The organism is Ancylobacter gelatini (genome assembly GCF_022601675.1).
Classification (GTDB): domain Bacteria; phylum Pseudomonadota; class Alphaproteobacteria; order Rhizobiales; family Xanthobacteraceae; genus Ancylobacter; species Ancylobacter gelatini.
The window spans coordinates 114183-170605 of the sequence record NZ_JAKVIL010000006.1 but is presented as its reverse complement, the minus strand read 5'-3'; the positions used below and the strand labels follow the sequence as shown (position 1 = coordinate 170605).

Annotated in this window: 55 protein-coding genes and 1 tRNA gene (2 of these 56 cut by a window edge); 25 read left to right on the top strand and 31 right to left on the bottom strand. The window is 67.5% G+C overall.

The genetic code is table 11. The features are described from left to right. From MKI84_RS12490 to coxB, 10 genes are all read right to left on the bottom strand, one after another. A protein-coding gene (locus MKI84_RS12490; RefSeq protein ID WP_241619885.1) for a M16 family metallopeptidase crosses the window boundary here: on the bottom strand, positions 1-972 show its 5' portion. It extends 318 nt beyond the left edge of the window; the window shows 972 of its 1290 coding nt (coding positions 1-972); the start codon lies at positions 970-972; its stop codon lies beyond the left edge, outside the window. Then, positions 969-2375 carry a threonine synthase gene (gene thrC, locus MKI84_RS12485; protein WP_241619883.1) on the bottom strand — a complete coding sequence of 469 codons (1407 nt, stop codon included), beginning with the start codon at positions 2373-2375 and terminating at the stop codon, positions 969-971. Before thrC ends, MKI84_RS12490 begins: the two co-directional genes overlap by 4 nt. A 140-nt stretch (positions 2376-2515) precedes the next feature. Continuing rightward, on the bottom strand, positions 2516-3265 hold the full coding sequence (locus MKI84_RS12480; protein ID WP_241619880.1) for an SURF1 family protein: 750 nt from the start codon (positions 3263-3265) through the stop codon (positions 2516-2518). Continuing rightward, positions 3262-3648, bottom strand: a complete 387-nt coding sequence (locus MKI84_RS12475; RefSeq protein ID WP_241619878.1) for a DUF983 domain-containing protein — start codon at positions 3646-3648, stop codon at positions 3262-3264. Before MKI84_RS12475 ends, MKI84_RS12480 begins: the two co-directional genes overlap by 4 nt. Positions 3649-3802: 154 nt before the next feature. Continuing rightward, positions 3803-4639, bottom strand: coding sequence for a cytochrome c oxidase subunit 3 (locus MKI84_RS12470; protein WP_241619876.1), 837 nt, complete (start codon positions 4637-4639; stop codon positions 3803-3805). A 97-nt stretch (positions 4640-4736) separates the two neighbouring features. Next, a complete protein-coding gene (locus tag MKI84_RS12465) occupies positions 4737-5387 on the bottom strand; it encodes a cytochrome c oxidase assembly protein (RefSeq protein WP_425353839.1) in 651 nt (216 codons plus the stop codon). 53 nt (positions 5388-5440) lie between these two features. After that, the gene (locus MKI84_RS12460; protein WP_241619872.1) at positions 5441-5623 is read right to left on the bottom strand and encodes a hypothetical protein; all 183 of its coding nucleotides are present in this window, start codon (positions 5621-5623) and stop codon (positions 5441-5443) included. A gap of 25 nt (positions 5624-5648) precedes the next feature. After that, positions 5649-6605, bottom strand: coding sequence for a heme o synthase (locus MKI84_RS12455; RefSeq protein ID WP_241619871.1), 957 nt, complete (start codon positions 6603-6605; stop codon positions 5649-5651). 165 nt (positions 6606-6770) lie between these two features. Next, entirely contained in the window at positions 6771-8366 is a 1596-nt protein-coding gene (gene ctaD, locus MKI84_RS12450) for a cytochrome c oxidase subunit I (RefSeq protein ID WP_241619869.1), read from the bottom strand. A 78-nt stretch (positions 8367-8444) separates the two neighbouring features. Then, positions 8445-9353: a cytochrome c oxidase subunit II gene (gene coxB, locus MKI84_RS12445; protein WP_342593633.1), complete on the bottom strand. Its 909-nt coding sequence runs from the start codon at positions 9351-9353 to the stop codon at positions 8445-8447. A 313-nt stretch (positions 9354-9666) separates the two neighbouring features. Between coxB and MKI84_RS12440 the strand changes: the two genes are divergently transcribed. From MKI84_RS12440 to MKI84_RS12375, 14 genes are all read left to right on the top strand, one after another. Then, the gene (locus MKI84_RS12440; protein ID WP_241619867.1) at positions 9667-10182 is read left to right on the top strand and encodes an invasion associated locus B family protein; all 516 of its coding nucleotides are present in this window, start codon (positions 9667-9669) and stop codon (positions 10180-10182) included. A 10-nt stretch (positions 10183-10192) separates the two neighbouring features. Beyond that, positions 10193-10816 (top strand): HAD-IA family hydrolase, encoded by a 624-nt coding sequence (locus tag MKI84_RS12435; protein WP_241619865.1) that lies wholly within the window; start codon positions 10193-10195, stop codon positions 10814-10816. Between the two features lie 33 nt (positions 10817-10849). Then, positions 10850-11737, top strand: a complete 888-nt coding sequence (mutM, locus tag MKI84_RS12430) for a bifunctional DNA-formamidopyrimidine glycosylase/DNA-(apurinic or apyrimidinic site) lyase (protein WP_241619863.1) — start codon at positions 10850-10852, stop codon at positions 11735-11737. Between the two features lie 32 nt (positions 11738-11769). Continuing rightward, entirely contained in the window at positions 11770-12543 is a 774-nt protein-coding gene (locus tag MKI84_RS12425; RefSeq protein WP_241619861.1) for an enoyl-CoA hydratase, read from the top strand. A gap of 180 nt (positions 12544-12723) precedes the next feature. Beyond that, positions 12724-12990 carry a 30S ribosomal protein S20 gene (rpsT, locus tag MKI84_RS12420; protein ID WP_241619859.1) on the top strand — a complete coding sequence of 89 codons (267 nt, stop codon included), beginning with the start codon at positions 12724-12726 and terminating at the stop codon, positions 12988-12990. 1247 nt (positions 12991-14237) lie between these two features. Beyond that, positions 14238-15650 (top strand): chromosomal replication initiator protein DnaA, encoded by a 1413-nt coding sequence (dnaA, locus tag MKI84_RS12415; RefSeq protein ID WP_342593636.1) that lies wholly within the window; start codon positions 14238-14240, stop codon positions 15648-15650. A gap of 240 nt (positions 15651-15890) precedes the next feature. Continuing rightward, positions 15891-17006, top strand: a complete 1116-nt coding sequence (dnaN, locus tag MKI84_RS12410; RefSeq protein WP_241619856.1) for a DNA polymerase III subunit beta — start codon at positions 15891-15893, stop codon at positions 17004-17006. After that, complete coding sequence (gene recF, locus MKI84_RS12405; RefSeq protein WP_241619854.1) at positions 17003-18175, top strand: DNA replication/repair protein RecF; 1173 nt, start codon at positions 17003-17005, stop codon at positions 18173-18175. The genes dnaN and recF overlap by 4 nt, the downstream gene beginning before the upstream one ends. A gap of 4 nt (positions 18176-18179) precedes the next feature. Beyond that, on the top strand, positions 18180-18572 hold the full coding sequence (locus MKI84_RS12400; RefSeq protein WP_241619853.1) for a VOC family protein: 393 nt from the start codon (positions 18180-18182) through the stop codon (positions 18570-18572). 58 nt (positions 18573-18630) lie between these two features. Then, positions 18631-19245, top strand: coding sequence for a LysE family translocator (locus tag MKI84_RS12395; protein WP_241619851.1), 615 nt, complete (start codon positions 18631-18633; stop codon positions 19243-19245). 57 nt (positions 19246-19302) lie between these two features. After that, entirely contained in the window at positions 19303-21726 is a 2424-nt protein-coding gene (gene gyrB / locus MKI84_RS12390; protein ID WP_241619849.1) for a DNA topoisomerase (ATP-hydrolyzing) subunit B, read from the top strand. Between the two features lie 297 nt (positions 21727-22023). Then, entirely contained in the window at positions 22024-22410 is a 387-nt protein-coding gene (locus MKI84_RS12385; RefSeq protein ID WP_241619848.1) for a DUF6152 family protein, read from the top strand. 7 nt (positions 22411-22417) lie between these two features. Further along, positions 22418-22882 carry a DUF2214 domain-containing protein gene (locus MKI84_RS12380; protein WP_241619846.1) on the top strand — a complete coding sequence of 155 codons (465 nt, stop codon included), beginning with the start codon at positions 22418-22420 and terminating at the stop codon, positions 22880-22882. Between the two features lie 77 nt (positions 22883-22959). Continuing rightward, the gene (locus MKI84_RS12375; protein WP_241619844.1) at positions 22960-24645 is read left to right on the top strand and encodes a thiamine pyrophosphate-binding protein; all 1686 of its coding nucleotides are present in this window, start codon (positions 22960-22962) and stop codon (positions 24643-24645) included. A 55-nt stretch (positions 24646-24700) separates the two neighbouring features. On the opposite strand, the gene MKI84_RS12370 is transcribed toward MKI84_RS12375, so the two are convergent. From MKI84_RS12370 to MKI84_RS12350, 5 genes are all read right to left on the bottom strand, one after another. Next, entirely contained in the window at positions 24701-25171 is a 471-nt protein-coding gene (locus tag MKI84_RS12370; RefSeq protein WP_241619842.1) for a CVNH domain-containing protein, read from the bottom strand. Between the two features lie 107 nt (positions 25172-25278). Further along, positions 25279-25776, bottom strand: coding sequence for a cupin domain-containing protein (locus MKI84_RS12365; protein ID WP_241619839.1), 498 nt, complete (start codon positions 25774-25776; stop codon positions 25279-25281). 86 nt (positions 25777-25862) lie between these two features. Further along, on the bottom strand, positions 25863-27536 hold the full coding sequence (locus tag MKI84_RS12360) for a lysine--tRNA ligase (protein ID WP_241619837.1): 1674 nt from the start codon (positions 27534-27536) through the stop codon (positions 25863-25865). A 149-nt stretch (positions 27537-27685) separates the two neighbouring features. Next, positions 27686-28936 carry a mechanosensitive ion channel family protein gene (locus MKI84_RS12355; protein ID WP_241620155.1) on the bottom strand — a complete coding sequence of 417 codons (1251 nt, stop codon included), beginning with the start codon at positions 28934-28936 and terminating at the stop codon, positions 27686-27688. Between the two features lie 149 nt (positions 28937-29085). Beyond that, positions 29086-29934: a transporter substrate-binding domain-containing protein gene (locus MKI84_RS12350; protein WP_241619835.1), complete on the bottom strand. Its 849-nt coding sequence runs from the start codon at positions 29932-29934 to the stop codon at positions 29086-29088. Positions 29935-30081: 147 nt separating this feature from the next. Between MKI84_RS12350 and MKI84_RS12345 the strand changes: the two genes are divergently transcribed. Then, positions 30082-32037 carry a glycosyltransferase gene (locus MKI84_RS12345; RefSeq protein ID WP_241619833.1) on the top strand — a complete coding sequence of 652 codons (1956 nt, stop codon included), beginning with the start codon at positions 30082-30084 and terminating at the stop codon, positions 32035-32037. On the opposite strand, the gene MKI84_RS12340 is transcribed toward MKI84_RS12345, so the two are convergent. Together MKI84_RS12340 and MKI84_RS12335 are read right to left on the bottom strand one after the other, a co-directional pair. Continuing rightward, positions 31982-32572 carry an SCO family protein gene (locus MKI84_RS12340; RefSeq protein WP_241619831.1) on the bottom strand — a complete coding sequence of 197 codons (591 nt, stop codon included), beginning with the start codon at positions 32570-32572 and terminating at the stop codon, positions 31982-31984. The two genes, MKI84_RS12345 and MKI84_RS12340, sit on opposite strands and share 56 nt — an antisense overlap. 62 nt (positions 32573-32634) lie before the next feature. Beyond that, on the bottom strand, positions 32635-32802 hold the full coding sequence (locus MKI84_RS12335; RefSeq protein ID WP_241619830.1) for a hypothetical protein: 168 nt from the start codon (positions 32800-32802) through the stop codon (positions 32635-32637). 216 nt (positions 32803-33018) lie between these two features. Here MKI84_RS12335 and MKI84_RS12330 point away from each other — a divergent pair, with 216 nt between their 5' ends. Then, a complete protein-coding gene (locus MKI84_RS12330; RefSeq protein ID WP_241619829.1) occupies positions 33019-35181 on the top strand; it encodes a putative bifunctional diguanylate cyclase/phosphodiesterase in 2163 nt (720 codons plus the stop codon). A 19-nt stretch (positions 35182-35200) separates the two neighbouring features. Here MKI84_RS12330 and MKI84_RS12325 read toward each other — a convergent pair whose 3' ends face one another. Together MKI84_RS12325 and MKI84_RS12320 are read right to left on the bottom strand one after the other, a co-directional pair. Further along, positions 35201-36148, bottom strand: coding sequence for a 2-hydroxyacid dehydrogenase (locus MKI84_RS12325; protein WP_241619827.1), 948 nt, complete (start codon positions 36146-36148; stop codon positions 35201-35203). 142 nt (positions 36149-36290) lie between these two features. Beyond that, positions 36291-37301 carry a zinc-binding alcohol dehydrogenase family protein gene (locus tag MKI84_RS12320; protein ID WP_241619824.1) on the bottom strand — a complete coding sequence of 337 codons (1011 nt, stop codon included), beginning with the start codon at positions 37299-37301 and terminating at the stop codon, positions 36291-36293. Positions 37302-37488: 187 nt separating this feature from the next. Here MKI84_RS12320 and MKI84_RS12315 point away from each other — a divergent pair, with 187 nt between their 5' ends. The 3 genes from MKI84_RS12315 to MKI84_RS12305 all read left to right on the top strand — a co-directional run bounded on the left by MKI84_RS12315 (position 37489) and on the right by MKI84_RS12305 (position 40496). Then, on the top strand, positions 37489-37839 hold the full coding sequence (locus tag MKI84_RS12315; protein WP_241619822.1) for a winged helix-turn-helix transcriptional regulator: 351 nt from the start codon (positions 37489-37491) through the stop codon (positions 37837-37839). Between the two features lie 111 nt (positions 37840-37950). Beyond that, positions 37951-39453, top strand: coding sequence for a succinyl-CoA:acetate CoA-transferase ScpC (gene scpC / locus MKI84_RS12310; RefSeq protein ID WP_241619821.1), 1503 nt, complete (start codon positions 37951-37953; stop codon positions 39451-39453). A 41-nt stretch (positions 39454-39494) separates the two neighbouring features. Beyond that, positions 39495-40496, top strand: a complete 1002-nt coding sequence (locus MKI84_RS12305) for a D-2-hydroxyacid dehydrogenase (RefSeq protein ID WP_241619820.1) — start codon at positions 39495-39497, stop codon at positions 40494-40496. Positions 40497-40500: 4 nt separating this feature from the next. Here MKI84_RS12305 and MKI84_RS12300 read toward each other — a convergent pair whose 3' ends face one another. Next, positions 40501-41760: an MFS transporter gene (locus MKI84_RS12300; protein WP_241619819.1), complete on the bottom strand. Its 1260-nt coding sequence runs from the start codon at positions 41758-41760 to the stop codon at positions 40501-40503. Between the two features lie 312 nt (positions 41761-42072). Between MKI84_RS12300 and MKI84_RS12295 the strand changes: the two genes are divergently transcribed. Then, the gene (locus tag MKI84_RS12295) at positions 42073-43959 is read left to right on the top strand and encodes a heavy metal translocating P-type ATPase (RefSeq protein ID WP_241619818.1); all 1887 of its coding nucleotides are present in this window, start codon (positions 42073-42075) and stop codon (positions 43957-43959) included. A 137-nt stretch (positions 43960-44096) separates the two neighbouring features. Here MKI84_RS12295 and MKI84_RS12290 read toward each other — a convergent pair whose 3' ends face one another. The 8 genes from MKI84_RS12290 to nthB form a co-directional block, all read right to left on the bottom strand. Next, positions 44097-44657 (bottom strand): histidine phosphatase family protein, encoded by a 561-nt coding sequence (locus MKI84_RS12290; RefSeq protein WP_241619817.1) that lies wholly within the window; start codon positions 44655-44657, stop codon positions 44097-44099. Between the two features lie 21 nt (positions 44658-44678). Then, on the bottom strand, positions 44679-45170 hold the full coding sequence (locus tag MKI84_RS12285) for a hypothetical protein (protein WP_241619816.1): 492 nt from the start codon (positions 45168-45170) through the stop codon (positions 44679-44681). A 158-nt stretch (positions 45171-45328) separates the two neighbouring features. Then, entirely contained in the window at positions 45329-46087 is a 759-nt protein-coding gene (locus MKI84_RS12280) for a CbtA family protein (RefSeq protein WP_241619815.1), read from the bottom strand. 11 nt (positions 46088-46098) lie between these two features. Further along, complete coding sequence (locus tag MKI84_RS12275) at positions 46099-46320, bottom strand: CbtB domain-containing protein (protein ID WP_241619814.1); 222 nt, start codon at positions 46318-46320, stop codon at positions 46099-46101. 65 nt (positions 46321-46385) lie between these two features. Beyond that, positions 46386-46907 carry a DUF1097 domain-containing protein gene (locus MKI84_RS12270; protein ID WP_241619813.1) on the bottom strand — a complete coding sequence of 174 codons (522 nt, stop codon included), beginning with the start codon at positions 46905-46907 and terminating at the stop codon, positions 46386-46388. Positions 46908-47011: 104 nt separating this feature from the next. After that, positions 47012-47350, bottom strand: coding sequence for a nitrile hydratase accessory protein (locus MKI84_RS12265; RefSeq protein WP_241619812.1), 339 nt, complete (start codon positions 47348-47350; stop codon positions 47012-47014). A gap of 11 nt (positions 47351-47361) precedes the next feature. Then, on the bottom strand, positions 47362-47988 hold the full coding sequence (gene nthA, locus MKI84_RS12260) for a nitrile hydratase subunit alpha (protein ID WP_241619811.1): 627 nt from the start codon (positions 47986-47988) through the stop codon (positions 47362-47364). Between the two features lie 66 nt (positions 47989-48054). Further along, positions 48055-48729 carry a nitrile hydratase subunit beta gene (gene nthB / locus MKI84_RS12255; protein WP_241619810.1) on the bottom strand — a complete coding sequence of 225 codons (675 nt, stop codon included), beginning with the start codon at positions 48727-48729 and terminating at the stop codon, positions 48055-48057. A 516-nt stretch (positions 48730-49245) separates the two neighbouring features. On the opposite strand from nthB, the gene MKI84_RS12250 reads away from it, so the two are divergent. From MKI84_RS12250 to MKI84_RS12240, 3 genes are all read left to right on the top strand, one after another. Further along, positions 49246-50400: a transporter substrate-binding domain-containing protein gene (locus MKI84_RS12250; protein ID WP_241620153.1), complete on the top strand. Its 1155-nt coding sequence runs from the start codon at positions 49246-49248 to the stop codon at positions 50398-50400. Further along, positions 50400-51050 (top strand): ANTAR domain-containing response regulator, encoded by a 651-nt coding sequence (locus MKI84_RS12245; RefSeq protein WP_241619808.1) that lies wholly within the window; start codon positions 50400-50402, stop codon positions 51048-51050. Before MKI84_RS12250 ends, MKI84_RS12245 begins: the two co-directional genes overlap by 1 nt. Before the next feature lie 124 nt (positions 51051-51174). Further along, positions 51175-52164, top strand: a complete 990-nt coding sequence (locus MKI84_RS12240; protein WP_241619806.1) for an acetamidase/formamidase family protein — start codon at positions 51175-51177, stop codon at positions 52162-52164. A 292-nt stretch (positions 52165-52456) separates the two neighbouring features. Here MKI84_RS12240 and MKI84_RS12235 read toward each other — a convergent pair. The 3 genes from MKI84_RS12235 to MKI84_RS12225 form a co-directional block, all read right to left on the bottom strand. After that, a tRNA-Gly gene (locus MKI84_RS12235) sits at positions 52457-52530 on the bottom strand. A 101-nt stretch (positions 52531-52631) separates the two neighbouring features. Continuing rightward, positions 52632-53339 carry a 3-oxo-tetronate 4-phosphate decarboxylase gene (otnC, locus tag MKI84_RS12230; protein WP_241619804.1) on the bottom strand — a complete coding sequence of 236 codons (708 nt, stop codon included), beginning with the start codon at positions 53337-53339 and terminating at the stop codon, positions 52632-52634. Between the two features lie 34 nt (positions 53340-53373). After that, the gene (locus MKI84_RS12225) at positions 53374-54348 is read right to left on the bottom strand and encodes a LacI family DNA-binding transcriptional regulator (protein ID WP_241620151.1); all 975 of its coding nucleotides are present in this window, start codon (positions 54346-54348) and stop codon (positions 53374-53376) included. Positions 54349-54684: 336 nt separating this feature from the next. On the opposite strand from MKI84_RS12225, the gene ltnD reads away from it, so the two are divergent. Together ltnD and otnK are read left to right on the top strand one after the other, a co-directional pair. Beyond that, complete coding sequence (ltnD, locus tag MKI84_RS12220; RefSeq protein ID WP_241619803.1) at positions 54685-55623, top strand: L-threonate dehydrogenase; 939 nt, start codon at positions 54685-54687, stop codon at positions 55621-55623. A gap of 38 nt (positions 55624-55661) precedes the next feature. Next, positions 55662-56423, top strand: partial view of a 3-oxo-tetronate kinase gene (gene otnK, locus MKI84_RS12215; protein WP_241619802.1) — the 5' portion only. Its footprint extends 528 nt past the window's final position; the window shows 762 of its 1290 coding nt (coding positions 1-762); its start codon is at positions 55662-55664; its stop codon lies off the right edge, out of view.

Below are 56423 nucleotides of genomic sequence, written 5' to 3'. Positions count from 1 at the left end.
CTGGTCGATCACCACGTCGACCAGTTCGCCGACATCCCCGGCATCGGTGCCGGCATAGACGCCGAACAGGCCGGTATCGCCATAGCCCCAGTGGAAGGAATAGACCGAGTAACAGAGCCCGCGTGCCTCGCGCACTTCCTGAAACAGGCGCGAGGACATGCCCCCGCCCAGCACATTGGTGAACACCTGAAGCGCATGGATGCCGGGATCGCGATAGGAGCGCCCTTCCAGCCCGATGAGCAGATGCGCCTGCTCGAGCTCGCGCCCGCCGCCGATCTCGACGCCGCCCTCATAGCGGCCGGGCGCCGGGGCGGGCTTGTCGCCGGCCGGCAGCGCGCCGAGCCGCGCGGTCGCCTCCGCCACCACCGCCTCATGCTCCACGGCACCCGCAGCGGCGACGATCATGCGCGGGGCGCGGTAATTGCGATCGAGATAGGTGCCCAGCTGCGCCGCCTCGAAGGAGCGCACGCTTTCCGGCGTGCCGAGAATCGAGCGGCCGATCGGCTGGCCGGGAAAGGCGCGCTCCTGGAACAGGTCGAACACCAGATCGTCCGGCGTATCGAGCGCGGCGCCGATCTCCTGCACGATCACATTGTGCTCGCGCGCGAGTTCCTCGGGGTCGAAGGCCGGTTCGGTGAGGATGTCGGCCAGCACGTCCAGCGCCAGCGGCATATCCTCTCCGAGCACGCGGGCATTGTAGGAGGTGTGCTCGACGCTGGTCGCGGCGTTGATGTCGCCGCCCACCGCCTCGATCTCCTCGGCGATCGCCCGGGCGCTGCGCCGCCGCGTGCCCTTGAACGCCATATGTTCCAGCAGATGCGAGATGCCGTGCTCGCCCTCCTGCTCGTCGCGCGAGCCGGCGCCGGCCCAGATGCCGAGCGAGGCGGTCGCCAGATGCGGCATGGCATCGGTGATCACCGTCACGCCGTTGTCGAGGGTGGTGATGCGGGGCCGCGGCTTGGTCTCGCTCATGCCGATGCTCCCGCGCGTGCATGCGCCGTGATGTAGGCCTCGATGGCCGCGATGTGGTTGGGCAGGGTCGGGGTGCGCTCCTCGCGGCCCAGCAAGTCCGCCAGATGGGCGGGCAGCGCTGGGCGCACGCCGCTGGCGCGCTCCACCGCATCGGGGAACTTCGCCGGATGGGCGGTGGACAGCACCACCTGCGGCACGCGCGGATCATGCGTCACCCGCTCGGCGACCGACACCGCGACCGCCGTGTGCGGGTCCATGAGATAGCCGCAGTCCTTGTACACCCGCGCGATAGTCGCCAGCGTCTCGTCTTCATCGGTGCGGCCGGCGTCGAAATCGGCGCGGATGGCGGCCATCGCCTCATTGCTCGGCGCGAAGGCTCCGGACTGCGCCAGCGTCGCCATCAGCCCGCGCAGCGCGCCGGCATCGCGGTCCAGCGCCTCGAACAGCACGCGCTCGAAATTCGAGGACAGCTGAATGTCCATCGAGGGCGAGAAGGATGGCTCCACCCCCGTTACCTCGTAACGGCCGGTCTCCAGCGTGCGCACGAGGATGTCGTTGAGGTTGGTGGCGATGGTGAGCTTGGCGATCGGCAGGCCCATGCGCTTGGCGACATAGCCGGCGAGGATGTCGCCGAAATTCCCCGTGGGCACCACGAAGGATACCGGGCGGTGCGGGCTGCCCAGCGCCGCGCCGGCCACGAAATAATACACCACCTGCGCCACGATGCGCGCCCAGTTGATCGAGTTCACCCCGGCCAGCGCCAGCCGGTCGCGGAAGGCGTGATGGTTGAACATCGCCTTCACATGCGCCTGGCAGTCGTCGAACGTGCCCTTGATCGCGATGGCGTGGACATTGGCGTCCGGCACCGTGGTCATCTGCCGGCGCTGCACCTCGGAGACCCGGCCTTCCGGGTAGAGGATGAACACGTCGGTACGCTCGCGCCCGCGAAACGCCTCGATCGCCGCGCTGCCGGTATCGCCCGAGGTCGCGCCAACGATGGTGGCGCGGCGGTCGCGGGCGATCAGCACATGGTCCATCATGCGGCCGAGCAACTGCATCGCCACATCCTTGAAGGCGAGCGTCGGGCCGTGAAACAGCTCCAGCACGAAGCGGTTCGGCGCGATCTGCACCAGCGGCGTGGTGGCGTCATGCCGGAAGCTGGCATAGGCCTCCTCCAGCATCGGCTTCAGCACCTCCGCGGGAAACGCCTCGTCGAGGAAGGGCGCGATCACCCGGCCGGCGATGTCGGCATAGGAATGCCCGGGCAGCCGCGCGATCTCCGCCGGGCTCAGCGCAGGAAACGCCTCGGGCCAGTACAGGCCGCCGTCGCGCGCCAGTCCCGCCAGCAGGGCGTCGGAAAAGGCGAGCACCGGCGCTTCGCCGCGGGTGGAAACATAGCGCACGGGCGCCTCCATCAGGGGCCATCGTGCCGGCGGGCAGTCAGGCATCGGGTCATGGAAACGGGAAGCCGAAATTCCCTTCCGAAAATCGCCGGCAACCTAGTGGCCAAGCCGTGACGAAGCAATGGATTAAACCGCGCGACTCAGTTGCGTCGGCGCAGCCGCCCGATCGCAAAGGCGACGAACACACCCGCCAGCGTCGCCGCGAGGCCGAACCAGGTCAGCGCATATTCCAGGTGCCGGTTCGGGAAGGTGATCCGCGTCCTCCCGCCGAGCGGCCAGCCGCCGGGATTGGGCGCCCCGTCTGCGTCGATGAAGAAGGGCGCGACGCGCAGCAGCTCCTTGGCATGGGCAATCGCCATGGGATCGCGCACGAACCACTGGCCCTTGGCCGGATCATTGCCCGGCTGGAACATGCCGGGCTCTTCCGGCAGCCGCAGCAGGCCGCTCACCGTCACCACCCCGTCCACCTGCCCCGCGCTCCGGGTCGCGGGATCGCGAAATGCGGGCGAGACGAAGCCGCGATTGACCAGAATCACCGCGCCATCGGCCAGTTCGAGCGGCGTCACCACCCAATAGCCCGGCCCGCCCGGCGCACCGTTCACCCCCTCGTCGATCAGGGCGTAGATCTGAACCTCGCGGTCATGGAGGAAGCGGCCGGTGGCACGGACATGGCGGTATTCGTCACGCCCGAAATCGACGCTGGCCCACGCCGCCTCGTCGGGCGCCGGCTCGGCCGGGGCATGGATGCGCGCCTCGACCTTGGCGATGAGGTCCTGCTTCCAGGCGAGCCGCTCAAGCTGCCAGACACCGAGACCGAGCAGGATGCACAGGCAGATCCCCGTGACGATGCCCGGCCACAGCAGCGTGCGCGCTGGTGCCGCGACCTTCACGCATCACCCTTGTCGAGCCGCCCCTGCTCCGCCTTGCGCGTATATTGCAGGGCGATCAGCGTCGCCTTCAGCGGGCGCAGCAGGCCGAGCGTGGAGATCAGCACCAGCGGCGTCCAGAGCAGGGCATGGACCCAGAAGGGCGGCGCCCAGCTCAGTTCCACCCACAGAGCGAGCCCCACCACCAGCGAGCCCGCCAGAAGGATGATGAACACCACCGGTCCGTCGCCGGAATCGTCGAAGCTGTAATCGAGCCCGCATTTGTCGCAGGACGGCGCGACGGTCAGGAAGCCCTTGAACAAGGCGCCCCGCCCGCAGCGCGGGCAGCGGCAGGTCAGGCCCGCGGCATAGGGTGACACGCCGGTGTGGAATGGCTGGAGATCCATGCGCAGAGCGCTCCTTGTTGGGCGCGCGCGGGCGGGAAAGAACCTGCCCGCGCCATGATCGACGGCAGATGCGGAAGCCGTAACCCTATACCATGTCGCAAAACGCAACGGGGCGGCAAAGCCGCCCCGTCCGTCGAACTACTGAGCCGTGGGGCTAATGCGCCGCGGTGCCGCCGCCCCAGACATAGATGAAGACGAACAGGAACAGCCACACCACGTCGACGAAGTGCCAGTACCAGGCCGCCGCCTCGAAGCCGAAATGATGGCTCGGGGTGAAATGGCCGGCATAGAGACGGCCGAGGCACACGGCGAGGAAGATGGTGCCGACGATCACATGGAAACCGTGGAAGCCGGTCGCCATGAAGAAGGTCGCGCCGTAGATGTTGCCCGAGAAATCGAAGGTCGCGTGGCTGTACTCGTAGGCCTGCAGCATGGAGAACAGCACGCCGAGACCGACCGTGCTCCACAGGCCCCATTTGGCGCCCTGGCGGTCGCCATGCACCAGCGCATGGTGCGCCCAGGTGAGCGTCGTGCCGGAGGTGAGCAGGATCAGCGTGTTCAGCAGCGGCAGGTGCCAGGGATCGAAGGTCTCGATGCCCTTGGGCGGCCAGTGGCCGCCGGTCACATCCGCACGCATGAAGTTGATTTCCTCGCCGGAGAACAGCGAGGCGTCGAAGAACGCCCAGAACCACGCCACGAAGAACATCACCTCGGAGGCGATGAACAGGATCATGCCGTAGCGCAGGTGAAGCTGCACCACCTCGGTGTGGTACTTCTGGTGCTCGCCCTCGCGGATGACGTCGCGCCACCAGACGATCATCGTGTAGATGACGCCGAGCAGGCCGACGATGAACACCAGCGAGGTGAGCTGGCCATGCATCCAGAACACGGCGCCGACCGCCATGACGAATGCGAAAATCGAAATGACGAACGGCCACGGGCTCGGGTCGACGAGGTGGTAGTCGTGATGCTTGGCGTGGGCCTCGGCCATGGGTCGCGCTCTCCGTTCAGTCCATTCTCTAGCGGGCCGTTCCCGCGGCCGCAATGTGTCGTTCCGTCTCGCGGCCCGTTTCGCCGCAAGCGCCGTGTTACAGCGGCGCCCTGGCGTCCGCCGGTGCCGCCTGCACCGCCGTCTCCGCCTTTCCGGCCGCCAGCGGCGCGGGTTTGGCGAAGAAGGTGTAGGACAGCGTGATGGTCTTGAGCCCGTCGAGGTCCTTGTCGTCCGCCAGCGCGGGATCGACGAAGAACACGACCGGCATGTCCAGCACATCGCCGGGCTGCAGAGTCTGATCGGTAAAGCAGAAGCACTGCATCTTCGCGAAGTGATAGCCTGCCAGCGCCGGCGCGACATTATACGTCGCGCTCGCCGTCACCGTCTCCTTGCCGCGATTCTCCACGCGGTAATAGGCCAGCTTGGTCTCGCCGAGCTTCACCGTCACCGAGCGCTGCTCGGGGGCGAACGCCCAGGGCAGGCCCGGCGCCACATTGGCATCGAAACGGATCTCGACCTCGCGATCCAGCGTCTGGTTCGGGGCGCTGGCAGCGACCTTGGTCGCTCCGCCGAAGCCGGTGACCTGGCAAAACATCTGGTAGAGCGGCACGGCGGCATAGGCGGCGCCGACCATGGCCAGCACGAACACGCCGCACGAGGCGGCGACGACGCGGTGGCGGCGGTTGCTCGCGCGGGGCGACGCGGCGCTCCTGGACACCGACGCGTCGGGCGCGGAACCGTCCGGCATCGAGGCCGGCGGCACGGCTTCGCGGTCTGCGCTCATATCCTCGCCCCTCCCGCTCACAATGGCCGGACCAGCACGGCCGGCCCGAGCTTCACGATGGTGACGGCATAGAACAGCACGCACAGGGCGGCGAGCACCAGCGCGATGGCGATGGAGCGCGCGCGGCGGCGCTTGCGCTGTTCCTCGGTGAGCACGATGCCCTCGATCGGCGGCTTTTTGCGCTTGTCTTTATCGGTCATGGTGATCCTCCCTGCCGTCATGCGCTCACAGCCCGAGCCATGCCGGCGCCCGTAGCGCCTCGACCAGCAGAACGGCGAACAGCAGGAACAGGTACAGGATCGAGAAGGCGAACAGACGGCGGGCAGCCGCTTCGGCTGGCGCGCCCTCGCGTACGCGGTAGACACGCACCGCCAGCGACAGCATGATCGCCCCGCTGATGCCCGACACCACGCCATAGCCGAGCCCCGCCATGCCCAGGAACCAGGGCGACATGGCGAGCGGCACCAGAATCAGCGTGTAGAGCAGGATCTGGCGGCGGGTCTCGGACGGGCCGGCGACCACGGGAAGCATGGGCACGCCCGCGCGCTGGTAGTCGCCGGACTTGTACAGCGCCAGCGCCCAGAAATGCGGGGGCGTCCAGAAGAAGATGATGAGGAAGAGCAGCACGCTCTCCAGCCCGATGCCGCCGGACGCCGCCGCCCAGCCTACCATGGGCGGGAACGCGCCGGCCGCGCCGCCGATCACGATGTTCTGCGGGGTCCAGCGCTTAAGCCACATCGTATAGATGACGGCGTAGAAGAAGATGGTGAAGGCCAGAAGCGCCGCCGAGAGTTCGTTCACCAGCAGGCCGAGCACCAGCACCGAGCCCACCGAGAGGGTGAGGCCGAAGGCCAGCGCCTCGCCCGGCGTCACCCGCCCGGCCGGGATCGGCCGCTTGCGGGTGCGGCTCATCACGGCGTCGATATCGGCGTCCCACCACATGTTCAGCGCGCCCGAGGCACCGGCACCGATGGCGATGCACAGCAGGGCGGTGAAGCCGATCAGCGGGTGGACGTCGGCCGGCGCGCGCACGATACCCACCAGCGCGGTGAAGATCACGAGCGACATCACCCGCGGCTTCAGCAGCGCGATGAAATCGGACACCGACGCATGGGACAGCACGTCGGCCGGGCGCGCCTCGGCCTCGGCAATGTCATATTCGCGCGAAGCGACGTCGCTCATTCAACTTTACTCCGGCGGCACCTGCGGTGGCCTTCGACAGGCTGGACCGCGCCTTTGACGGCGGGCTTTCCGCAGCGCCTCTACCTGTTCCGTCATGCCGGCGCGGAAGCGGCCGCGCCGGGTACGTGTCCGTGGCGCGCCGGGCACTGCCGGCGCACTCCACCCTCACTTGATACGCGGCAGCGTCTCGAAGTGGTGATAGGGCGGGGGAGACGGCAGCGTCCACTCCAGCGTGGTCGCGCCTTCGCCCCAGGGATTGGCACCGGCCGGCACCTTGGCGGCGAACATGCGCCACACGCCGAACAGGAACACCAGCACCGCGAAGCCCGAGATGTAGGAGCCGATCGAGGAGACGAAGTTCCAGCCGGCGAAGGCGTCCGGATAGTCCGCATAGCGGCGCGGCATGCCGGCGAGGCCGAGGAAGTGCTGCGGGAAGAACACCAGGTTCACGCCGACGAAGGTCAGCCAGAAGTGCACCTTGGCGATGCCCTCGCTGTACATGTAGCCGAACATCTTCGGCGCCCAGTAGTACCAGCCGGCGAAGATGGCGAACACGGCGCCAAGCGACAGCACGTAGTGGAAGTGGGCCACCACGTAATAAGTGTCGTGCAGCGAGCGGTCGATGCCGGCATTGGAGAGCACCACGCCGGTGACGCCGCCGACGGTGAACAGGAAGATGAACCCGATCGACCACAGCATCGGCACCCGGAACGAGATCGAGCCGCCCCACATGGTCGCGATCCAGGAGAAGATCTTCACGCCCGTGGGAATGGCGATGATCATCGTCGCGGCCACGAAATAGGCCTGGGTCGAGGACGACAGGCCGACCGTGTACATATGGTGCGCCCACACCACGAAGCCGACCACGCCGATCGCGACCATCGCATAGGCCATGCCGAGATAGCCGAAGATCGGCTTCTTCGAGAAGGTCGACACGATATGCGAGACGATGCCGAAGCCGGGCAGGATCAGGATGTACACTTCCGGGTGGCCGAAGAACCAGAACAGGTGCTGGAACAGGATCGGGTCACCGCCGCCATCGGGGGCGAAGAAGGTGGTGCCGAAATTGCGGTCCGTCAGCAACATGGTGATGGCGCCCGCCAGAACCGGCAGGGACAGCAGCAGCAGGAAGGCCGTGACGAGCTGCGACCAGGCGAACAGCGGCATCTTGTGCAGGGTCATGCCCGGCGCGCGCATGTTCAGGATGGTGGTGATCAGGTTGATCGCGCCGAGGATCGAGGAAGCGCCGGCGATGTGCAGCGAGAGAATCAGCAGGTCCATCGCCGGGCCGGGGTGGCCGAGCTTGGAGGAGAGCGGCGGATAGATGGTCCAGCCGCCGCCAAAGCCGTTGGAGCCGGGCGCGCCTTCGACGAACAGCGAGAGAAGGGCCAGCGCGAAGGCCGGCGGCAGCAGCCAGAACGCCACGTTGTTGATGCGCGGGAAGGCGGTATCCGGCGCGCCGATCATCAGCGGGATGAAATAGTTGCCGTAGCCGCCGATCATGGCGGGCATCACCATGAAGAAGATCATGATGAGGCCGTGGCCGGTGGTGAACACGTTGAAGGTCTGCGGATCGGAGAAGATCTGCATCCCCGGCTCCTGCAACTCCATGCGGATGCCGATGGACAAGGCGCCGCCCACGATCCCCGCGACAATCGCGAAGATCAGGTACATCACGCCGATGTCCTTGTTGTTGGTCGAGTAGACCCAACGCTTCCAACCCGTCGGATCGCCCGCATGACCGGCTGCATATGTGGCCATAGAACCGTCCCTCATTCGCGTGCTTTCACACGCTTTCTATACTTTCAAATCGAACTTGCGCAGACAGGCGCCCCGGCATCAACGCGCCGGAGCGGCCTCCGGCGCCGGCATGTCGTTCAGCGCATAGGTCGCGGGCGCGGCAGCGCCCGCGAACTTCTGCTTCGCCTCGGCGAGCCAGGCGGCATAGGCCTCTTCCGTCACCACACGGATGGCGAGCGGCATGAAGGCATGGTCCTTGCCGCAGAGCTCGGAGCACTGGCCGTAGAAGATGCCTTCCTTGGTCGACTTGAACCAGCTCTCGTTCAGGCGGCCCGGAATGGCGTCGATCTTCACGCCGAAAGACGGCACGGCGAAGGAATGGATCACGTCCGCCGCGGTGACCTGGATGCGCACGATCTTGTTGACCGGCACGACGACCTCGTTGTCCACGGCGAGCAGTCGCGGCTGGCCGGGCTTCAGTTCGTCGGTCGGCACCATCATGCTGTCGAAGCTGAAGGCGCCGTCATCGGGATATTCATAGGACCAGTACCACTGGTGACCGGTGACCTTGATGGTCAGGTCCGCCTCGGGCACGTCGAGCTGCAGGAACAGCAGCCGGAAGGACGGAATCGCGATCGCGACCAGAATCAGCACCGGCACCACCGTCCACACCACCTCGATGAGCGTGTGGTGGGTGGTGCGCGAGGGAACCGGATTGGCCTTTTCGTTGAACTTCAGCGCCACCACGATAAGCAGCACCAGAACCAGCAGAACCACCGCAATGATGATGGCCAGCAGGAACTCGTGGAACGAATGGATGCTCTCCATTACCGGTGTCGCCGCCGCCTGGAGATTGATCTCCCACGGCGAAGGCTGGCCCGTTCCGGCAAAGGCCGAACCCATGCCGACGAGGAACAGGCCAAGGCCGGCGATCATCCCCCCAAACAGACCAGCGCCGGTGCGCTTGGCATTCCTGATCCACGAGTTCATCGCGATCGTCACTCCCATCAACTCCCCTGCCACGTGGTCGCGGCAATGCAGGACCGCCTGTCGAACAGGTGGCATTTGACATTCATCAAACACAAAACGGACACCCGAGCAACGAGACAACGCCGCTCTTGTCTGCGACATGACGTCGGGTGCCTGGAACCGTTCCATCTTCCAACCGGCCCCCTCCGCCGCATTCTTGACATCGCGCTGATGCGTTGTACCCCCTTGCCGCTCAGAGGGGGCGGTACGGCGAACGGGGCGATTCGCCTTGCCTATCGCGCCTGATTCTTGTGAAGTCCGTTCGTAATTCGTTTAGTTGGGAGACCAGCCCATGCCCGGGTTTCCGGCCCTGCGCTCCGCCATCGCGGCCGCCGTCGTCTTTGCCGCCCTCACCATCGCGGCGGGAGGCGCCATGGCCCAGGGCGTGGTGAAGTCGGTGCATGGCGAGTGGCAGATCCGCTGCGACACGCCGCCCGGCGCCCAGTCCGAGCAGTGCGTGCTGCTGCAGAGCGTGCAGGCCGATGATCGGCCCAATGTCGGCCTCACCGTCATCATCCTGAAGACCGCCGACCAGCAGAGCCGCCTGCTGCGCGTTCTCGCCCCGCTCGGCGTGCTGCTGCCCTCCGGCCTCGGGCTGAAGATCGACAATGCCGATGTCGGCCGCGCCGGCTTCGTGCGCTGCGTGCCCAATGGCTGCGTCGCCGAGGTGGTGATGGACGACAAGCTGGTGGAGCAGCTCCGCAACGGCACCAACGCCACCTTCATCGTCTTCCAGACCCCGGAAGAGGGAATCGGCATACCGCTCAGCCTGAAAGGCTTCGGTGAAGGCTTCGCGGCGCTGCCCTGAGTCAGACGCCGTGGCGAACTCCCCTTCCCCGATCCGCCTCGTCATCTTCGACATGGACGACGTGCTGCTGCACTACGACGTGCAGGCGCGCCAGTCCGCCATCGCGCGCATGGCGGGCATCGAGCCCGAAGAGGTCGCCCGTCGCATCTGGGACAGCGGGATCGAGGATGCCGCCGATGCCGGCCGGCTATCCGCGCAGGCCTATCTCGACGCGGTGGCCGCCACGCTCGGCATTCCATTCGGCGAGGATGACTGGCTGCGCACGCGCGGGCTGGCGATGACGCTGACGCCGGACACCATCGGCCTTGCCGCAGAGGTCGCGCGGCGCACGCCGGTGGCGCTGCTGACCAATAACGGCCACCTGATGAAGACGCATTTCGACACGCTGGTGCCGGAGTTGCGCGCCGTATTCGGCCCGAACATGCATGTCGCCGCCGAGTTCGGGACCAAGAAGCCGGACCCGGCGATCTTTCGCCGCCTGGCCGCGCTCTACGGCGCCGCGCCGGAACAGGCGGTGATGATCGACGACAAGGAAGCCAATACCGCCGGCGCCCTCGACGCCGGGCTGCTGGCCCACCGCTTCCGCGCCGCAGGCGAACTCGACGCGTATCTGCGGGCGCACTCTCTTATATAGAGGGCAGCGCTCACCCACGGACAGGACGCCTGCATGCCCGAACTTCCCGAGGTCGAGACCGTGCGCCGGGGCCTCGCGCCGGTGATGGAGGGGCGCCTCATCATGCAGGCGCTGGCGCGGCGGCCCGATCTGCGCTGGCCGCTCCCCGAGCGCTTCGCCGAGCGTCTCTCCGGCCGGCGCGTCGAGAGCCTGGGGCGGCGGGCCAAATATCTTCTGGCCGACCTTTCCCCTGTGGACGACGTGTCGGAGGGCGGCGAGGTGCTGGTCATGCATCTGGGCATGTCCGGTTCGTTCCGCATCGAGATGCCCGAGGTGGACGTCGTGACACCCGGCGCCTTCGCCCTGCCGCGCTCGACGCTGGAGACGCATGACCACGTCGTGCTCGACATCGAGGGTGGCGCCCGCGTGGTCTATAACGACCCCCGGCGGTTCGGTGCCATGCTGCTGGTGCCGCGCGGGGAGATCGAGGCGCATCCGCTGTTCCGCGACATCGGGCCGGAGCCGCTGGGCAACGCCTTCGACGCCGGACGCCTCATCGCGGCCAGCGCGCGGCGCGCCTCCTCGCTGAAAGCCACGCTGCTCGACCAGAAGGTCGTCGCCGGGCTCGGCAACATCTATGTCTGCGAGGCGCTGCACCGCGCGGGGCTCGCGCCGGAGCGCCCGGCCTCGACGCTCACGGACGCGGAAGCGGAACGGCTGGTGGAGGCGATCCGTCTGATCCTCAACGAGGCGATCCTTGCCGGGGGCTCGACGCTGCGCGACCATGCTCAGGTCGACGGCACGCTCGGCTATTTCCAGCACCGGTTCCGCGCCTATGACCGCGAGGGCGAGCTGTGCACCACACCGGGCTGCGGGGGCCGGATCGCGCGGCTTGTGCAGAATGCCCGCTCCACCTTTTATTGTGCCGCCTGCCAGCGATAGGCGGCAGTCCAACATGGGGAGACGCGCCCGCCATGGCGTATGACACCATCATCGTCGAGACCAATGGACGCGTCGGCGTCATCACGCTCAACCGCCCCAAGGCGCTGAACGCGCTCAACGGCGCGTTGATCGCGGAACTGAACCTGGCGCTGGACGGCTTCGAGGCCGATGCCGGAATCGGCTGCATAGTCCTCACCGGCTCGGAGCGCGCCTTCGCGGCGGGCGCCGACATCAAGGAGATGCAGGCCCTCGCCTTCCCGGCGACCTATGTGGAGGACTTCATCACCAGCTGGGAGCGGCTCTCGCGCTGCCGCAAGCCGGTGGTGGCGGCGGTGGCGGGCTATGCGCTGGGCGGAGGCTGCGAGATCGCGATGATGTGCGACATCATCCTCGCCGCCGACAATGCGCGCTTCGGCCAGCCGGAAATCCAGCTCGGCATCATGCCCGGCGCCGGCGGCTCCCAGCGCCTCACCCGCGCCATCGGCAAGGCCAAAGCGATGGAGATGTGCCTGACCGGCCGCAACCTCACCGCCGAGGAGGCCGACCGCTGCGGCCTCGTCTCCCGCGTGGTGCCGCTCGCCGAGCTGATGAGCGAGGCGATGAAGGTCGCGGCCCGCATCGCCGACCTGTCGCTCCCGGCCGTGATCATGACCAAGGAGAGCGTCAACCGGGCCTTCGAGACCACGCTCGCCGAGGGGATTCGATTCGAGCGGCGCCTGTTCCAGGCCCTGTTCGCCACCGCCGATCAGAAGGAAGGCATGGCTGCCTTCAGCGAAAAGCGCGCGGCATCGTTTAGAAATTCTTAGGAACAGCCCGCGAGGCCCTCATCGCGCAGGCGTCGCATATTGACGGAAGGGCGGGCGCCGACTATAAGCCGCCCACTCACGCGGGGCGTCCCCTGGTCGGCCCCGTATCACCTGTGTCACAGACATTCCCGGCAATGGAGAGGCTAGCCCTCGCCCTTGCGACGATGAAGAGGACGGCCGATGGCCAATACGCCCTCCGCCAAAAAGGCAGCCCGCAAGATCGCGCGCCGCACGGAGATCAACAAGGACCGCCGCTCGCGGATGCGGACCTTTGTGCGCAAGGTCGAGGAAGCCATCGCTTCCGGCGACAGCGCCGCTGCCGGCGTCGCGTTCAAGGCTGCCGAGCCGGAAATCATGCGCGCTGCCCAGAAGGGCGTGCTCCACAAGAGCACCGCGTCGCGCAAGGTGTCCCGTCTCGCTCAGCGGCTCGCCAAGCTCAGCGCCTGATCGCGGCCCGTTATCGGGACGCAATCACAAGTAGAATGCAAGGCCCGGCTTAACGCCGGGCTTTTTGCGTTTGCCGCTCCCGGCACCCGCGCGACCGCCGGCCGGAACAGGCCTCCCTTCCCTTGGGTCGCAGCCACGGCCGGGCCGCGCAAAGGGCGTTGCATAACTGTCACATGACACCCGGTTCCCCCGAAGTGTCGCGACGGTCCGGCAAATGCCTACTTGACTCAAAAGCGACCCCGAAGCAGGGCGAAAGCACGGTCACAACCGGCAGAATTCGACACGCGCCGCGCAGAAATTACCCTTTAATAACATGCGCTTATGGGACAGGTGATCAAAGCGGTGGAGAATCGGCTCTCGCCTCCCCCGTCAAGGTGACACTGCGGAAAAAATAGCCCTCATGGCGCGCCCTTTTGCAGGCTCGTGATTCTCGCAAGGGAGTCAGAGATTTGCCGGCCAAGGTTCGTGTCGGGAGCGGCCGATTCGCCGCCTCGGACCGCCTCGCGCAGGGCCGCAATGCGCCAAGAGCGTTGCGCCGGGCGGGGCCGCTGTGTATGTTCTCTTCATCCGATCCGTCGGGCACCTCAGCGAAAAGTTGAGTTCAAAAACTACTCATTCTGGAGTGGGAGGGGATTTCTGTGCACTTCTTGTATCCGCCCCCACTTCTTGGAACGCGCCGCTTGAGGAACTACATCGGCATGACGTTGCAATCGACGTTATACCGGTGACGTGTTCTTCCTGCGTTCTCTTGTAGTTGTAATTTATAAAAATGAGATCTTCTACAGGGACGGCAAGCATCTTGCCGCGAAGGGGCAACTATGATCAATGGCTCGGGCGCGCAGCCGGATGCGCGCACAGGATGTGTCGGTTTCGCACCATGCGGAACCGCAGGCCGGACGACCGCCACGGTCACACCGGACGACATCACGGAAGCTTCGTCAGGCTCCGCCTCGACTTCGCCCGAAATCTGTAAGATCGAGCCCGCCTCGCCGCTTCGCTACGTCGCGTAGCGGTCCGGCAGCTTCCGGCCGCCGGCTCCCCGGCGGAACGCCTTTCATCTCCGACGCGAATGCTGAGCTCCGACGGCGGGCCTGCGCCTGCCGCCGACGTGGCACTTTGTTCGTGACGGTCCCAATAAACCGCAAAAACGCGCGGAGCAGACCATGATGAAGTCCAGCAGCCTTGAGGTCCCAAGTTCCAAACCGGCGCTTGGCGGGCCTATCGAGCGTGAAGGTGCGTTTGACGGTATCAACGGTGGCGCGCGCGAAGCGTGGGAGCGGGTACGCCGCCGCCTGCGCGCGGAAATCGGGGAAGAGGTGTATTCGAGCTGGTTCCCCCGCATCGAACTGGACGACATCCATGGCGGCACGGTACGGCTCTCGGTGCCCACGCGCTTCCTGAAGACCTGGATTCAGCAGCATTATATCGAGCGGCTGAACGCGCTCTGGCAGGGCGAGATGCCGGATGCCCGCGTCGACATCATCGTACGCACCGCCGTGCTGCGCTCCCCCGGCGCGACCGCCGCCCCGATGCGCGCCGTCGTCCGCCCGGCCCCGCAGCCGGCCGCGAGCGAGGGAAGCCGCGCCGCGCCGATCATCGTCGAGTCCGTCTCGTCGGGCACCGGCTCGCCGCTGGACCCGCGCCTGACCTTCAACACCTATCGGCTCGGCTCGTCGAACCGGCTGGCCCATGCCGCCGCGCTCAAGCTGGCCGAGGCTCCGGCCGGCAGCGGCCCGGTGTTCAACCCGCTTTATCTTCATGCCGCCGTGGGCCTGGGCAAGACCCACCTGCTTCAGGCCATCACCGCCGCTGGCCCCGAACATGGCCGCCGCGTGGTGTATCTGACGGCCGAGCGCTTCATGTATGGCTTCGTGCAGGCGCTGAAGAACCAGTCCTCGCTGGCCTTCAAGGAGCAGCTGCGCGGCATCGACACGCTGGTGATCGACGACCTCCAGTTCCTGCAGGGCAAGACCGTGCAGCAGGAATTCTGCCACACGCTCAACGCGCTGATGGATTCCGGCCGTCAGGTCGTCATCGCCGCCGACCGTCCCCCGGCGGAACTCGACGCGCTGGAAGAGCGCGTGCGCTCGCGCCTTGCCGGCGGGCTCGTGGTGGAGATCGCCCCGCTCGACGAGGAACTGCGGCTCGACATCCTCTCCGCCCGCGTCAACGCGCTGGCTCAAGGCCATCCCGGCTTCAACGTGCCGGCGGACGTGCTCTCCTTCATCGCGCGCAATTGCGGGCAGAACGGGCGCGACCTCGACGGCGCGCTGAACCGCCTGCTGGCGCATAACCAGCTCACCTCCAGCGCCATCACGCTGGAAATGGCCGAGACCGCGGTGCGCGACCTCGTGCGCTCCACCGAGCCCAAGCGCGTGCGCGTCGACGATATCCTGCGCATCGTCGCCAAGCACTACAACGTCACCCGCGCCGACATTCTCTCGCAGCGCCGCACCGCCAATGTGGTGAAGCCGCGTCAGGTGGCGATGTATCTGGCCAAGACGCTGACGCTGCGCTCGCTACCCGAGATCGGCCGGCGTTTCGGCGGGCGCGATCACACCACGGTGCTGCACGCGGTCCGCAAGATCGAGAACCTGGTCGGCAGCGACCGCGCGCTGGCCGATGAAGTCGAGACCCTGAAGCGTCTCGTCAACGAATAGGCGCCACTCCGGGCGTGCTCCGGGGAAAACCGCGCGTTTTCCCCGTTTTCTCCGCTTATTATCCCCACTAATTCGACCGGACAGGCCACCCCTGCCTTGCCATGCGGCGGCGGGGGCGGCAATGTCGTCGCCCCGGCGGCGCGCCCGCGCTGCCCGCCGGGGCGTGATTGCGTTAAGGTCCGTCCCCGCGCATCCGCCCCGTGCGCCTTCCGTTTCTCCGAGTTTACGGGTGTTGCGGCCATGAAGGTCACCGTCGAGCGGGCCGAGTTGCTCAAGTCTCTCGCCCACGTTCATCGTGTCGTTGAGCGTCGCAATACGATTCCGATCCTTGCCAACGTCTTGATGCGCACGGATGCGCGCGGCCTCGCTTTGCGCGCCACCGACCTCGACATCGAGATCGTCGAGACCATCCCCGCCGAAGTCGGCCAGGAAGGCGCGACCACGGTGCCCGCGCACACCATCTACGACATCGTGCGCAAGCTGCCCGAGGGCTCGCAGGTGCAGATCGAGACGTCGGGCGATCGTGGCACGCTCACCGTGCGCGCCGGCCGTTCGCGCTTCGCGCTGCAGACCCTGCCGGAAAACGAGTTCCCGGACCTCGCGGCCGGCGAACTGTCGCACCGCTTCACCCTCTCGGCCGCCGAGCTCAAGCGACTGGTCGACAAGACCCAGTTCGCCATCTCGACCGAGGAGACCCGCTATTATCTGAACGGCATCTACCTGCATGTCGCCGAGGCCGGCGGCCCGGTGCTGCGCGCGGTGGCGACCGACGGCCACCGTCTCGCCCAGGCGCAGACCGCCGCCCCCGCTGGCACGGAGGGCATGCCGGGCGTGATCGTGCCGCGCAAGGCGGTCGCCGAAATCCAGCGTCTGGCCGAGGATGGCGAGGCCAGCGTCACGGTGGAGCTGTCCTCCTCGAAGATCCGCGTCTCGCTCGACCGCGTGGTGCTGACCTCCAAGCTGATCGACGGCACCTTCCCCGATTATGGCCGCGTGATTCCGACCGGCAACGACAAGACGCTGATCGTGGACAAGGCCGACTTCGCCGCCGCCGTCGACCGCGTGTCGACCGTCGCCAGCGAGCGCGGCCGCGCGGTCAAGCTCTCCATCGGCGATGGCAAGCTCACCCTCTCGGTCACCAACCCGGATTCGGGCAGCGCGACCGAGGAGTTGGAAGTCGAATACGCCGCCGAGCCGATCGATATCGGCTTCAACAGCCGCTATCTGCTCGACATCACCTCGCAGATCGAGGGGGGCACGGCCGAGCTGAAGCTGGCCGATCCCGGCTCCCCCACGCTGATGCAGGACCCGGACAAGCGCGGCGCGCTCTATGTGCTGATGCCGATGCGCGTGTGAGCCCGCCTGTCACCGCCCCCGCCCGCATCACCCGCCTGAGGCTGTCGCATTTCCGCAGCTATCACGCGGCGGAAATCCGGGCCGGGCGCGGGCCGGTCGTGCTCGTCGGCCCCAATGGCGCCGGCAAGACCAATCTGCTCGAAGCCATCTCGCTGTTCGCCCCCGGCCGCGGCCTGCGCCGGGCAAACCTCGACCAGTTCGCGGCGCGCACGGCCGAAGGCGAGCCGCACACCGCCGGCTGGGCGGTTTCCGCCACCGTGGAGGGCGTGTTCGGCGAGGTGCATCTGGGCACCGGCGTCGAGGACGGTGCGGAAGGCGCCCGCACCCGCCGCTGCCGGATCGATGGCGAGAGCGTCGGCTCGGCGAGCGCCTTTGCCGATCATCTGCGCGTGGTCTGGCTCACCCCGGAAATGGACGGCCTGTTCACCGGCCCGCCGGCCGAGCGCCGCCGCTTTCTCGACCGGCTGGTTCTCGCCGTCGACGCCGAGCATGGCGCGCGCGTGAACGCGCTAGAGCGGGCCCTGCGCGCCCGCAACCGGCTGCTGGAAGAAATGGGCACCGATCCGCGCTATCTCGATGCCGTCGAGCAGGAGCTGGCCGCGCTCGCCATCGCCGTCGCCGCCGCGCGGCTGGAGGCGGTGCGGCGCCTGAACGCCGGCATTCAGGCCGGGCGCGACGACACCTCCCTGTTCCCCTGGGCGACAGTGGCGCTGGAAGGCGAGACCGAGCGCGCTCTGGCACGCGAGCCGGCCACCATGGTCGAAGACGCCTATCGCGCCACGCTGCGCGCCGCCCGCCCCCGCGACCGCGCGGCCGGCCGCGCGCTGGACGGGCCGCACCTCACCGACCTGACGGTCGGCCACGGCCCCAAGGCGATCCCCGCTGCGCAGGGCTCCACCGGCGAGCAGAAGGCGCTGCTCATCGGCCTCGCCCTCGCCCATGCCCGGCTGGTCGGAGACATGGCGGGACGCGCGCCGGTGATGCTGCTGGACGACGTCGTGGCCTATCTCGACCCGGCGCGCCGCGCGGCACTGTTCGCGGCGCTGGACGCGCTGGGCGGCCAGGTGTGGATGACCGGCGCCGACCCTGCCGCCTTCGCGGCGCTGGGCGCGGCGGCGGAGCGCTTCGAGGTGCGGCCGGGCGAGGTCGCGCCGGCCATGGGGGAATAGCGCCATGCTCGATCATGTCTCCATCACCGTCTCCGATCCCGCCCGCGCCCTGCCGTTCTATGACGCGATCATGCAGGCGCTCGGCGTGCCGTGCGTGCGGCGCGACGCGCACGGCGCCGGCTATGGCATCCGCAACCGAATGGGCGATGACGGCCACAGCTATCTGTCCGTGCTCGCCTCGCGTGGCGCGGTGGTGGCGGATAATCGCCACTGGTGCTTTCGGGCGCCCGACCGGGCGGCGGTCGACGCCTTCCACGCCGCCGCTCTCGCCAGTGGCGGGCGCGACGACGGCGCCCCGGGCCTGCGCCCGGCCTATCACGCGTCCTATTACGCCGCCTTCGTGCTGGACCCGGACGGCAACCGGATCGAGGCGGTGTGCCACCACGCGACGTCTTGAAGCGGCGCCCCCTCAAGGCCTTGACCTTTCGCGCGCACGCGCGCACGTAAGGGCCATCATGGATCTGGTCGGTATCACCGTCTTTGCCGCCGCGCTCGCGCTGGCCGCCGCCTCCCCGGGCCCCAGCGTCATCGCGGTGATCGCCCGCACGCTGGTGCGCGGCCGGGAGGGCGCGGCGCCGCTGGTGCTGGGCATCATCCTCGGCGACATGGTGTGGCTGGCCGCCGCCGTGCTCGGCCTCGCCGCGCTGGCAGCGGCGCTCGGCTCGCTGTTCATCGTGGTGCGGCTGGCAGCGGCCGGCTACCTGCTCTACCTCGCCTGGAAGCTGTGGACCGCGCCGGCCCATGCCGCGCAGGCGACCACGGTCGGGCGCTCGGAATCCCCGTTCGGCCTGTTTCTCACCGGCCTCGGCATGACGCTCGGCAATCCCAAGGCGATGGTGTTCTATCTCGCTCTGCTGCCGACCATCGTCGACGTGGCGAACCTGACGACGCTGGGCTTCGCCGAGCTGTGCGGCGTCATCGTCGTGGTGCTGGGCGCGGTGTTTGCGAGCTATGTCACGCTCGCCCATCGCGCGCGGCATCTGGTGGCCGATACCCGCGCCATCAAGCTGATCAACCGCGCCTGCGGCTCCGCCATGGCGGGTGCGGCGGTGCTGGTTGCCGCGAAATAACCGTGCAAGTGCGCTACAAAAGATTTCAACGCTTTAACGATTCGACGAGCTGAACACATGGCCGATTCCGAAAGCCCGACGCCGGAAGATTACGGCGCGCAGTCCATTCAGGTGCTGAAGGGGCTGGACGCCGTGCGCAAGCGGCCGGGCATGTATATCGGCGACACCGATGACGGCTCCGGCCTCCACCACATGGTGTATGAGGTGGTCGACAACGCCATTGACGAGGCGCTGGCCGGCTATGCCGATGAAGTGACCGTCACGCTGAACCCGGACGGCTCCGTCACCGTGACCGACAACGGGCGCGGCATCCCGACCGACATTCACACCGAGGAAGGCGTTTCGGCGGCCGAGGTCATCATGACCCAGCTCCACGCCGGCGGTAAGTTCAACCAGAACTCCTACAAGGTCTCGGGCGGCCTGCACGGCGTCGGCGTCTCGGTGGTGAACGCGCTTTCCACCACGCTTGACCTCACCATCTGGCGCAACGGCCAGGAACACCACATGCGGTTCCGCCATGGCGACGCCGAGGCGCCGCTCCGCGTGGTCGGCCCGGCGCCGGCCGGCAAGCGCGGCACCATGGTCACCTTCGTGCCGAGCCCGCAGACATTCACCCACATTGAATTCAGCTACGCCACGCTGGAGCACCGGCTGCGCGAACTCGCCTTCCTCAATTCCGGCGTGCGCATCGTGCTGACCGACGCCCGCCATGCCGAGGTGAAGCGCGAGGAGATGATGTATGAGGGCGGCGTCGAGGCCTTCGTGCAGTATCTCGACCGCTCCAAGCAGGCACTGCTGCCGACGCCTGTGGTGATCCGCGCCGAAAAGGACGGCATCGCAGTGGAATGCGCGCTCTCGTGGAACGACAGCTACCATGAGAACGTGCTGTGCTTCACCAACAACATTCCCCAGCGTGATCGCGGCACCCATTTCACCGGCTTCGCCGCCGCGCTGACGCGCCAGGTCATCGGCTATTCCGAGCGCTCGGGCATCGCCAAGAAGGAAAAGGTCGACCCCACGGGCGAGGATTGCCGCGAAGGGCTGACCGCCGTGCTCTCGGTGAAGGTGCCGGACCCGAAATTCTCGTCGCAGACCAAGGACAAGCTGGTCTCCTCCGAAGTGCGGCCGGTGGTCGAGGCGCTGGTCAATGACGCGCTGAACAACTGGCTTGAGGAGCATCCCGCCGAGGCCAAGTCGGTGGTCGGCAAGGTGGTGGAAGCCGCCGCCGCCCGCGAGGCCGCCCGCAAGGCGCGCGAACTGACCCGGCGCAAGAACCCGCTCGATGTCGCCTCCCTGCCCGGCAAGCTCGCCGACTGCCAGGAGCGCGACCCGGCCAAGTCCGAAATCTTCATCGTCGAGGGTGACTCGGCCGGCGGCTCCGCCAAGATGGGCCGCAACCGCGCCTTCCAGGCGATCCTGCCGCTGCGCGGCAAGATCCTGAACGTCGAGCGCGCCCGCTTCGACAAGATGCTGTCCTCCGAGCAGATCGGCACGCTGATCACCGCGCTCGGCACCGGCATCGGCCGCGACGACTTCAATGTCGACAAGCTGCGCTACCACAAGATCATCATCATGACCGACGCGGACGTGGACGGCTCCCACATCCGCACCCTGTTGCTGACCTTCTTCTTCCGGCAGATGCCCGACCTCATCGACCGCGGCCACATCTACATCGCCCAGCCGCCGCTCTATAAGGTTTCGCGTGGCAAGTCCGAGCAGTACCTCAAGGACGAGCGCTCGCTGGAGGACTACCTGATCTCGCAGGGCCTCGAAGACGCCTCGCTGCTCATGGCCAATGGCGAGGTGCGTGCCGGCGCCGACCTGCACGCCGTGCTGGAAAGCGCGCGCTCCTTCCGTAATGTGATGAACGGCCTGCACCCGCGCTACAATCGCGCCGTGGTCGAGCAGGCGGCGATTGCCGGCGCCTTCGCCCCCGGCCTGCTGCGGGAAGAGGAACAGCGCGACGTGGTCGGCGCCACCGTGGCACGGCGCCTCGACATCATCGCCGAGGACACCGAGCGCGGATGGGTCGCCGAAGTGGACGAAGCCGGCTTCCGCTTCGTGCGCACCGTGCGCGGCGTGAAGGAAGTGGCATTGCTCGACGCCGCCTTCGTGAACTCCGCCGAGGCACGCCGTCTGGATTCGCTCGCCGCCGAGCTTCAGGAAGTCCACGCCGACGCCGCCACGCTGCGCCGCAAGGGCACGGAAATCGTGGTCCACGGCCCGATGGACCTGTTCGACGCCGCCACCGATGCCGGCCGCAAGGGCGTCACGCTCCAGCGCTACAAAGGCCTTGGCGAGATGAATGCCGAGCAGCTCTGGGAGACCACGCTCGACGTCAACGCCCGCTCGCTGCTTCAGGTCAAGGTGAAGGAGGTCGCCGATGCCGACGACCTGTTCAACCGGCTGATGGGCGACGTGGTGGAGCCGCGCCGCGAGTTCATCCAGGACAACGCCCTGCGCGCCAGCGTGGACGTCTAGCGCCCGCGCCTCACCCGCCCGCACTCATGCGCCCCGGCCCGGCTTCGGCCTCCGGGGACGCCGGGGGTGGGCCGCGGCTGTCTTTCGGCCCGCGCTGCCCTGCCCATACCGTCAGCCGGACAGTCCGCTGGAGCGATCCCGGCGTCGCGGAACCATGCGCGGCATGAAAGAGCCCCCGCTCCGGCCGGGATACCGCGCCCTGACGGGCGCTGGCGCAAATGTGAGGCCGGCACGGCTCGTCGCGGCGCGCCTGCGCCCCATAAGTCTGGGAGACGTCCGCAGCGACAGGAGCCTCCCATGCCCATCTTCACCGCGCGAATCCTTCGCGTTCCCGCGCTCTGCCTTCTCCTCGCCGCGTCCCCCGCCCTCGCCCATCACGGCTGGTCGTGGGCGCAGAGCGAGCAGATGACGCTGGAAGGCACGGTCGAGAGCGTCGCCATCGCCCCGCCGCATCCCATGATTCAGGTGCGCGACAGGGAGGGCAAGGTCTGGCAGGTCGATCTCGGAAACCCGCGCCAGACCGATGCGTCCGGCTTCACCGCGATGAGCGCGCAGAAGGGCGATGCCATCACCGTGCTCGGCAACAGGTCGCGCGACGAGGCCAAGCCGCACATGAAGGCGGTGCGCGTCACCATCGCCGGGCGCAATTACGACATGTATCCCGAGCGCATTCCGACCAATTGAGCGGCCCATGCTGGCGGCTTTGGGGAACTGGCCGGGAGCGGTGTGGCTCCAGGGCTCGGGCACGGCCTATCTGTTCGTCAATGCCGCGCATATTCTCGGCATCGGCCTGTTGCTCGGCGCCGTTCTGCCGCTGGACCTGCGGCTGATGGGCTGCTTTCGCGCGGTGCCGCTGGCGGTGATCGGCCCGTTTCTCTCCCGCGCCGCGCTGGCGGGCCTGTGCCTCGCCGTGCCGACCGGGCTGTGGCTGTTCAGCGTGCGGCCGGCGGAATATGCCGGCAATGCCGCCTTCCTGTGGAAGCTGGGCCTCATCGCGCTGGCGCTCGGCAATGTAGCGCTCCAGCACGCTGGCGCCGGCTTCCGGCAGGCGATCGCCGGCGGCGCGCTCACCGGTCGCGTGCGACTTCTGGCCGGCATTTCCGCCCTGCTGTGGCTGGGCGCGCTGGTCGCGGGGCGGTGGATCGGCTTCCTCTGAGTGCCCTCGCCTTCGCCGGTGGCGGCGCCTAGGATAATGCCTCCATCCCGCCTTTCCTTACGTCGAGTCGCAGTTCCATGAGCCAAGCTCCCCTTCCCCGTACCGGCGCCCGCATCCTCGTCGACGCCCTTCTCGGCCACGGCGTCACCCGCGCCTTCGGCGTCCCCGGCGAGAGCTATCTCGACGTGCTGGATGCCATGGCCGACACCGCGCTGGACTTCGTGGTGTGCCGGCAGGAGGGCGGCGCGGCGATGATGGCGGAGGCGGTCGGCAAGCTCACCGGCCGGCCGGGCGTGTGCTTCGTCACGCGCGGTCCGGGCGCCACCAATGCCAGCGCCGGCGTGCATATCGCCGAACAGGATTCCACCCCGATGCTCCTGTTCGTCGGCCAGATCGCCCGCTCGATGCGCGGGCGCGGCGCGTTCCAGGAGGTGGATTACCGCGCCGTGTTCGGCACGCTGGCCAAATGGGCGGTGGAGATCGACGAGGCGGCGCGCATCCCCGAGATCATCGCCCGCGCCTTCCGCGTCGCCATGCAGGGCCGGCCCGGCCCGGTGGTGGTGGCGCTGCCCGAGGACATGCTGGCGGAGATCGCCAGCGTGCCCGACGCGCCCGCCGTGGAGCCCGCCGAAACCTGGCCCGGCCATGCCGACATGATGCGCCTGCAGAAGCTGCTATGGAGCGCGCAGCGCCCGCTGCTGCTGCTCGGCGGCAGCCGCTGGAACGCCAGGGCGGTCGCCTCCGTGGTGCGTTTCGCCGAGCGTTTCGATCTGCCGGTCGCGGCGAGCTTCCGCCGGCAGATGCTGTTTCCCGCCGATCACCGCTGCTATGCCGGCGATGTCGGCTTCGGCATCAACCCGAAGCTGGTCGCCCGGCTGAAGGAGGCCGATCTCGTGATCGCGCTCGGCGGCCGGCTCAGCGAAGTCCCCGCGCAGGGCTATACGCTGTTCGACATCCCCTCCCCGGCGATGAATTTCGTCCACATCCATGCCGACCCGGAGGAACTGGGCCGGGTCTACCAGCCGACGCTGGCGATCAACGCCTCACCGGCCGCCGTCGCCGCCGCGCTGGAAGGCGTGCAGCCGCCGAACACGGTCGCCTGGGCTCCGTGGCGCGAGGCGGCCCGGGCCGACTATCTGAACTGGTCGGAGGAGGTGCCCGCTAATCCCGGTGCGGTGCAGATGGGCACGCTGACGCGCTGGCTCCGCGACCTGCCGGCCGAGACCACCATCTGCAACGGCGCCGGCAATTTCGCGATCTGGGTGCACCGCTTCCACCGCTTCCGCGCCTTTGGCAGCCAGCTCGCCCCGACCTCCGGCTCGATGGGCTATGGCCTGCCGGCGGCGGTGGCGGCGAAGCGCACCCGGCCGGAACAGCTCGCGGTCGCGGTGTGCGGCGACGGTGATTTCCTGATGACCGGCCAGGAATTCGCAACCGCCGTTCAGCATGAGGTGCCGATCCTCGCCATCGTGGTCGATAACGGCATGTACGGCACCATCCGCATGCATCAGGAGCGCGAATACCCCGCGCGCGTGTTCGGCACCTCGCTGAAGAACCCCGATTTCGCCGCCTATGCCCGCGCCTTTGGCGGCTTCGGCGCCACGGTGGAGCGCGATGAGGAGATGATCCCGGCGCTGGAAGCGGCGCTTGCGAGCGGCCTGCCGGCGATCGTGCATCTGAAGCTCGACCCCGAAGCCCTCAGCCCCACCACCTCGCTCAGCGCGCTGCGGGCGAAGTCGCTGGCCACCCGCGCGGCAGGCTGAGGCCAGCGCTCCGAGAGAACGCCGCCGGACGCTCTGCGCGCCGGCGGCGTCAGGATCAGCGGCAGCGCAGCTGGCCGTTGAAATTGGCGATGTCGCCACGGCAGCGCCGGGGATCGATCGAGGAATTGACCCAACGGCCATTCACGGTACGGCAATTCGCCTGAAGAATGCCGTCGAACATCGCGGCGTTGCGGCAGGTCTCCATATAGGTGCCCGGAGGCGGACGGCGGTTCATGCCGGGTCCGGGGCCGAAGCCGCCACCGCCGCCGCCGCGACCGCAGACGAGGCGGCCATTGTCATTGGCGATGCCGGCGCCGCGCGGGCAACGGTCGAGGTCCAGTGAACTGTTCTGCCAGCGCCCGCGCAGATCGCGGCAGCTGGCGGACAGCCAGTTCCGGTTCTGCTGCACGTTGCGGCACGTATCGAGATAGCTGCCGGAGGGTGCCCGCTGGGCGGAAGCGGGATCGGGCATCACGCTAAGCAGCGCCAGCATGGTGAGGCAGAAGGCCAGGAGCCTGGGCATCATAGGGTTCTCCAGTAAGGGGAGCGGAAAGATCGGCCTCATACCCCACGGGGCGAGTCCGCTGGATGTCACATCGAGCCGGCATCAACGCCCCGGCACGCCGGATCGTTTCAGCCGGGAGCCTTATGGATCGGATCGATCCAATAAACCGTTTCCGGCTGCTCCACCGGCGCGACATCGGTGAGGTTGACCACCACCGCCTCATTGTCGGAGCGCACCAGCACGCATTCGAGCGGCGCGCCCGGATCGGCGTTGATCTCCTGGTGCGGCACATAGGGCGGCACGAAGATGAAGTCGCCCGGCCCGGCCTCGGCGACATATTCGAGGCGGTCGCCCCAGCGCATCCGCGCCCTGCCTCGCACCACATAGATCACGCTCTCCAGCGCGCCATGGTGGTGCACGCCGGTCTTGGCGTCGGGCTGGATGGTGACCGTGCCGGCCCAGATCTTCTGCGCGCCGACGCGGGCATGGTTGATCGCCGCCTGACGGAACATGCCCGGCGTCTGCGCGGTGTTGGCATCCAGCTGGTCGCCCTTGATGACGCGCACGCCGTCATGCTTCCAGCGCTCGCCGTCGTGGGAATGGTGGTCGGGGCCTGTCTCGGTCATCGCGTCCTCCCGTTTTCCGCGAGGTTAGGACGCGCCGGCTCCCGGCGGAAGCACCCGCGACGGTCAGGCCGCCGCGGGAATGTCCGTCACGCCGCGTCGGAAGACGGGGCCGACTTTGCCAGCTCGCCGGAGAGCGCCCGCGCGATCAGGGTGCGGGTCTCGGGAATGCCGTAGGCCGCGACGAAGGAGCCGAAGCGCGGGCCTTCCTTCTCGCCGAGCAGCGTGCGGTACAGCATCTCGAACCACGCCCGCGAGACACCCGGACCGCCCGTCGGGGACTTGGCCTTGAGGTTCTGATATTCGGGGTGCACGCGCGCCACGTCGAGGATGACGTTCTGGATCTCCGCGTCGTCCACATCGCCGAGACCCGCCAGCGCCGCATCGAGTTCGCCGAGCACCTGCGCCTCGAACGGCGTGGGCAGGTCGAACTGACGGTACGGCTTCACGCGATCGATGAAATAGCGCACCGCATAGCCGGCGAGTTGGTCCATGGTCGGGTTGGTCTGCGGCGAGGTGCCGGGCGCGTAGCGCTCGATGAAGCGCCACAGCACCGCCTTGTCCTCGGCATTCGATGCCGAGGCGAGCTTGAGCAGCAGGCCGAAGCTGAGCGGCAGCTCGATCTGCGGCGGGTTGCCGGCATGGATATGCCACACCGGATTGCCGAGCCGGGTCTTCCAGTCCTGCGCGGGATAGCGGGCGAGGAAGTTGAAATACTCGTCCACCGCCTTCGGGATCACGTCGAAATGCAGCTTCTTGGCCGAGCGCGGCGACTGGAACATGTACAGCGCCAGGCTCTCCGGGCTGGCATAGGTCAGCCAGTCGTCGATGGTGATGCCGTTGCCCTTGGACTTCGAGATCTTCTGGCCGACCTCGTCGAGGAACAGCTCGTAGACATAATGCTCCGGCGCCAGCCCGCCGAGAATGTTGCAGATGGCGTCATAGACCGGGGCGTTGGTCTGGTGGTCCTTGCCGAACATCTCGAAATCGACGTCGAGCGCCGCCCAGCGGGCGCCGAAATCCGGCTTCCACTGCAGCTTCACATGGCCGCCGGTGACGGGGACGGTCTTGTCCACCCCGTCCTCGTCGGTGAAGGTGATGGTGCCGGCCTTGGCATCGACGTTCTTCAGCGGCACGTAGAGCACGCGGCCCGAGGTCGGCGAGATCGGCAGGAACGGCGAATAGGTCGCCTGCCGCTCCTCGCCCAGAGTCGGCAGCATCACGCCCATGATGGCGTCATACTTTTCCGCCGCCTTCAGCAGCACGGCGTCGAGCTTGCCGGAAGCGTAATACTCGGTGGCGCTGGCGAATTCGTAGTCGAAGCCGAACGTATCGAGAAAGCGGCGCAGCATCGCGTTGTTGTGGTCGCCGAAGCTGGCATAGCCGCCGCCGAACGGATTCGGCACCTTGGTGAGCGGCATTTGCAGATAGGGCTTCAGCGCCGCCGGGTCCGGCACGTTGTCCGGAATCTTGCGCATCCCGTCCATGTCGTCGGAGAAGCACAACAGCCGCGTCGGGATCTTGCCGTCGGTCAGCACATGGAAGGCGTGGCGCACCATGGTGGTGCGCGCCACCTCGCCGAACGTGCCGATATGCGGCAGGCCCGAGGGGCCGTAGCCGGTCTCGAACAGAACCTCGTCCTTGGGTTTCCGCTTCAGGCGCTCGACGATCTTGCGGGCTTCCTCGAACGGCCAGGCGCCGGCGATCTCGGCCTGCGCGCGCAGTTCGGTTGCAACATCCTCGACCGGAGCGGTCGCCGTCATGACAGGCTCTCCTGAAACGTTTTCACGCGCGGGCGGCTCGGCGCCCGCGCCCAAGGCGACATGCTCTAGAGCAAGTTGGCGCAAAACTGAACGCCTTTTCCGCGCGGAGCCAGCGTGTGGGGGCGGCGGCCGCGCGTAGCGGCCTGCCGTCAGGCCCCGCTCAAGCGCAGCGGCGCCGGGTCGGATGCCCAGTGCTTGAAGTCCGCGCCGCTCGGGCTCTGGAACACCGAGAGCCCGAATTCCGGCAGCAGCGAAAACAGATGATCGAAGATGTCGGCCTGAATGCTCTCATAGGCGGCCCAGGCGGTGGTGCTGGTGAAGCAGTAGATTTCCAGCGGCAGGCCCTCGGGGCTCGGCGGCAACTGCCGCACCAGCAGGGTCATGTCCTGGTGAAGCTGCGGATGGGAGCGCAGATAAGCCTCGACATAGGCCCGGAACGTGCCGGCATTGGTGATGCGGCGCATGTTGGCGCGGATGGTGCTGCGCTCCCCAAGCTGGCTGTTCCATTCCTTCAGCTCGCGCTGCTTGCGCTCCAGATAGGCTTCCAGATGGCGGAAGCGGCTGAGCCGGGAGATTTCCTCGTCGTTCAGGAAGCGGATGCTGGTCTGGTCGAGATAGATCGAGCGCTTGATGCGCCGCCCGCCCGCCTCCTGCATGCCGCGCCAGTTGCGGAAGGAATCCGAGACCAGCTTGCGGATCGGGATGGTGGTGATCGTCTTGTCCCAGTTCTGCACCCGCACCGTATGCAGGGCGATTTCCACCACGTCGCCATCGGCGTTGAGGCTCGGCATCTCGATCCAGTCGCCCACCCGCACCATGTCGGTGGACGAAATCTGGATCGAGGCGACGAGGGAGAGCAGCGTGTCCTGGAACACCAGAATGAGCACCGCCGCCATGGCGCCGAGGCCGGACAGCAGGATCAGCGGCGACTGGTCGATCAGCGTCGCGATGATCAGGATCGCCGCGAAGATATAGATGCCGATCTTGAGGATCTGGATATAGCTGCGGATCGGCCGCAGCCGGGCGTCGGGGCGCCGGTGATAAAGCGTGTCCGCGATGCTGAGCGCCGAGGCCAGCGCCATGGCCAGCGTCAGGATGACAAAGGCGCGCGCGACATTCTTGACGACGGTGACCACGGCGAATGGCAGGTCCGGCACCATCGAGATGCCCGCCGCGATCACCACCGCCGGCATGATGTTGGCGAGCCGCTCGATGACGCTATGACGCCGGATCTCGGCGTCCCTGCGGAAGATCGTTCGCCCCAGCAGACGATCGACGATACGCAGAAGTATCTTCTTCACCACGAAATTCGCGAACGAGGCAATGAGGATCAGCACCGTCAGTGCAAGGATCGTGTAGAGCCACTGATGCTCGAAGAGAAACCTCTGAACCGCCTCCATCATAAGGTACGTCGTCTCCTGAACTGGCCTCGCGCGTCGGGGATGACGCCACGTATTACCTTATAGGCCAATCCAGCACGACAATTGAACCTCGCGGGCTCACAAAACTCGGGGGAGGCTCGATCGAGCCGCCCGGCAGCCGTTCAACGTCAATAGACGCTGATCGGAAACCAGCGCAGATAGAGGTCGGTATAGACGCCCTCCTCCCAGAGCTGGGCGAAGGCGTAGTTCAGCGACTGGCGCAGGGCGTCGTTGCCCTTTTTCACCGCCACGCCCATGCCCTCGCCGAAATAGCGGCTCTCGGTGAAGGGGCCGCCGATGAAGGCGCAGCAATTCTCCGACGAGGTGCCGTTGAGCCAGAGCGCGAGCTGCACGCCATCGCCGAAGACGAGATCGATCTCACCCTTCTTCAACGCCTCGCGCGCTGCCTCGGAGGTCGGGAACGGGCGCACCACCGCCTCGAAGAACTGGTCGCGCAGGAAGGCCTCGTGGGCGGTGCTCCCGACCACCCCGATATTGAGCCCGGCCAGTTCCGGCGGGGACACGCCCTTGAAGCTCTGCACCTTGCGGCCGACGAAGCGGGCCGGCGAGCGGAAATAGCGATCGGTAAAATCCAGCGCGTCGCGGCTCGCCGGGGTGATGGCGATGCCGGCAATGGCCGCATCCGCCACCCCGGAATCCAGCGCGGCGACCAGCTGGTCGAACGGCATCACCTCCAGCGTGCAGTTGATCGCCAGCTCGACGCAGATGGCGCGGGCGATGTCGACGTTGAACCCGACCGGCCGCCCGCCGTCGCCGCGAAAGCTGAAGGGGGGATAGTCCTCGGTGGTGACGAAGCGGATTTGGGTCGGCAGCCGTGTGACGTCCGGCCGCTCCGGCCGGCGCTTGGGGTCCCAGAAACCGGGAACGAAAACCGGCGGAGTTGCAGGCTGGGGCGCGGCGGCTTGAGGCTGGGCGGGCGGCTGCTGGGCGATCGCGCTGTGAGAGACATTGTACAAAAGTAGCGCGGTAAAAATACAACGCCCCATCTGTTTTAATACAAAAGACCGCACCTGACGCCTCTCCACGTGGCAAGTGAGATTGCCGCGCTGCCGTTGTACCGTTTCAATCGCAGCTGCGCGAGAGGCGTGCAGGGCAACGCTGTCATGAAGCGCACAGGCTTGGAGCGGCTGGACTCCGCAGGAAATGGCGGCGTCGCCGCGATGCTGCCGTTGCCCGCCGAAATCGCCGGCATGGCCGGCGCGCTGGACCCGCGCAGCCTCGCCCATGCCGCCCTGCGTGCCGAGCGCCTCGGCGTCGGCGCGGATGAAGCGCTGCTCGCCGCCGGGCTGGCGACGCCCGATCAACTGGCCCGCGCCGCCGCCCGGCAAGCCGGGGTCGACTTCCTGCCGCTTGACGAGACGCCGGCGCCGGCCACTGCACGCAAGCGCCCGGCCGACATTCTCGGCATGCTGCGTTCCGGCATGTGCCGCCTGCCGGGTGGACACCTCGTCATCGCCGCGCGCGGAATCCGGCTGCGGGCGGTGGCGGCGAAGCTGGCGGAGCGTCCGGAGCTTGCCGGCACCGTGCACTTCACCACCCCCGAGCGTTTCGCCGGCCATGTGCGCAAGCGCTTCGCGGCCGAGCTCGCCGGCCACGCCGCCTTCGGGCTGTGGCAGTCCTGGCCCGCGCTCTCCGCGCGCACGCTCGGCGCCTCCCGCCATCTGCTGGTCGGTCTCGCGCTGCTGCTGGTGCTGCTGCCCGTCGCCATGCGCGTCCTGCCGTCGCCTTCCATGGTGGTCGTGGCGCTGGTGCTGGCCGCGTTGCTGCTGGGCTGGTCGGCGCTGCGGATCGCGGCCTGCACCTATGTGCCGCGCCCCGATCCGCCGCCGCTGCGCGATGGGCCGGCCCTGCCGCGCTACAGCCTGCTCGTGCCGCTGTACCGCGAGGCGCGGATCGTGCCGCAACTCATCGAGGCGCTGGAGGCGCTCGACTATCCGCCGGAGAAGCTGCAGGTCCTGCTGGTCGTGGAGCCCGACGACCGCGAGACCACCGCCGCGCTGGCGGCGCGCATCCGTCGGCCCGGCTTCGACATCGTCGTCGCCCCGGCGCTCGGCCCGCGCACCAAGCCCAAGGCGCTCAACGCCGCGCTGGCTTTCGCCACCGGCGATATCGTCGGCATCTATGACGCCGAGGACATACCCGATCCCCAGCAGCTGCGCCGGGCCTGCTCCGCGTTCCGGCGCGGGGGACCGGAGCTTGCCTGCGTCCAGGCCCGCCTCGCCATCGACAATCTGGCGGATTCGTGGATCACCCGGCAGTTCGCGGCCGAGTACGCCGCCCATTTCGACGTGGTGCTGCCCATGCTCTCCGGCTTCGATCTGCCGCTGCCACTCGGCGGCACCTCGAACCATTTCCGCCGCGCGGCGCTGGAGCGCATCGGCGGATGGGACCCCTACAACGTCACCGAGGATGCCGATCTCGGCGTGCGGCTCGCCCGCCACGGCTTTCGCACCGTGGTGATCGCCTCGACCACCGACGAGGAGGCCCCGCGCAGCGCGCGCGCCTGGCTCTGCCAGCGTTCCCGCTGGTACAAGGGCTGGATGCAGACCCTGCTGGTGCATGGTCGCCAGCCGCTCCAGCTGGTGCGGCAGACCGGGCTGACCGGCGCGCTCGCCCTCGCCCTCATGCTCGGCGGCAACCTCGCTGCCGCGCTCATGCACCCGTTCTTCGCCGCGACGCTGGTTCTCGGCTGGCTGGACGGCGTGGAGGCCGCCCGCGCGCCGGCGGCGGCGATGCTGGAGGGGATCGGCGTGTCGGTGTTCGCCGTCGGTTATGGCGCGACGCTGGCCTGCACCGCGCTCGGCATGCGGCGACGGCGCATGCCGGGGCTCTGGCGGGTAATTCCGCTGGTGCCGCTCTACTGGCTGCTGCTGTCCTGCGCGGCGTGGCGCGCGCTGTTCCAGCTCATCGTGGCGCCGCAGCGCTGGGAGAAGACCGAGCACGGCCTCGCCCGCACCTCGCGCCGCACGCGGAGCCGATACGGGCGGCTCGCCGTCCGCCGTCTTACAAATAGCGGCGCAGATCCTCGGCGACGGTCTCGGGCGCGCGCTTCAGATTGAAAGGCGCGATGAACGCGCCGTCCTTGCCCATCAGATAGATGATCGCGGTGTGGTCCATCGTGTAGTCGTCGCCCTGGGTCGGCACCTTCTTGGCATAGACGCGGTAGGCCTTGGAGATGGCGGCGATCTGCTCGGGCGTGCCGGAAAGCCCCTGAATGCTGGGGTGGAAGCTGCCGAGATAGGATTTCATCACCTCCGGCGTGTCCCGCTCGGGGTCGACGGTGACGAACAGCCCGGTGATCTTGCGGGCATCCGGCCCCAGCGCCTCGAAGGCCTGCGACATCTCGAACAGGCTGGTCGGGCAGACGTCGGGGCAATGGGTGAAGCCGAAGAACACCAGGAAGGGCTGCCCGGCGAAGGTCTCCTGCGTCACCGTCTGGCCGTCCTGATCCACCAGCTCGAACGGCCCGCCGACCGCGGAGGGCGCGGCGACCTGGGTCGCGGGACGGGGCAGCAGCGCCAGCGCGCCCGCCACGATGACGGCGGCCCCGACGAGGAAGGCGGCGAACAGCAGCAGAAGACGGCCTTTGAACATGGGCACCACGGCAGATTCGGGGAGAACAAGGTTGGCGACGGCCGCGCGCCGTCAGGCGGGCATCAGAAGCAATAGGCGATGCCGGCGTTTACCAAGTCGAAGAAAACGGCGGCACCGTGACGCGCCCACAGGCCGATCGCCGCAGCGAGAACCAGCACGCCGGCGACGCCGAGAATCCAGCGGCTGGCACGCGCGCCGGATGTTTCCGCAGGGGATCGATTCGCCTCCAAGCGCGCCTCCAACCATTGCCTGTTCGCACGATGTAAAGCCTGTTGGTCTAAAATTAAACCTCGCTCCCTATGTGGCTTGCCCGGGCCGGCGAATAGTAATCAAATACGCCCAGGCCTGAACAGAGCGATAAAGCAGGCGTGAATAGCGGGTGGGAAGTGTTGCGGGTGGGCACAACAAAACCTCCCGGGGCGGGCAAAACAGACGAGCCGGTCGGGATGAGCAAGGCGGGACGTTCAGGCTATCTGAGCGGCAGCGAGCCTCCTTCGGGGCGCGCCGTCGCCGCGCCGGCGCGCCTCATCGGCCTCAACGCCGCGCTCGATGCCATGAGCGAGGGCTTTGCCCTGTTCGACGACGCGGATCGGCTGGTGGTCCATAACCGCCGGCTGGAGGAGCTGTTCCCCTATCTGGGCAACATGCAGGGCCTCACCTTCGCGGAGATCGCCGCGCACGAAATGGCAAGCGTGCCTCAGAACGCGCTGGGCGAGATCGACGAGCGCCAGGCCGTGCTCGCGGAACGGCTGCAGCGCCATGACCTTGCCGACGGCGAGCCCTTCGATGTCCCGCTCGCCGGCGGAGGCTATGCCCGCGTGCGCGAACGGCGCACCCGCGAGGGCTGGATCGTTTCCACCTGGACCGACATCAGCCAGCACAAGCTGGCTGAGCGCAAGCTGCTCGAAGCCATTGGCGGCATCAGCGAAGGTTTCCTGCTGCTGGATCCCGGCGAGCGCGTGCTGCTGTTCAATGAGCGTATGGCGCAGATCTTCGGGCGCGCCGGGGTCAGCTTCGAGGCGGGCCGGCGGCTGCCCGACCTGCTGCGCCAGGCGGCGCAGAAAGGCCTGTTCGCCGAGCCGATCAACGATCCCGAGCATCTGATCGCCTTCATGGGCGCCCGGCTCGGCGAGGCCGAAGATCGCCGCTTTGAAATCCCGCTGCGCAATGGCGACTGGATGCTGGTCAGCCATCACCGCATGGCCGACGGCAACACGGTCGGCATCTGGACCGACGTGACAGCGCAGAAGAAGCGCGAGACCGAGCTGGTGCTGCTGCGCAGCCAGCTCGAGCAGCAGAGCGAGGCGCTGGCGGAATTCGCGCGGCTGATCGCCCGCCAGGCGCGTTCCGACCTGCTGACCGGTCTGCCGAACCGCTTCGCGCTGGAGGAACGGCTCGACGGCGTGCTGCGCGACGGACAGACATGGCGCATCTGGGTCGGCTTTATCGACATCGACCATTTCAAGGGCGTCAACGACGCGCTCGGCCATGCCGCGGCGGACGACCTGCTGCGCGACGTCGCGCATTTCCTGCGCGGCCTGCTGCGTGCCGACGACATGCTGGCGCGGGTCGGCGGCGACGAATTCGCCGTGCTGCTGACCGAACTCGACGAGAGCGAGGCCCTCCGCATCATGCGCCGCATCAACGCGGCCGCGCATGGCCACATCTTCGTCGGCGGCGGGCAGAGCTTCTCGCTCACGCTCAGCATCGGGCTGGTCCATGCCTCGCCCGGCAGCCATAGCGTCTCCAGCCTGCTCGCCACCTCCGACACCGCCTGCCGCGTCGCCAAGGAAGCCGGGCGCGACCGGGTGCAGCTCTACGACCTGTCAGACCCGCGCGTGCACGTCACGCAGCAGCGCATGAGCTGGGCGGAGCGGGTGCGCCTCGCGCTGGAGCATGACCGTTTCGAGCTGCATCTGCAGGCCATCGTCGACGCCGAGCGCAGCGTGCTCGGCTACGAGGCGCTGCTGCGCATGCGCGACGAGAACGGCGTCTATTGCAGCCCGGCCCATTTCCTCCCGGCCGCGCGCCGGCTCGGGCTGATGGGGCGCATCGACCTCTGGGTGTGCCGGCAGGCCATCGCGGTCGCGACGCAGCTGCTGGCGCGCGACCGGCAGCAATATGTCTCGGTCAATATCGGCGCCGGCACGCTGGCGGACCCGGCGTTCCAGCGCAATTTCGTGGGCATGCTGGACATGACGGCGGGCATCGAGCATGCCCTGCGCGTCGAGATCACCGAGACCGAGGAGATCGACGACCTCCAGCACACCGTCGCGTTTCTCGATGTGCTGCGCCAGCGTGGCCTGAAGCTTTATCTCGACGATTTCGGCCATGGCTACAATTCGTTCGAGGCGCTCAAGCAACTCCCCGTGGACGGCATCAAGATCGACTGGACCGTCACCCGCGACATGATGGACGACCCGATCAACGAGGCGCTGATCAAGGCGGCGATCTTCATCTCGCAGTCGCTCGGCCTCGAACTGGTGGCGGAGGGCGTGGAGCGCGAGGCGCAGCTCGACAAGCTGCGCAGCCTCGGCGCCGTGATCTATCAGGGCTTCCTGTTCCACCGGCCCGAAGCCGCCCGGCGCGCGCTGGCCGGCGCCGGTTGACGGGCGCCGGCTGACCGGCTCAGTAGCCCCGCGCGGGTTCGACCTCGTGCAGCGGCGGCAGGCCGGCGCGCATGCGGCGGATGCTCTCCGCCACGTTCTTCGCCGCCAGCGCCGGCACGGTAATGCTGGCGAGATGCGGCGTGATCAGCACATTGTCCAGCGACCAGAGCGCATGGCCGGCCGGCAGCGGCTCCTGTTCGAACACGTCGAGCGTCGCCTCCCCGATCGCCCCCGAGCGCAGCGCCGCGATCAGCGCCTCCTCGTCCACCAGCGCCCCGCGCGAGCAGTTGATGAACTTCGCGCCCCTCGGCATCAGCGCCAGTTCGCGCGCGCCGAGCATGTGGCGCGACTGCGGGGTGAGCGGCAGCAGGCAGACCACGATCTCGCAGGTCGACAGCAGCGTCTCCAGCCCCTCGCGCCCGGTCAGCGCCTCCACGCCCTCGATGGTCTTGGGCGAGCGCGACCAGCCGGAGACGGAAAAGCCCATGGTGGCGAGCATGCGCGCCGCCGCGGCGCCGAGTTCGCCGAGCCCGAGCACGCCGACCTTGATGTCGAACAGCGGCCGGGGGTGCACATACTCCCACTCCCCGCGCCGCTTGGCCCGCTCGAACACCGGAATGTCGCGGGCATAGCGGGTGACGGCGAAGACGACATAGCTCGTCATCATCGCCACCATGCCGGGGTCGGAGAGCCGGGAGAACTTCACCGGCACCAGATCGTCGCGCCCCATCAGCGCATCGACCCCGGCGCCGAGATTGACCACCAGCTCCAGATTGGGAAACCGGGCGAAAAAGCCTTCCGGCGGCACCCAGGTCAGCGCGTAGCGGATATCGCGCGGATCGCCCACCTCCGGGTCGACGCGGAAATCGAGGTCCGGCAGCTCGGCGGTCAGCGCCTGGCGCCACGCCACCGGGTCGTCGACCGGGCTGTAGAACACCAGCGCATCCGGGCTTGCAGCCTCGCTCATGCCGACACGCGCCCGCACGGGCTCCACTCACAGGCTGCGCTGCTCACACCGGATACTCCCCTGCCCGCGCCGCCCCGTATCAGGGGCGGCGACTCATCTCGTCGAGCATAAGGGCAGATGTGCCGCTGGGAACCGGGCGACCTCAGTCCGCCCAGCCTTCCAGCACGACCTTGCCGATCGAGCGCCCGCTCTCCAGCGCCGCATGGGCGCGCTTGAGGTTGGCGGCGTCGATGGTGCCGAAATTGGCGCCCAGCGTGGTGCGCACCGTGCCGGCATCGACCAGCTTCGCCACCTCGCCCAGCAATTCATGCTGCGCGGCCATGTCCGGCGTGGCGAACATCGAGCGGGTGAACATGAATTCCCAGTGCAGCGACAGGCTCTTGGGCTTGAGCGGCATGATGTCGAGGCTCGCGGGATCGTCGATCAGCGCGATACGCCCCTGCGGGCGCACCGCCTTCACGATCTCGGACCAATGCCGGTCGGTGGCGTTGAGGCTGAACACATAGTCGACCTCGCCGAGCCCCGCGCTCGCCAGTTCCTCGCTCAGCGGGCGCGAATGGTCGATCACGGCATGGGCGCCGAGTCCTTCCAGCCAGTCCCGGCTTTCCGGCCGCGAGGCGGTGCCGATCACGGTGGCGTCGGTGAGCTGGCGCGCGAACTGGACGGCGAGTGAGCCGACCCCGCCCGCCGCCCCGACGACCAGCAGCTTGCCGGCGCCCTCTTTCGGCAGTTGCAGCCGGTCGAACAGGCCTTCCCAGGCGGTGATGGCGGTGAGCGGCAGCGCGGCGGCTTCGGGATAGGACAGCGAGGCGGGCTTCATCCCGACAATGCGCTCATCGACGATCTGGAACTGCGCGTTGGAGCCGGGCCGGTTGAGATCGCCGGCATAGAACACGGCGTCGCCCGGCCGGAACAGGCTCACCTCGGCCCCCACCGCCTCGACCACGCCGGCGGCGTCCCAGCCGAGGATGACTGGTGCGTCCGCCGTCCCCTGCCGGCGCCGGCGCACCTTGGTGTCGACCGGATTGACCGAGATCGCCTCGACCCGCACCAGCAGGTCGCGAGGGCCGGGCACGGGCGTGGGGGTTTCGAAATCGAAAAGCGAGCGCGCCTCGTCGATGGCGAGGCTGTCGATATAGCCGACGGCTTTCATGGCGGATATTCTCCGGGTTCAGGACATGTGACCCGCAATGTCGTCATTCCGGCGAAAGCCGCAAGGACGCACGAAAACGTCGCCAGGTATCGGGAATGAAACCGCCTATGCTCCCGTCCACGCCGGGCGCGGCGCATGCTATAACGCCGCGTTCCTGTCTTGATCATCAGGCGGCACGAGAACGGCGATGGCCAAACGTCACCAATATCTCCAGGGCACCGGATGCCCGGTCGAGCGGACGCTGGAGATCATCGGCGCCAAATGGAAGGGCGCCATCCTCTATCATCTGCTCGACGGCGAACAGCGCTTCAGCGAATTGAAGCGGCGCATGGCTCGCGTCAGCCAGCGCATCCTCGCCAAGGCGCTGCGCGAGCTGGAAGCCGACGGCGTGATCGACCGCACCGTCTACCCGACCGTGCCGCCGCAGGTCGGCTACCGCCTGACGGCGGAAGGGGAAACGCTGCGCCCCGCCCTGCTGGCCATGGCGAGCTGGGGCCGCGCGCGCGGCGCCGGGCCGGTGATGCTCGCCGCGGAATAGCTATGCATCGCCGTCATAGGTAAGTTACCTATCCCCGAAAGTCGCATCGCGATGCCTCGCGACACGGTCTAGTGCCTCCTCAAAAGCCTTGATGCCGTTGAGGAGCGCCCCATGACCAGCGACACCTATCGCCAGCGTATCCGCCAGCCGTCGCTGTGGGACAAAGTGGTCAGCGCGGAGGCGGCCGCAAGCTTGATCCAGGACGGCATGACCGTCGGCATGAGCGGCTTCACCCGCGCGGGTGAGGCCAAGGCGGTGCCGATGGCGCTGGTCCAGCGCGCCCGGACCGAGCCGCTCAAGATCACGCTGATCACCGGCGCCTCGCTCGGCAACGACCTCGACAAGCAGATGGCCGAGGCGCACCTCCTGTCGCGCCGCATCCCGTTCCAGTCCGATCCCGCCCTGCGCCGCGCCATCAATGCCGGCGAGGTGATGTTCATCGACCAGCATCTTTCCGAGACCGTCGAACAGCTCCGCACCCGGCAGATCGGGCCGGTCGACATCGCGGTGATCGAGGCGGTGGCCATCACCGAGCAGGGCGGCATCATCCCCACCACCTCGGTCGGCAATTCGGCGAGCTTCGCCATCCTCGCGCCCAAGGTGATCGTCGAGATCAACCTGTCGCAGCCGACCCTTCTGGAGGGGCTGCACGACATCTACATCCCGACCCAGCGCCCGGTGCGCCACCCGATTCCCATCGTCGCGCCGGAGAACCGGATCGGCCTGCCCTTCATCCCGATCGACCCGGCGAAGATCGCGGCGATCGTGATCACGACCAAGCTGGATTCCTCCTCCACCGTGCTGCCGCCGGACCCGGAGACCGCCGCCATCGCCGGCCACCTCACCGAACTGCTGAAGCACGAGGTAGCCGTGGGCCGGCTGACCGACACGCTTCAGCCGCTGCAGGCCGGCATCGGCACGATCGCGAATGCGGTGATGCACGGGCTGATCGATAGCCCGTTTCACAGCCTCACCATGTATTCCGAGGTGTTGCAGGATTCGACCTTCGACCTGTTCGACGCCGGCAAGCTCGACTTCGCCTCCGGCTCCTCGATCACCCTGTCGCAGGCCAAATATCAGGCCGTGCTGCCGGACTTCGCCCGCTACAAGCCGAAGCTGGTTCTGCGCCCGCAGGAGATTTCCAACCACCCGGAAATCATACGCCGCCTCGGCATCATCGCGGTCAACACCGCGCTGGAGTTCGACCTCTACGGCAATATCAACTCCACCCATGTCGGGGGCACCCACATGATGAACGGCATTGGCGGCTCCGGCGACTTCGCGCGCAACGCCTATCTCTCGGTGTTCGTCACCAAGTCGGTCGCCAAGGGCGGCGCGATTTCCAGCGTGGTGCCGATGGTCTCCCATGTCGACCACACCGAGCACGACGTTGACATCGTGGTGACCGAGCAGGGCCTGGCCGACCTGCGCGGCCTTGCCCCGCGCGAGCGCGCCCGCCTCGTCATCGCGAACTGTGCGCACCCGGATTATCGCGACATGCTCACTGATTATGTCGAGCGCGCGCTGGCCCGCGGCGGGCAGACGCCGCATATCATCGAGGAAGCCTTGAGCTGGCACGCCGCCCTGCGCGAAACCGGCTCGATGCGCCGCTGAGCCTTCCGGCCGGCGGCCCGCCCCAACGGAGAGCCTCGCTCATGTCCAACGGCACCGCGCCGCCCCGCCATCACGTCGTCATGCTGGACACGGGCGCGCTGCCGGACGGGGCGACCCTGCGCCGGCCCCGCCTCGATTGCGACTGGCGAACATATGACGACACCGCGCCCGGCGAGATCGTCGAGCGCGCGCGCGAGGCGACGATCCTGCTGGTCAGCAAGGTGGCGCTCAGTGCCGCCACCCTCGCGCAGTTGCCGAAGCTGCGCATGGTCGCGGTCGCGGCCACCGGCACGGACCATGTGGACCTGCGCGCCTGCGCGGCGCGCGGAATTCTCGTCTCCAATGTCCGCGGCTACGCCACGCACGCCGTGCCGGAACACACCTTCGCGCTGATGCTGGCCCTGCAGCGCAATATCGGCGCCTATGCCCAGGCGGTGGCGCGCGGGCGCTGGAGCGAGGCGACGCAGTTCTGCTTCGTCGATTATCCGATCCGCGATCTCGCCGGCAGCACGCTCGGGCTCATCGGCCGGGGCGAGCTTGGCGGCGCGGTGGCGGCGCTGGCCGGCGCGTTCGGCATGAAGGTGCTGCATGCCGGCCGCAAGGGCGTGGCGGCGCTGGAGGATGCCGCATCCGGCGAGGGGCGCACACCCTTCGCGGAGGTGCTGGCGCGGTCAGATATCATCAGCCTGCACTGCCCGCTAACGCCCGAGACCCAGGGTTTGATCGGGCGCGCGGAATTCGCGCTCATGGCGCGCCGGCCGCTGCTCATCAACACCGCACGCGGCGGGCTGATCGACGAGGCGGCGCTGATCGAGGCGGTGGAAAGCGGCCGGATATCGGGCGTCGGCCTTGACGTGGCGAGCGCGGAGCCGATGCCCGCGCACCATCCGCTGATGGCGATCGCCGGGCGTCCCAACGTCATCATCACGCCCCACGTCGCCTGGGCGAGCCGCGAGGCGATACAGGCGCTGGCCGATGGGGTGATCGCCAATGTCGAGGCCTTCATGGCCGGACAGCCCCGCAACCTCGTCGCGCCGGCCTGAACCGCTATCCCACGCGCTTTCCGCGCGCGAGGCGGGCGGCGACCAGCCGCTGCACCAGCATCAGCAGAACGGTCGCCACCGCCGCGAAGGCCGCGATCACGACATACGTGCCCTGATAGCTGCCAAACAGCGTGTGGAACTGCGAGAACAGGCTCGGCCCGACCACCACGCCGGTAAAGGTGAAGAACATCGCCGCGCCGGTGATGGTGCCGACCGCCTGCGCCGGGCTCAGCCGGGCGACCTCGGACAGATAGACCCCGTTCCACGAATTGGCCGTGAGGCCGAGCAGGAGGAACAGCCCGACCAGCACGGCCAGCGGCAGCGCGTCGCCGGCAACGGCCACCAGCAGGGAAGCCGCGACCATCGCCAGAGCCAGCCCGACCAGCACCGAGAGCCCGCGCCCCGTGGCGTCCGCCACCCAGCCCCACAGCACGCGGCCGAATGCGCCGCAGAGCTGGACACCGGCCAGCACGAGGCCGGCGGTGGCAAGGCTCACGCCCTTTTCCTCCACCAGCATGGCGACCAGGAACGCCACCACAGAAAGCTGGACCGCCGAGAAGCAGAAGGTGGCGAAGGCCAGCCAGCGCAGCGGCGGGTTGCCGAACACCAGCCGCAGCGAGGCCCAGGGCATCACCATGGGCACCCACTGGCGTTCCTCCGGCCGGTCGAGTTCGCGCCGGCCCCGTTGGGAATACAGCATCACCATCAGGCAGGCCGCGGCCACGCTCCACAGCGCGGCACTCCAGCCGAAGCGCACCGCGATCAGCGGCCCGATAATGCCCACCGCCATGCCGCCGACCGGCACGCCGGCCTGCTTGATCGAGAAGATCAGGCTGCGTCGGTGCGGCGGCGCGTGGCGGATCAGGAGTTCTGAGGAGGACGGAATGATCATGCCGTAGGAGGCGCCGATGATGATCGACCCAACAAGCATGGAGAACAGGTTCGGCACGCTCGCCAGCAGGCAGCCGATCACGTCCATCAGCATCGCCAGCTGCCCGATTCGGCAGCCGCCATGTCTGGCGACCAGCGCGCCGGCGATCAGCGAGGCCCCCATCGCCGCCAGATAGATCACCGTGATCTGATAGCCGATGAACACCGATGAGACGCCGAGCGTCGCCGCCACTGCCGGCGCCAGCGCCGGTATGATGAGGACCGACATGGTGCCGAGCGCCTGCACGACGACGGTTTCGGCAAGAACGCCATAGAGCGAGATGCTCTTGCGGGCTGGCGCGGCATCGATGCGGCTGGCGGGTCGGTCGTCCACGGCGGGTCCTGTCGAGGCGCGCGAAAATCTGCCGCGCGCAGTCTGCGGCGCCGGTCCAGGAGCGAACGGCGTCATTATGAATGCAATCGGGATGTCCTCAATAGGTCGATTTCGCCAGCTCCGCCACGCTCAAGAGGTGGTGCCGGCACGATGAGGCCTGCGAGGAGGTCATAGCCAATCAGCTTGAAAAGATTCTAATGTGAAGCACGGGAGCCGCCATGACCCATTTCGCCCGCCTGCGCGCCAGCGGTCCGCACCCACCCGCGGACCATGGCGATCGCCCGCTCGCCATCCCGGGGTGAGCCGGTTCCCATGTCGTCGCGCCCCATGTCGTCGCCGCCCATGCCTCCGACGCCAGCGTCGGGTTTCCGCGCTGCGTATCGCCGCCTCGCGCCCCGGCTGCTGGTGGCGGTCGCCGCCGCCGGTCTGGGCGCCGGCGGCGCGCTGATCTGGCAGGTCGGCGCGGAAGCGGCGCACCTCGCCTGGGCGCTGGCGACGGTGCCGGTGCTGCTCGCCCTGTTCGTCCAGATCGCCGTCGCGCTGCGCCGGGGCGATGTCGGGCTCGACATCGTGGCGGCGCTGTCCATGTCCGCCGCGCTGGCCTTCGGCGAGCCGCTGGCCGGCAATGTCGTCGCGCTGATGTATGCCGGCGGGCAGTTGCTGGAGAGCTTCGCGGAAGGCCGTGCGCGGCGGGAAATGACCGCGCTGCTGGGCCGCGTCGCCTTCAGTGCCATGGTTTATCGCGATGGCGAGCTGCGCGAGACGCCGATCGCCGCCGTTCAGCCGGGCGACCGGCTGCTGATCCGGCAGGGCGAAGTGCTCCCGGTCGACGGACATATCGTCGAGGGCATCGCCGTGCTCGACATGTCGGCCCTGACCGGAGAATCGCTGCCGGTGCGGCTCGATACCGGCAGCGAGGCGTTGAGCGGCGCCACCTTGGTAGCGGCACCGTTCGAGATGATTGCCAGCCGGCCGGCAGCGGAGAGCACCTATGCCGGTATCGTCCGGCTGGTCGAAGCCGCGCAAGCCAGCAAGGCACCGATGGCCCGGCTGGCCGACCGCTACGCCGTCGGTTTCCTCGTGCTCACCCTTGCTCTGGCCGCACTCGCCTGGGGGCTGAGCGCCGACCCGATCCGCGCGCTGGCGGTGCTGGTGGTGGCGACACCCTGCCCGCTCATTCTCGCCGTGCCGGTGGCGATCATTTCCGGCATGTCGCGCTCGGCCCGTTCCGGCGCGCTGGTCAAGGACGGCGCCGCGCTGGAAGCACTGGCCCGCATCCGCACCGCCATTCTCGACAAGACCGGCACACTGACGCGGGGCCGCCCGGAGATCACCGGAATCGACGTCGAGGCCGGCTTTCGCGAGGCGGACATCCTCCAGCTCGCGGCCAGCCTCGATCAGGCATCGTCCCATGTCGTGGCGAGCGCGCTGATACGTGCCGCCGCGCAGGCGGGGTTGACGCTGACGCGCCCGGTCGACATCGCCGAGCGCCCGGGCAAGGGCGTTGAGGGACGGATCGGCTCTCGGCGGGTTGCTCTGGGCGGCGATGGATATGTGCGCGAGCGCTGCGTAGCCACCCAAGCCGGCGCCTCCCTTTCAACCGTGCCCGCCGGCACCATGGCGGTGCATGTGGCCGTGGACGGCCGGCTCGCCGGCATCATCCGCCTGCGCGATCCGCTCAGGGCCGACGCCGCAGCCACGCTCGACGCGCTGCGCCACTCGGGCGTCACGCGCATCGTGCTCGCGAGCGGCGATGTCGGCGAGATCGCCCGCGAGGTCGGTCAGACGCTCGGCGTCGACGAGGTGTTGGGCGACCTGACTCCGGAAGGCAAGGTGGCGGCGGTGCGGAGCGAGGCGGCGCGTCAGCCGGTGATGATGGTCGGCGACGGGGTGAACGACGCCCCCGCGCTGGCGGCCGCCGATGTCGGCGTGGCGATGGGCGCGCGCGGCGCGGCGGCATCCTCGGAAGCGGCCGGCGTCGTGTTGCTGGTCGACGAACTGCGCCCGCTGGCCCGCGCCATCGAGACCGCGCGCCGCACCCGCCGGATCGCGCTGCAGAGCGTGCTGGCGGGGCTCGGCCTGTCGGTCGGGGCGATGGTCGTGGCAGCGTTCGGCTACCTGCCGCCGGTCCAGGGCGCGCTGTTGCAGGAGGTCATCGACGCCATGGTCATCCTGAATGCGCTGAGGGCATTGCGCTGAAGGCAGGCGTTGCGAGCGCATCGGGCGATCACGAGACTCGGATCTGTTGACCGCGGCGCAGGCGAAGGACCCAACCAGAAACGTATCATGATCGACCCGACGAGGCGCTCCCCGCCTGACCGTCATCCCCTTGCGCCTCACATCCCCGCGCCCGTAGGAAGCCGCACGATCCAGCGGCGTCCGTCGCTGACCAGCGTCACCGAGCTCATCGGCTCGATATCGATACGCCGGTAGCAGTCGGCTGGGGCCCCAAGCGCGTGGAGCATGCACGCCTTGATGACCGAGCCCGGCGCGACGGCGATGGTTCGCCCAGAAAGTGTCGTGCATCCCGCAAGCCAGGTGCCGACGCGCTCAAGGAGAGCTTCAACGGACTCCCCTCCATGGGGCGTTGCGGAGGGCTCGGCTGTCCAGGCTCGCAAGCCATCCGGATCCGATTGCGCGACATCCTCGGGCGTGCGCCCACGCCACGACCCGAAATCGATCTCCGCCAGTTCGGGCTGAACCTCGATGTCGAGGCCGAGCGCCGTGGCGCTCCGGAGCGTGATCGGATCAGGTCCGCACCAAAATCGGTCGCCCCTGAGAGCCGACCTTGGGATCGGCGACACCGCGCCGTCCTCGATGGTGTCCGGGGTGCCACCGCCCGGAAAGACGGGACGCTTGGGCCGGTAAGCGCAGATCATGAGCAGTCGATGAGTCATCGAACGTTTCCGGCGAGGCGGTCAGGCGGACGATGAACCGGGCTTGCGCGCAGGCCGCCGCATCGAACTGGCAGCGAGGCCGCCGCTGGCCACGACCAGCACCGATCCCAGGGCGATGAAGGCACATGCGGGATCGCGGACGACCTCGGCCAATTGCGGCCGCACGAGGGACGCCGTGTCGAAGGTCTCCCCACTCGACGAGCATATTTCACCCGCTTCCGGCGTCACGCGCTTGCGCGCTTCCAGCCGCTCAAGGATCGCCGCCGCCGCGGTTGAGCTCGCGGGTTCGCGGCTCATGACCACGAGGAGTTGCTTCGCGGTCGCCAGATAGGCATGGGCACAGGCATTGAACGGGCTGTCCTCGCGCGTGACACCTCCGGGCGCGAGGCCCCAGAAGCAATAGGCGAACTGGACGCCATAGTGATTGTAAAGCCGCCGCATCGAGCCGTCGCTGGCGGCCTGACGTTTCGCCAGAGCGACGATCTCGTCGAGCCGTTCGTCGACCAGCGCCATCTCGCCATGCGAGATCGCTGGGATCGGCAGGCCGGCAGGTGGTCCATTGCCTGCCCCGCCCGAATGCGCCAACGCCACGCCCGGGCCGGACATGGACGCAACGACAGCCGCGACCCGGGCGAGACGCCCGAGCCGCGACAGCTGGCATGTGCCCTTCGTCACCGGAAGGCACTCGCGCTCGCCGCGCGGCGCGGCGCGACATGCTTGAGCGAGACACCCTCGGTAACGGCGCCGAACAGCAGGCCGATCGCGGCCCAGAGAACCGCCTGCACGCCGATCGAGGAGATACGGAAGTTCCAGAGCATGGCCGGCGAAAAGGCGGCCGGGATCTCCTCGATCGTCGGCAGAGCCGCGAACATCACCGCGACGACGGCCAGGTAGACGAGGCCGGCCACCGTCGCCCCGTTCCAGCCGCCGATCCGCTCTGCAAGGCGCCGAGCGAACATGACGGACGCGATCATCAGCACGAGCGAGAACACCATCATGGTGAAGAACAGTTCGGTACGCGCCACGATCGTGTCGGCGCTGCCGACGGCCGGAGGGTTGGCCGGATATTTCAGCTGCGGGACGATGACGATCGCGACGAAGCCCAGGATCGCGATCAAGGCCGACACCGAGCGCGGGCTCAAGCGTCCGAGCCTGCCGTTCGTGAAGGCGAAAGCCAGCGCGAACAAGCCGCCGACCGCGGCGCCGTAGACCACGAGGCCGGTGAAGAGACCGGCCCCGGCCTGCGTGGCGCGGCTCACGATATCCGGCTCTTCCGCGCCGGTGATCATGTCCGCGGCGTGGCTGGCCTGCGCCTCGAACGCGATGGCATAATCCACCCAAGGCTCTCCGAAGACCTTGGCGAAGCAGAAGGCGAGAAGGCCGGCGGCCACGCCGACGATCATGCCCCTCAAGAGTATGTTGCCGACCATCTCGCTCTCCGTCAGTGGCAGGGGAAGCCGAGCAGATGGCGGCCGTCATGCACGAACTCGTGCACGTAGGAACCACCCATCAGCGACGTGGCGCCTTCTTCCGCACCGACGAAGTAGACGGTGAGAAGGAGCATGAGGCCGCCGAAGACGGCCCAGGGCAGGATCGCCGACACCGGGATCGGTTCGGCGCGCGCCGAGCTCTGCGCGGTGGTGGCGTGTACGATGCTGGTCATATGAACTCTCCCGAGTTGGATGGTTGGAAGAAATGCCGCGCGGGGAACTGGCCGCGGCGGACGGATCAGCGGACGCTGACGGACGGTTTCGGCGTGAGCCCGTGGATCAAGGCCGCGAGTTTTGCCGAGCCGAAGGCGAAGCACGCGCCGATGATCATCGAGAACGGGACGATCAGCAGGGCGTTCTGACCGGACGCCGACAGCATGGCGGTCGGCGTAAAGGCGTCCGGGTTCTGGGTCAGGAAAGAGAACGTGCAGGCGTATCCGTAGGTGACGGCCGGGATCGACGAGAAGTGCTGGATGTGGGCCGCCAGAATGTAGAGCGTGATCGAGGCGGCGACGATCGTCGCACCGAGCACCGGACCGGGACCGATGGTGGCGAGTGCGAGCCCCGCGCCCCAGGCCACCAGCACCCCGAACAGATTCGAGACGACCGTGGTCCGGAAGGCCGCGGTGTCACCGCCGCAGTGGTAGAAGCAGGCCCAGGCCACGAACGCCGCCCAGATCAGGAAGCTGTTGGTCGCGAGAAACAGCCAGGTGCAGATGCCCCCGAGCAGGCCCACGCTGATTGAGAGAGGGATGATCATGGTTTGCGCCCTTTCGAGACGCGTGAGGACAAGGCTCCGCCGTTCCGGCACGCGCGTGGCGCACCGGTCGGCGAAGAGTCGGATCGAACCGGCTCGCGTAGAGGTCAGATGACCTCGTCGCGGGTGCGGTGGAGAAACTCTTCCGTGCGCCGGTCGAGCTCCCCGTGGTCGATCAACCCCTTCTCGAGCACGAGCTTCTCGAAGGCCGCGAGCCAATGCTCGTAATAGCTCCAGGTCTCGTCGCCCGGCACGTGGGTCTTGTCCCACTCGCCAATGGTGCTGATCAGGCTTTTGCGGAAGTCCTCGTAGGGGTAGGACTTGGCCTCGGCGAGCGCGAGCACCATGCCGAAGGCGCGGCCCTGCCAGGGCTCATCGAACTTCAGGCTCTCGCAGTTGCGCGGAATGGCCTCGCGGCCGGTGAGATCCTCGATATAGCCGTCCATCTCATCCCCCCTCAGGCCGTTGCGAGACCCAGGCCCTGCATGGCCTCGGTCGAGACGAGCGCAGCGAGCTTCTCTTCCGACCACCCTTCGGTGCCGGCGGGGCGCTCGGGGATCACGAAGTAACGGACCTGAGCGCTCGAGTCCCAGATCTCGATCTTGTGGTCTTCCGGCAATGTCACGCCGAAATCCGACAGCACGCCGCGAGGCTCGCGCACGATACGGGCGCGGAACACCGGGTCCTTGAACCAGTAGGGGGGCAGGCCGAGCAGCGGCCACGGCCAGCACGAGCAGAGCGTGCAGCACACGACATTGTGGGTGCCGGGCTTGTTCTCGACAACCTTGAGGTTTTCGCCCTCGATACCGTCGCGCATGCCGAGTTCGGCGATGGCCATGTTGGCGTCGGCGAGAAGGCGGGCCTTGAAGGCCGGGTCGGTCCAGGCCTTGGCCACGACCTTGGCTCCATTGAAGGGGCCCATTTCGTGCTCGAAGAAATTGATGACCCGGTCCACCGTGTCGGTGCCGATGAGGCCCTTCTCACGAAACAGGGACTCGAGTGCCTTGGTGCGCGCGGCGTAGTAGCTCTCGCTCTCGCGCAGGTGATGGTGGTGGTCGTGATCGTGGTCGTGATCGCCGCTCATGGAAATCGCCTTCTTCTTGGCGGAATTACCGCCGCTTTCATGCGTAATGGTTGAATGAAATGAAGATCAGATTGCCTCGAGATAGACCTCGAAGCAGTCATTGTAGAGAACGTCACCCTTGTCGGGGATGTCCTCCCAGATGTCGCGCGTTTTGAACTTCACGAGATAGACCGGCTGCGGCGTGCAGATGCCATCGGTCGGCACGTTGTCGGCGTAGAGATACGCGCCCTTGTAGACGGTCTCGACGATGCCGATCTTGTTGCGAAGGTAGCCCGGCAGGCGAGTGTGGACCGCCGGCGGCATGTCCTTCACGCGCACCGTGTCGCCGACCTTGAAGATCGGGTTGACCGCGACGTCACGATAAGGATTCGCGCCGGTATAGAAATATTCGATGACGCGGTCGGTGATGTCCCCGTTCCCGGTGTCCGGTTGCGGCGCATCCGGGTTTTCGAGGTAGTAACTGGTCTTGGTATCGAGTTCCTTCTCGGAGATGTAGTTCCGGGAGATCAGGAACTTGGACATGCCTCCGAGCCATTTGATGTAGTAGCGGTACTTGAAGTAATCGAGCGGGTTCATGGACTCGGCGAGGACCCGCAGGTCCGGCCACGCCCAAATCCCCGTACCCATCATCGTCGTGTGGACGGCGAAGAGTTGCGCCTCCCACGGCTCGACGAAGACGCGCTTTTCGACATCGACGGGGCCGAGATTCTCAATACCCCCGAGAAAATGCTGGACCTTCATGCTGTAGCCTCCGCGATCGCTGGGCGCCGCTGCTGGAGCCGACGCCTCGAATATAACCGGCCTGCTGGTAATGCCGCTTTCGCGACGCTCATCGCAGACTTGCAAAGTCAAAGATGCAGGGCCTTCCCGTTAAGCAGCTCCAAGCAGCCAAACGCAAAAAGGCCCGTCAGCATCCTGCTGCGGGCGACTGTGCCGAGTTCCTATGAATTGCATGACTTGCGTCTACATGGGCAGCTCTGCCCGACGCATGATTTAGACTGAACCACGCCCAATTGTCAGTCAAGCACATTTTTTGACCGACACTTCACGACATGTACCAGCGGCCCGCCGTCGATCAGGCGCCATCTCCGCTTGACAACCGCTCGCTGGCGATTAAGCCTAAGAGATAGGCGCTGGGCAACGATGCTCAATCAGGCGCCACGTATGTCGATTTACATGATGCGCGGGACCATTTCCGTGCCTGGCAGCGACGCCCTCAAGCCTCACGGCTCGAGGGCTTTTTTATGCGGCGATCTGATGACGACTGACACCTTCCGTATCGGCCTAATGTTCTCATCGACGGGGCCCTATGGCTCGGTCGCCGGACCCATGCTGAGCGGGGCATTGCTCGCCGTCTCCGAGGTCAACGAGATGGGGCCGGTGAGGCTGGATCCCATCGTCGTGAACCCTTGTGGAAACCTTTCGCGCTACGCGGCCCTGAGCACGCAATTGCTGTCGTCGGGCATCACGCAGGTCGTCGGCTGCTACACCTCGTCCAGTCGCAAGGAGGTCATCCCCGCCTTCGAAAAATACGACGGAATGCTCTGGTATCCCTCGCACTACGAAGGCTTCGAAAGCTCTGACAACGTGGTCTATACCGGGGCCGCCCCCAATCAGCACATCCTGCCGCTGATCGACTATCTGATGTGTTCCCATGGAAACCGGGCGTTCTGCGTCGGGTCCAACTATATCTGGGCCTGGGAAAACAACCGGATACTGCGCGAAGTGGTGGTGGCCCGCGGCGGAACCGTGCTTGCCGAACGTTACCTGCCCGTCGGGGAGACCGATTTCGCCAAGACCATCGAGGCGATCCTCGCGGCGCAGCCAAGCTTTGTGTTCTCCTCGTTGATCGGCGTGAGCGGGTATTCGTTCATCCGCCGTCTTCGCGAGGCGTGCGTCGCCCGTGGCATCGACCAGCCGAATGCCATGCCGGTCGCGAGTTGCAACCTGAACGAGCCGGACCTGATCGACATCGGGGACGGGGCGATGGATGGCCACATCAGTTCCAGCGTTTACTTCTCATCCTTGCAGACGGATGAGAGCCGGCGCTTCGTCGCGCGCTATGCCGCCGCCTATCCTGAAAAGCCGTGGGCGTCGGCAGACGCCGAGGCGTCCTACATCGCGGTGAAGCTTCTTGCGGCCGCTATGGCGAAGGCGCAGAGCGACGATATCGGCGCCGTGCGCCGGGCGCTCGCCGATCTTCGACTCGCCGCACCGCAGGGTGATGTCCTCGTCGATTCCGAGACCATGCACCTCTACCTCACGCCCCGGATCGGCCGGTCTCGCTCTGATGCGTCGTTTGACGTGATCCGAGAGGAGCCGGCCCCGGTTCGTCCAGACCCCTACCTCGTCCGCTTTTGCGCAACGGATTGCTGGGATTCCTCCCCCTCCCGGCTTCGAGTGGTGAGCTGATGGTCCAGATGCCGGTCCAGAACTTCCGTGGCATGCGAGCCGTGATCTTCGCCTCCAGCGACGGTGGCGTGGACACTTTGGCATCGGTCCTCGCCAAGCTGGGGCTCGCGGTTGAAAGGCCCGGCCTTCCGGCACCCGCAGGCGCCATCGACATCTCCAGCTTCGGCTTCGAGCGCGATGTTCTGTTCGTCGATGGCGACCTGGATGGCGTGCTGGGCCCGGACGCGATCGTCAACGGCTTGCCGCCCGCGCCTGTTATCGGCCTGGTGGGCGTCGAGGCGCCGGGCCGATTGAAGGGGCTGATGGCGCAAGGCGCGACCGCGTTCTTGCGCAAGCCTGTCTATGCCGGCGCGGTCTACACCAACCTCTTCCTCGGCGTGAACCAGTATCTGCAGCGCCGGGCGATCGTCGACCAGCTGAGCGAGCATCAGGATCGGAGGAGGCGCAGGAGGCTGGTGATCAAGTCCATCGTGCGCATCATGGCGCAGCACGCGGTCGACGATGACGAGGCCTACGCCATCCTGCGCCGATGCAGCATGCGCAGCCGAATGAGTCTCGAGGACTACTGCGAACAGCAACTCGCCTGCCGGTCAGAGCTGACCGGAACCTCACAAGACCTGCCGCACGAGCTGACACTCGTCCGGCGCTGAACCATCAACACGTCGATGATGGCGTCGACCGACGTTCGCCCAGCCGGCGACGCGGCGCCGTCGCGCATTCTGAGGAAAAAGGCTGCCAGCGACGCCAGCCTGCCTCTGTCAGGAGAACGGCAAGATGAGCTGGCTCGAAAATTCGATCATGGCGGCGCGCGGTGAAGCAAAGGGACGGCCCGGACAGGCCTTCTCCATCACCGAGGAGTCACAGGGTAAGTATCACTACGTCTACGGCCCCTACGCCGAACCTGTACTGCGGGTCGACCCCGGCGCGGTGGTTTCAGCCGAGACGCACGATGCGATGGAAGGTCAGATAAAGCATGAGAGCGACAGCCCCAGCGCCATCCTGAACTTTCCGTTCCTCAATCCCCAGAACGGCCCGATCTTCGTCAACGGCGCCGAGAAGGGCGACTGCCTCGCCGTGTACATCCAGAAGATCGTGCCGCGTGGCGATCAACCCGTCGGCACGACCTGCATCATGCCGGAGTTCGGCGGTCTCGTGGGAACCGGGGACACCGCGCTGCTCAATCCTGCGCTGCCGGAGATCGTCAAGAAGCTTGAAGTCACGCCGGAGAATGGGGTGGTCTGGAGCGACAAGATCACTCTGCCCTACCAGCCGTTCATCGGCACGATCGGGACCTCGCCCGAGATTGAGGCGATTTCCTCGCTGGTGCCGGACTACTATGGCGGCAACATGGACTTGCCGGACGTCGCGCCCGGCGCGGTGATCTACCTTCCTGTCCACACGGCCGGCGGGCTGCTCTACCTCGGCGACTGCCACGCCGTACAAGGGGATGGCGAACTCTGCGGCTTCGCGATCGAGCACCCGACGGTGACCACCGTCCAGATCGACCTGATCAAGAACTGGTCCTTTCGCTGGCCGCGACTTGAGACGGAAGGCGCGATCATGACGATCGGGTCCGGCCGCCCGATGGAAGACGCCGCTCGCATCGCCTATCGCGAACTGGTGCGCTGGATGGCGGCCGATTACGGGTTCGACGAACTGGAGGCCTATATGCTGCTCACCCAGGTCGGAAAGCTGAGGGTCGGCAATATGGTCGATCCGAAATACACGCTGGGGGCGTCGGTAGCGAAGGCCTTGCTCAGGTAGCCGGACGCTGGATGGGCGGTGCAGTTCGAGTCGATGTCGGCCTCCTGCGTCGGACGTTGTCGACCAGCACCCTTGCCCGGCGGACAATTATCACCTGCGACAGCGACTTCGTTTCAACGGGATCGATGGCGCCGGCCAAGAACAACGCATTTCACTGATCGCAAGGCGACATCGTTCCAGTTCAAAGTGCCATGATCGGCGGTCGTCTCACGCCGATCATGGCCGCGCCGGAACGCGTGGTCTCAACCCGCGCAAGGGCGCTCGCCAGATCTCTGATTCTCTTTGGAAAAGCTGGAGCGGGCGAAGGGAATCGAACCCTCGTATGCAGCTTGGGAAGCTGCCGTTCTACCATTGAACTACGCCCGCTCGGGCCGGCGCACCATAAGAGCGGCGCTTCCCCGCTTCAAGCCCTGAAAACACGCGGCGCACACTATCCCACAGCGCCGGCGCCATGGCCTCGCGACCGGTCAGTCCTCCCCGTGTTTGTGGCCGCCATGGCAGTCGGGATGGTCGCAGCCGGCCTCGTCGCGCCGCGGGAGTTCGACGCCGAACACCTTCACCAGATCGGCGACCTGCTCGGGCGAGAGATAGCGGGGATTTAGTCCGCGCAGCAGCAGGTAGAGCCGCGCCGTCTCCTCGAGTTCCTCGGTTGCGAACACGGCGGCCTCCAGCGTCTCGCCGGCGACCACGGGCCCGTGATTGGACAGCAGCACTGAGGAATAGCGCCCCGCCAGCCCGCGAATGGCGTCGGCCACCGCGGGATCGCCGGGACGGTAATAGGGCAAAAGCGCGGTGTGGCCGCAGCGCATGACATAATAAGGCGTCATCGGCGGCAGCGCCGCCTTGGGGTCGATCTCCGGCAACATGGTCAGCGCCACCGAATGGGTGGAATGCAGGTGGACGATGGCGCGGGCCGAGCCGCGCGTCTCGTACAGCGCGGCGTGCAGCGGGATTTCCTTGGTCGGCGCGTCACCGGAGACGAGGCGGCCGGCGGCATCGAGACGAGTGATGCGCTCAGGGTCGAGAAAGCCCAGCGAGGCATTGGTCGGCGTCACCAGCCATCCGCCGTCATTAAGCCGCAGGCTGATGTTGCCGGAGGAGCCCGGCGTCAGCCCGCGCTCGAACAGCGAGCGCCCGAACCGGCAGATGCTTTCGCGCAATTTTGCTTCCGACATCTCTAATTTCCTGAGGTTTCCATGAGGTTAGGGCTCAGCTGGTCGCGCCTTCGATCAGCTCGAAGTCCAGCGTGGTGACACCCGGAGGGTCGTCGGCCAGAAGAAGCCGGGCGCTGGTGGCACCGATAGCGACGCGCGGCGTCAGCAGGGTGGAGAGCGGCTGCGGCGCGTGGCGGGCGACATCGAGGCCATTGAAGCCGAACAGCGCCAGACGCGTGGGAACCGCGATGCCCCGCGCCAGACAGTGGAAATAACCGCCGATCGCCATGTCGTCGTTGGAGAAATAGACCGCATCGACGGCGGGGTGGCGCGCCAGCAGCCGGTCGAGCGCCTCGCGCCCGGCACCGACCGAGGAATGGGTTCGCACCACATCTTCGGCGGCAAGGCTCAGCCCGGCTTCCGCCAGCGCGGCGAGAAAGCCCTCCCGGCGCTTGGCGGCGCGCCGGTCTCGTCCGAGGTCATGGCCGATATAGGCGATCCGACGGTAGCCCCGCGCGATCAGATGGCGGGCGCTTACCCGCCCGGCCTCGCGGTTGGAGAAGCCGACAACCGTGTCGATGCCCTCGCCGTCAGTATCCAGCATCTCGACGATGCGGATACCGGCCGCGGCCAGCAGGAGGCGGGTACGCGCGGTGTGTTCGAGGCCGGCGACCATGAGCCCGGCCGGGCGCCAGCTCAGCAGCGATTCGACGAGGTGCTCCTCGCTATCCGGCTCGTAATCGGTGACGCCGATCACCGATCGGAACCCGGCGGCGCCGAGCACGGCCCCTGCCCCGCGCAGCAGGTCCGGAAACACGATATTGGCGAGCGAGGGAACGATGATGCCGATCAGGTTCGAGCCCGTTGAAGCCAGCGTGCCGGCGAGGCGATTGGGCACATAGCCGAGGCGCGCGGCGGCCCCCAGCACCTTCTCCCGCGTCTCCGGCGACGAAGACCCCTGCCGGCGCAGCACGCGCGAAGCCGTGCTCTCGCCGACGCCGGCCTCGCGGGCGACGTCCGACAAGGTGATGCCACCGCCGCGCCTCTCGGCAGCTGCGTGGTCCGGGGTGTTTCGAGGTCCGTTCTTCACCACTTCGCCCAGCCTGTCGCTTTTGCCTGCCGACCTTGCCTGTCGCCCGTTGCCCGGCCCGTGGCCTTCGCCAGGCCGCCCCGGCCGCCGACCCACGATAGCGAATCCGTATCCACCTGTCCGCCAAGGATTGGCAGCGCTGCCAATACTTGCTACATCAGGTTGGCAGCGCTGCCAAAACGAATTTTGCTCATAGGGAGAGAGCGACGCTCGCCCCCGCCTCCGGCAAGCGACGGAGGCGTGAATGGGGAGCGTCCCCGAAACGGATCGCACGTCATGACGCATGGAATCCCGGCGAGCGCGCCGGTACGCGCCCACGCCGCGCTGATCGGCCTCGGCTCGATGGGCTACGGCATGGGGCAGTCCCTGTTGCGCGCCGGCCTCGACGTGACCGGATATGACGTGAATGCCGCCAGCCTCGCGCGGTTTCGCAGCGAAGGCGGCGCCACCGCCGACAGCCCGGCGGAGGCGGCGCGTGATGCCGCCATCGTCGTCAGCGTCGTGGTCAATGCCGCCCAGACCGAAGCGATTCTGTTCGGCCCCGGCGGCGTCGCGGAAACCATGCGGGAGGGCGCGGTCTTCGTCTCCTGCGCCACCATGGACCCGGAGAAGGCCCGCACCTTCGCCGCGCGGCTGGAGGCGAGCGGCCGGCATTATCTCGATGCGCCGATCAGCGGCGGCGCGCAGCGGGCGGCACTGGGCGAATTGACCATGCTGGCCTCGGGTAGCCCCGCTGCCGTCGCCGCGGCAAAGCCCGCGCTGGAGGCCATGGCCTCCAAATTCTACCTGCTGGACGAGGCTGCCGGCATTGGAGCGGCGTTCAAGATGGTCAACCAGCTCCTTGCCGGCGTGCATATCGCCGCCGCCTGCGAGGCCATGACCTTCGCGGCCCGCCACGGCCTCGACCTTCCGAAGGTCTACGAGGTCATCACCGCCTCGGCCGGGAACAGCTGGATGTTCGAGAACCGCATGCCGCATGTGCTCGATGGCGATTATCGCCCGCGCAGCGCGGTGAACATCTTCGTCAAGGATCTCGGCATCATCCAGGACATGGCGCGCGACGCCCGCTTCCCGGTGCCGATCTCCGCCGCCGCGCTGCAAATGTTCCTCGCCACCTCCGCCGCCGGCATGGGCGAGGAGGACGACGCCTCGGTCGCGCGCCTTTATGCCCGCATCACCGGCACGCCATTGCCCGGCGAGCCCACCTCCCCCTGAGCTTTCCGGCCGCACGGCCCACCGACAGGAGTTGCCTCATGACGCTCGCCCTCGGCTGCATTGCCGACGATTATACCGGCGCGTCCGACCTCGCCAACACGCTGGCCCGCAACGGGCTGCGCACCATCCAGACCATCGGCGTTCCCTCCGCGGACCTGCCTCTGATGGATGCGGATGCGGTCGTGGTCGCGCTGAAGATCCGCTCAGTGCCGGCGGCGGAAGCGGTGGAGAAGGCGCGCGCCGCCCATCGCTGGCTGACCGGACGCGGCGCCGGCCACGTCATGTACAAGATCTGTTCGACCTTCGATTCCACCGACGCCGGCAATATCGGGCCTGCGCTGGACGCGCTCGGCGCGGATACCGGCGCGGGGGCCGTGCTGGTCACGCCGGCCTTCCCGGAAACCGGACGCACGGTCTATCAGGGGCACCTGTTCGTCGGCCCGGTGCCGCTGAATGAGAGCCCGCTCAAGGATCATCCGCTCAACCCGATGCACGACGCGAATCTGGTGCGCGTGCTGCAACGCCAGAGCCAGCGGCGCATCGGCCTTGCCGCGCTCGACAGGATAGCCGGCGGACCCGACGCCCTGCGCGCGCGGCTCGCGGAACTGGCGTCGGACGGCGTCGGCGGGGTGATCGCGGATGCGGTGTTCGAGAGCGATCTGGAAACGCTGGGTGCGGTGGCGCTCGACGCCCCGGTCTCGGTCGGCGCATCCGGGCTCGGGCTCGGCCTTGCCCGCGGGCTGGTGCGCGCCGGCCGCGTGGCGCATGCGGCCGGCGCGGCCGCTTTCTCCGACGGCCCC

Coding starts and splice junctions, on each gene's coding strand:
- MKI84_RS12475 (WP_241619878.1), bottom strand. CDS start 3,648: ATGGATCTCCAGCCATTCCACACCGGCGTGTCACCCTATGCCGCGGGC.
- MKI84_RS12470 (WP_241619876.1), bottom strand. CDS start 4,639: ATGGCCGAGGCCCACGCCAAGCATCACGACTACCACCTCGTCGACCCG.
- MKI84_RS12465 (WP_425353839.1), bottom strand. CDS start 5,387: ATGCCGGACGGTTCCGCGCCCGACGCGTCGGTGTCCAGGAGCGCCGCG.
- MKI84_RS12460 (WP_241619872.1), bottom strand. CDS start 5,623: ATGACCGATAAAGACAAGCGCAAAAAGCCGCCGATCGAGGGCATCGTG.
- MKI84_RS12455 (WP_241619871.1), bottom strand. CDS start 6,605: ATGAGCGACGTCGCTTCGCGCGAATATGACATTGCCGAGGCCGAGGCG.
- ctaD (WP_241619869.1), bottom strand. CDS start 8,366: ATGGCCACATATGCAGCCGGTCATGCGGGCGATCCGACGGGTTGGAAG.
- coxB (WP_342593633.1), bottom strand. CDS start 9,353: ATGGGAGTGACGATCGCGATGAACTCGTGGATCAGGAATGCCAAGCGC.
- MKI84_RS12440 (WP_241619867.1), top strand. CDS start 9,667: ATGCCCGGGTTTCCGGCCCTGCGCTCCGCCATCGCGGCCGCCGTCGTC.
- mutM (WP_241619863.1), top strand. CDS start 10,850: ATGCCCGAACTTCCCGAGGTCGAGACCGTGCGCCGGGGCCTCGCGCCG.
- MKI84_RS12425 (WP_241619861.1), top strand. CDS start 11,770: ATGGCGTATGACACCATCATCGTCGAGACCAATGGACGCGTCGGCGTC.
- rpsT (WP_241619859.1), top strand. CDS start 12,724: ATGGCCAATACGCCCTCCGCCAAAAAGGCAGCCCGCAAGATCGCGCGC.
- dnaN (WP_241619856.1), top strand. CDS start 15,891: ATGAAGGTCACCGTCGAGCGGGCCGAGTTGCTCAAGTCTCTCGCCCAC.
- MKI84_RS12400 (WP_241619853.1), top strand. CDS start 18,180: ATGCTCGATCATGTCTCCATCACCGTCTCCGATCCCGCCCGCGCCCTG.
- MKI84_RS12395 (WP_241619851.1), top strand. CDS start 18,631: ATGGATCTGGTCGGTATCACCGTCTTTGCCGCCGCGCTCGCGCTGGCC.
- gyrB (WP_241619849.1), top strand. CDS start 19,303: ATGGCCGATTCCGAAAGCCCGACGCCGGAAGATTACGGCGCGCAGTCC.
- MKI84_RS12385 (WP_241619848.1), top strand. CDS start 22,024: ATGCCCATCTTCACCGCGCGAATCCTTCGCGTTCCCGCGCTCTGCCTT.
- MKI84_RS12380 (WP_241619846.1), top strand. CDS start 22,418: ATGCTGGCGGCTTTGGGGAACTGGCCGGGAGCGGTGTGGCTCCAGGGC.
- MKI84_RS12375 (WP_241619844.1), top strand. CDS start 22,960: ATGAGCCAAGCTCCCCTTCCCCGTACCGGCGCCCGCATCCTCGTCGAC.
- MKI84_RS12370 (WP_241619842.1), bottom strand. CDS start 25,171: ATGATGCCCAGGCTCCTGGCCTTCTGCCTCACCATGCTGGCGCTGCTT.
- MKI84_RS12365 (WP_241619839.1), bottom strand. CDS start 25,776: ATGACCGAGACAGGCCCCGACCACCATTCCCACGACGGCGAGCGCTGG.
- MKI84_RS12360 (WP_241619837.1), bottom strand. CDS start 27,536: ATGACGGCGACCGCTCCGGTCGAGGATGTTGCAACCGAACTGCGCGCG.
- MKI84_RS12355 (WP_241620155.1), bottom strand. CDS start 28,936: ATGGAGGCGGTTCAGAGGTTTCTCTTCGAGCATCAGTGGCTCTACACG.
- MKI84_RS12345 (WP_241619833.1), top strand. CDS start 30,082: ATGAAGCGCACAGGCTTGGAGCGGCTGGACTCCGCAGGAAATGGCGGC.
- MKI84_RS12340 (WP_241619831.1), bottom strand. CDS start 32,572: ATGTTCAAAGGCCGTCTTCTGCTGCTGTTCGCCGCCTTCCTCGTCGGG.
- MKI84_RS12330 (WP_241619829.1), top strand. CDS start 33,019: ATGAGCAAGGCGGGACGTTCAGGCTATCTGAGCGGCAGCGAGCCTCCT.
- MKI84_RS12325 (WP_241619827.1), bottom strand. CDS start 36,148: ATGAGCGAGGCTGCAAGCCCGGATGCGCTGGTGTTCTACAGCCCGGTC.
- MKI84_RS12320 (WP_241619824.1), bottom strand. CDS start 37,301: ATGAAAGCCGTCGGCTATATCGACAGCCTCGCCATCGACGAGGCGCGC.
- MKI84_RS12315 (WP_241619822.1), top strand. CDS start 37,489: ATGGCCAAACGTCACCAATATCTCCAGGGCACCGGATGCCCGGTCGAG.
- scpC (WP_241619821.1), top strand. CDS start 37,951: ATGACCAGCGACACCTATCGCCAGCGTATCCGCCAGCCGTCGCTGTGG.
- MKI84_RS12305 (WP_241619820.1), top strand. CDS start 39,495: ATGTCCAACGGCACCGCGCCGCCCCGCCATCACGTCGTCATGCTGGAC.
- MKI84_RS12295 (WP_241619818.1), top strand. CDS start 42,073: ATGTCGTCGCGCCCCATGTCGTCGCCGCCCATGCCTCCGACGCCAGCG.
- MKI84_RS12290 (WP_241619817.1), bottom strand. CDS start 44,657: ATGACTCATCGACTGCTCATGATCTGCGCTTACCGGCCCAAGCGTCCC.
- MKI84_RS12285 (WP_241619816.1), bottom strand. CDS start 45,170: ATGGCGCTGGTCGACGAACGGCTCGACGAGATCGTCGCTCTGGCGAAA.
- MKI84_RS12280 (WP_241619815.1), bottom strand. CDS start 46,087: ATGGTCGGCAACATACTCTTGAGGGGCATGATCGTCGGCGTGGCCGCC.
- MKI84_RS12275 (WP_241619814.1), bottom strand. CDS start 46,320: ATGACCAGCATCGTACACGCCACCACCGCGCAGAGCTCGGCGCGCGCC.
- MKI84_RS12270 (WP_241619813.1), bottom strand. CDS start 46,907: ATGATCATCCCTCTCTCAATCAGCGTGGGCCTGCTCGGGGGCATCTGC.
- MKI84_RS12265 (WP_241619812.1), bottom strand. CDS start 47,350: ATGGACGGCTATATCGAGGATCTCACCGGCCGCGAGGCCATTCCGCGC.
- nthA (WP_241619811.1), bottom strand. CDS start 47,988: ATGAGCGGCGATCACGACCACGATCACGACCACCACCATCACCTGCGC.
- nthB (WP_241619810.1), bottom strand. CDS start 48,729: ATGAAGGTCCAGCATTTTCTCGGGGGTATTGAGAATCTCGGCCCCGTC.
- MKI84_RS12250 (WP_241620153.1), top strand. CDS start 49,246: ATGACGACTGACACCTTCCGTATCGGCCTAATGTTCTCATCGACGGGG.
- MKI84_RS12245 (WP_241619808.1), top strand. CDS start 50,400: ATGGTCCAGATGCCGGTCCAGAACTTCCGTGGCATGCGAGCCGTGATC.
- MKI84_RS12240 (WP_241619806.1), top strand. CDS start 51,175: ATGAGCTGGCTCGAAAATTCGATCATGGCGGCGCGCGGTGAAGCAAAG.
- otnC (WP_241619804.1), bottom strand. CDS start 53,339: ATGTCGGAAGCAAAATTGCGCGAAAGCATCTGCCGGTTCGGGCGCTCG.
- ltnD (WP_241619803.1), top strand. CDS start 54,685: ATGACGCATGGAATCCCGGCGAGCGCGCCGGTACGCGCCCACGCCGCG.